Genomic DNA, 54,963 nt, shown 5'->3' with positions numbered 1-54,963 from the left:
CATTTTCGCGGAGGAGGTCGCGCGTCTGCATAAGGCGCAAACGGAGCGCGAAGCGAAGGAGCGTGAAGTACGCGAGGCGCTCTATGCGGAATATGTATCGCTCGCCATGCGGTTCGCATCACAAGGGCATAACCGCGATGTCGTCTTCGGCGCGCTGCTTGGACAGCAATGCGAGGAAGTGCAAGCGCGGCAAATCGCGGATAGCGCGATAGCGCTGCATGATTCGCGACAGACGGCTGACGCCGAGCCAGCCGAAGAACCCGTCGTTGAAAAGAAACTGGCGGGTCCCACGATCAATCCGCTTGGTTCCATGTGGTTCCAGTTTCTCAACAACCTGAAGCTTTAAATCGATGCCGTGCTACGCGGCCAGTCTTTCGCCACGCATGTTACGGTGACGCGGCGCGGGCGGATACACACACCAGTGGCCGTCGTCGTGACGGAAGAAAAACAGCGCGCGCGATGCAGCGCCCTGCAGCGTTTCCACACAAACGAAGCGGCGCCGGTCTGCGCGCGTGCGACTGAATTGCCTGACATGGACCGGCATGCTTCCGGGCGCCAGCCATTTTTCGACCTGATAGCGAAGGGATTGCTCTTTCGTGCATTTCATTCCGAGTCTCCAACACGCGGCATTCATGTTCGGGCTAACGGCCAGATGCGCTCAAGGCTTTACGCCCCGCCACTGAAATAACTATGCCGCAATGCATCACGTACCTGACAAAGCACTTTAACTCTACGCCTGAAAACCAGGCGCCTGCTCCAAGTTTGCGAAATAGCAACACGCTCACTTTGAACTGGCGGAGTACGGCTTCGAGTCGATTGAATGGTCATTCAACGCGATGAACGGGTATGTACGCGAACGGTCATATCAATGATCCGATGCGTGCGCTATCCGTCATTTGTGTAAGAGCCAGTTCCGTGCCGCGGCGCGGCATTTTTTTAGAGCGGCCGTGCGAAACTCAGTTCGTGGCCGTCGGGATCGGTGAGATGGAAGTAGCGCTCGTTCCAGGGCGCATCGCGCGGCGCGAAGTGCGGTTTCATTCCGCAGGCAAGCGCACGGCGATAAAACGCATCCACGTCGGAGACATGAATGATGAAGCGGCCCCACCATTGAACGGGACCATGTGTTTCGGTCGTGAAGTTGAGAAAGGACGCACCTAGCGCAAAAGAAGTGAATGCCTCGTTCGCGCCGCCATGCACGATACGAAAACCGAGCGCTTCGTAAAAGGCGACGGCACGAGGCATATCGTGCGTGGCGAGCGTAACGGCGCTGAGACTTTCAATGCGCGGTTCGTCTTGATTCGAATCGGTCATGTCATCCAGTGTGATGATGATGCGACACGAGCGGCAGCACGTTCAAATCCGGATGCGTACCATCGACGATACTTCGGCCGACATGCCGCGCGTCGTCGGCTGCGTCGTCGGGAGTCTTGAACGCGTCGTCGCCATCGGAATGGAAATGCACGGCGTCGCCAGGTTTATCCGCATGCGTGCCGGGTCTGCATACATAGGCAATATAGGCGTAGCTGTTAGACGCGGATTCAGGCGCTGCCTTGATTTGCGGCAGTGCATGAATCTCGAAGCCTTCGTATTCGAAAACGTGCCACTTTGGCGTGGGGTCGTCGGGCATGATCGCCTCCTTTCCATCTTCGCGCGGGCTATTCAACGTTACTCCTGTTGGCGCGATGAATCCATGTTTAAGCGCGTTGAAACGAACGATACGCTTGCTCCGCAGCGCGTTGGACGTTATGTTGAGCCACGGGCCTTTCGCCCGACGAGACTTGAACCATGACCGTCATCCGTCGCGTAGTGCGTGCGCTGTTTCTCGTGGTTATCGCAAGCTTAGGCTTTGCTACAGGCAACGCCGGTGCGCAGAACGAGAAGCCGTCGCTTGCACTCATCGACTGCACGCTTATCGACGATAACGCCGCGTATAACGATGCCGACATCAACCGCATCCAGAGCCAGCGCCTCGCGATGATCGGCACCGCGCTGCGCGACGACATGCGTGAGCGTGGCCTGTTCCGCATTGCCGATAACGCGCCCGCCAAGGACCTCATCGCGTCGCTTCAAGGGGCGCAAGACATGAGCGCCTGCAACGGCTGCGAACTGCGCGTAGCGCGCCAACTTGGCGTGGAGCGCGTGGGCATTTGCTGGGTGCAGAAGATCAGTAATCTGATCCTCAACATGAACCTTCGTGTGGAAGATGCCAAGAGCGGCGCCACGCTCTTTCAGCGTTCCGTCGATATACGCGGCAACACGGATCTCTCGTGGCAGCGCGGCGCCAAGGCGCTCGTCGTCCTGCTCGCCGACGATCCTTCGATGAAGCCCTGACGCGGCGATTGAACCCACGGCAACGAATTCGGGAGTTTCTCCCGCCTTCCGGCGTTGCCAGAGCGGCGCATGTTGGGCTAAGTTCCATTCGGGCACGCCCGTTCGACGCGGTCGCGGTGCCTGTCAAAACGAATTCGAATCGAACACGAATCAAAGCCGGAGACGACCATGCAAGCCAGATACAGGGCGGCGCGCTTTGCCTGCGCGTCGGTACTCGCGCCGACGCTCGCGCTTGCCGCAAGCTCCACGCACGCGGCCACGCCCACCGCCTACGTGACGACCGAGTCCGCCGGTGTCGGCGTCATCGATCTGGGCGATCTCTCGCTCAAGCAAACTTTCGATGTGGGCAAAGACGGTCCGCGCGGCCTGAGTCTCAACAAGGAAGGAACACGCCTTTACGTCGCGAACAAGGAGACAGCGGACCTTTCGGAGATCGATACATCGACGGGTAAGGTCGTGCGGCGCGTGAAGATCGGCAAGAATCCGGAGTTCGTGCGCGTGCGTGGCGGCTTCGCTTACGTGACCTACGAGCCGGGCGAATCCGGCGGTCCTCCGAAGCCCGGTCAACCCGAAAAGGACGATGACGATCCCAATGCGCCGCCCGCCGAGATCGCCATCGTCGATCTCAAGACGCTTAAGGTTCTGCGCTCGGTCAAGAGCGGACACGAAACGGAAGGCGTGGAATTCTCGGCCGATGGCAAGTCCATTCTCGTGACCAATGAAGGTGACGACACGGTGTCGGTGTATCGCGTGGGCAGCGGCAAGTTCGTGCGCACGGTCACGTTGCCGAAAGGTTCGCGCCCACGCGGCATCAAGGTATCGCCGGATGGCAAGCAGTATGTCGTGACGCTCGAGAACACGAACAAGTTCACCGTGCTCGATGCGGCCGATCTCAAGATCGTCAAGACCGTCGACACGAAGACGGGCCCGTATGGCGTATCGTTCGATCCTTCGGGCAAGCGTCTTCTCGTTGCCGCTTCGCGCGACAAGACCTTGCAGGTCTTCGATGGCAAAAGCTTCGAGCACTTAAGCGATGTACCGATTGGTCAACGTTGCTGGCACTTCAGCTTCACGCCCGATGGCTCGAAGATTCTCTTTGCATGTGGACGGTCCAACGCCGTGTATGTGCTCGATGCATCGAACTATCAGACGGTCAAGCAGATCGGTGATCTACCGCTCGCATGGGGCATCGTGACGTATCCGCCGAGCGCGGGATCGATCGAAGGGCGTTGAGTTTGATGCATGAAACGCGATGGCCGCCATGCGCGGCCATTTCGGTTTGTGCCTTGCATCGTTTCGTAAAGGAATCCGCGCCGCTCAAGAGAGCGCTGGTAGTATCGGGACAGGCTCGACGGCGAGGTGCACCATGTTCACATTGGCCGAGGCTTTCCAGGAGCTCCTGGATTCGCCCTCACGTAAGCGTCTGTTGATCGCAGCTCAAGGCGGCACTGCCAATTGTCATTGGCTGCCCGCATACGTCGGCAAGCATGGCGAGTTTCGTTGCGACCCGCGCGCTGCTAACATCGAAATAGACGACGATGCTGCCGAAGCAATCCGCCTCTTCTCCGCTGGTTCGCTTTCTTCATGCGCGCTCGTCGTGCATCTGGGTGAGCTTGGCGTCGGCGCACTCGTCATGGGTCCCGAATCGCCAAGCGACGCCATGCGCATGCTCGAACAACTCAAGGCCAACGCGCTCGGCCGCTTTGTCGAAAACTATCTGGCGGAGTTGCAGCAGCGCAGGCCAGCGAAGGTATATCCTTTCAAGCCGCGCTGAAGAATAGTTCGGATGGCTGATAAAACCATCTTTGACAATTCGAAGCAAGAACGCGCGGATAATGTCGAGCCGAACCCGACCGCGGAAAAGCCGCTGCGCTCAACATGCCAAAGATATCCGTCGTCATCCCCACTTACAACGCAGAGCGCTTCATCGTCGAAACGCTGCAATCGTTGCTGAATCAGGACGCCGATTTCGAAGTCCTGATTCTCGATGACGCGAGCCATGACGACACCCTCGCACGCGTGCGCAGCCTGAACGACGCGCGCATTCGCATCTTTTCCCTCGAGCATAATCAGGGGCGCGCGAGCAACGCAAACCGTGGCTTCAATCTATGCCGTGGAGAATACATTGCGCGCATCGATCACGATGACATTGCCGAGCCGGGCAGACTTCGCAAGCAAGCGGAATATCTCGATGCGCATCCGCATGTCACCGTGCTCGGCACGCAAATTCGCCACTTCGGTGAAGATTCCACCGTTAGCAATTTTCCGCTCGAAGACGGCGAGATAAAGGCCCGTTTCATGATCGGCGCGGCTTACCTCGCCAATCCGAGCGTGATGTTCCGGCGCGCGTTCATCCAGCGCTTCGAGATTCGCTACGATCCGAATCTGCACATTGTGGATGATCTCGGCTTCTGGTTCGACTGCATGCTGCATGGCGCGCGCTTCGCCAACCTTGCAGAGCCTTTGACGGCATACCGGATTCATCGAGAGATGACGTCGTTGAATCTCGATGTCGTAAAGCTCTACGAAGCCAAGAAGCGCCTTTTCATGCGTATCTTTCCCACGTTCTTTCCGCGTCTCACCGGACATGACGTGCAACGCCTGTGTACATTGCACGATTGGCCACTCAAGCCGGAAGCCGAACTCGATACATTGATCGACGCGTATCGCGCGGGCGGCGTCGCCCTTTCGCAGATCGACACGCGCTATGGTGTAAGCGCACTCGAACTCGAGTATCGAATGGTCGATATGCTCGATCGCAAATGGCGGGCGTCAGCACAGACCTATCCTCGTAGCGAAGAGGACAAGTTCCGCTGTCACCGCGCGATTGCGGAAGCGATGAGTCAACTCAAGCATGCTTGAGCGGCATACTCACTTCCACGCATAGCGCATCCCCACCCACACGCCACGCGGCGCGCCAACACCCAGAAATTGCTCGTTGGTGGTATCCGCGCCGTTGAACGTGTGATTCGGTCCGTTGAAGAAGTTCTCGCCAAGAATGGCGAAGTTCGCGTAGCGCTTGTTCAACAGATTCTTTACGGTCGCATAGACCTGCAACTGCTTGGTCACGTTGTAGGTCGTATCGAGATCGATCAGAAAGTAGCCGGCAATGCTGCCATTCGTGTCCTGATTGTTCTCGTCGCCGCGCGCGAAGATGCTGCTGCGATACGTGAGGTTGCTGCCGATATTCCATTGCGGCAGCGCGTTGTAGTCGAGTCGCACCTTGACCGTATTCGCCGGAATGCCCGGAATGCGATCGCCGGAGTGAACGGTGATATTGCCGCCGTCATCCGCGCTCGAATTGCTGGCGCTGCTCTCGGTCCATGTTGAACGATAAGTCGCGTTCACGTAGCTATAGCTCGCGGCCATGCCGACCGGTCCCCATTGCGTGCGGCCCGCGAGTTCGAAGCCTTGCCTGCGCGTCTTGCCCACGTTCTGAAAGTAGCCGAGCGTGCTTGCCGCGCCCTGGCTGCTGACGAACTGGATATCGTCGGAAAGGGTCGTGCTGTAGGCCGCCGCGCTCCATGTCGTCGCGTTGCCAAGGCGTCCACGCGCGCCCACTTCGAAGGTGCGCGAAATCACCGGCTTGAGGTCGGGGTCGGCGATGAAATCGTTCGGCAGCGAGCACGGTGCGGCCGGGTCGGCGCAAGCGAGTTCGATAGCCGTCGGCGAACGCATGCCTTCGTTATACGTGGCGTAGGCGGTGAAGGAGCGCGTCGGATTCCAGTTGAAACCGATAGCCGGATTGAAGCGCGAGAACGTGTGATTGCCATCGAGTAATGGCTGCACGCCGCTCTCGTCACCGATCACCGCCTTCGACCAGTTATAGCGCCCGGCGAGCGTCATGGACCATTGCTGCGTGAAAGAGAAGGTGTTCTCGAAGTAGATGCCCCAGTTCTGATTGCGCGTCTTGGCGTCCGTCTGCGGAACGAACGGACCCATGCCGATGGTCGCGCGGCTATCCGTGAACTCGGCATCCTGCGACGATTGCGAAAAATGCGAGTTGGCGAAGTCGCCCGCCGCACCGATCACCAACTGGTTGTCCTTGCCGAAGAGCTTGTTGAGCAAGGTGAGTTGCAGGCTTGCGCCATAGCTGTCCGTGACGATCACCGACTGGTCGTTGGTGGCCTGCGTGAGATCGATATCGTCGTCATCGTCGCCCTCCACGGTGCCGAAGTCGTCGTTGACGTTGCTGCTCACGTTCTTGTTGCGATAGTGACGGTAGTACAGATTGCCGCTCAACTGGATGTTCGGCGTGATGTAACGATCCGCCGACAGCGTGATATAGCCGACCTGATTCTCGTTGGTATCTGGGAACGTATAGGCTTGCTTGAAGTTGTTGAGGAACGAGCGCGGGATCGTCTGCGAGCCGTTTAGCGTGTTGTCCGCACCGCCCATCGAAAGGGAGATCGTCGTATCGGCGTCGGTGTAGCGCAGCTTGCCGAAGGCCTGGCGCAAGCGGCTAGAATTCTGCGCCGCCCAGCCGTTATCGTTCGTGATGTTGGCCGTGAAGTAGTAGTCGAGATGATCGCCGATCAACCCGCCTTGTTCGAACTGCGCCACCTTGCGGCCGAACGAACCGAAGCTCACATCCACCGCGCCGCCAGGGTTGTCCCGGCCGTTCTTCGTCGTCACCGCGATTGCGCCACCCAGCGTGTTCAAGCCGAACGTCGGGTTCGAGCCGGGAATGATCTGCATCGTGCTGATGGCGGCCTGCGGAATCAGGTCCCAGTTCACGACATCGCCGAACGGCTCGTTGATGCGTACGCCATCCAGAAACACCGAAAGGCCCTGCGGCGTGCCGAGCAGCGGCGAAGCCGTGAAGCCGCGATAGAGAATGTCCGTCTGCGATGGGTTGCCTTGCGCGTCGTTGATATCGACGCTGCCGACGTTCTTCTGCAAATAATCGGTGATGGTCTGGGAATGCTGCGCGTCGATCTGGCTGCCCTTGATGGTCTGCACGTTCGCGGGCACCTTTTCGAGCGGCGTGCCGACGCCGATGAGCGGTGTCGTGCCCACCACGACTACCGTGGGCAAGTCGGTATTCGGCGGCGGACTCGCTTCGAGGACCGGTGCCACAACGGCGGGAGGCACCTCTGGAGCGCTTGCCGCCTGCGCCCATGCGCCGACGGTGATGCTGGCGAACGCACCGCCGAACGCGAGCCGCAATCCGGCTCGGGGTTTGAACCGATGCGCTGACTTGCGCTCGCGCGGCATGCTTCTCATCGTCGTCTCCTCTTGTTATTGCAATGTCGGCTTGAGGTAAGTTCGTTTCATTGAAAGCGTCGCATAAGAACACGCGCGCGCACCGGGAGCTTTTCCCGATTCAGCAGGGAAGCGTTCCCAATCGCACAAACGGTGTCGGGCCCGAGGATGAAGCCGTGCGTAGAATGCATTCCGTGATACCAAACGAATCTCTTCCCTCGCTCTCCGAACGCCCGCCCGCGCGTTCCATGCGCTCGACCGTATGGAGCGATCTCGCCTGCGTCGTTCTTATCACGGTGCTGGCCGGCATGCTGTTCGCGGCCTTCGACTTCAACGAGTTCACCTACCGATGGACGCGCAGCGCCGAGCGTTTCCAGCTCGATGAATTGCCCGCCACGCTCGTCGTGCTCGCAATCGGCTTCGCGTGGTTCGCGTGGCGGCGCTACCGTCAGGCGCAGCGTGAAGTTCGGCGGCGCCGGGCGCTGGAGGAAGAGGCGGAGCATCTGCTCGCGGAAAACCGTAGGCTCGCGAGTCAGGCCATTGCCGCGCAGGAAACCGAGCGCCGGCATCTCGCGCGCGAACTGCATGACGAACTGGGTCAGTACCTCAACGCCATTTCGCTCGATGCGGGGCGCATCCGCGATTTATCGCTCGAACGCGAGCCTGAAGTGCATCGTCTTTCGCTTGCGCTCATGCAAAGCGCGACGCATGTGTATCGCGAAATCGGCGGAATGATCCGCAAGCTGCGTCCGATCGGTCTCGATGAATTCGGCTTGCCGACCGCACTCGAACATTGCGTGGACGGCTGGCGCGAGCGCTTGCCCGATGCGGTGTTTACGCTAGCCGTCGATGGCGACTTCGACAATCTCAACGATGCGCTCAACATCACGCTCTACCGTCTCGTGCAGGAAGGCCTGACCAACGTGTCGAAATTCGCGCGCGATTCACGCGTCGAGATTTATCTGGCGCGTGCGCCGGCAGGCGAGATCGTGGTGACGATGACCGACGATGGACCGGGTGTCGATCTCGCGAAGCCGCGCATGGGATTGGGTCTCATCGGCATGCGCGAACGCGTGGAAGCGCTCGGCGGCGAATTTCATATCGCCAGTCAACCCGGTGCGGGCTTCCTGTTTTGCGCGCGCGTTCCGGCTCAGGCGGGACTGCCGTTGCCTAGCGAATTGAACGAAGGAGCGAACGGCGCGTCGGTGAAGTCGGCGAAATGAAGGCCTAGCCGGTTTGCTATTTGCGCGAGTTGCACGCCGTTATCGGCGCCGAATTTCTGCCGGATCACGGATTGATGGTTCGCCACTGTCTTCTGACTCAAGCCGAGTTTTTCCGCGATACTCGGCAATGTATAGCCTTGGACCAAGAGCCGCAGCACCTCGAATTCGCGTGCCGAAAGCTGACGTCCGGGCGGTCCTTCCTGAATGGTTGCGCGCAACGCCAGCGCCTGTGATATGTCAGGGCTTAGGTAACACACGCGCCGCGCGACGGAGCGTACCGCTTCGACCAGGACATCGGGTGCGCTCGCTTTCGTGACGTAGCCACGCGCGCCCGCATCGAGCGCGCGGCGCACGAAGATGGCTTCCTCGTGCACGCTGAAGATCAGGACATGCGCATGCGGCTCGCGCGCGAGCATGCGGCGCATGGCTTCTATTCCACTCGCGCCGGGCAGCGCAAGGTCCATCACCACGACATCCGGCTGCAAGGCGCAAAACTTCTGATACGCCTCCGCCGCGTTGCCCGCCTCGCCCGCGACGCTCACGTCGGGACTCAATTCGAGCAAGCGCTTGTAGCCTTCGCGCACTACGGCATGATCGTCCACCAGCAGCACGGCGATGTCGGCAGTCATGGTTGTCTCTCTCCGTTCTTGTTCGAATGGTTCTCGCGCGATTCGGCGGCTATGCGCCGCGAATTCGCATCGTTGCGAAACATGATCGGTTTTTCTTCCGGCTCCTGACGCATCGTGGCGGCCCGCACCACTTCGATCACGCGCTCGTGATGCGGGGACTTGTCGCAGACCGGGTCCGCGTTCGCGGGATCTTGCGTCAGCAGATACGCCTGACAGCGGCAGCCGCCGAGATCGATCGCTTTCTCGTCGCAACTGCGGCAGGGTTCTTTCATCCAGCCGAAGCCGCGAAATCGATTGAACGCATCGCTCTCGTACCAGATGTCCTTGAGCGGCGTCTCCGTGACGTTGGGGAACGTAAGGCCAGGCAACGAGCGCGCCGTATGACAAGGCAAGGCGGCGCCATCGGGCGCAATGCCGAGAAACACCGAGCCCCAGCCGTTCATGCAGCGCTTCGGACGACGCTCGTAGTAATCGGGCACGACGAAGTAGATCTTGCACCGGTCGCCAATCTCTTTGCGATAACGCTCGACCACCGCTTCGGCTTCCTGCAGTTGCTCGGCCGTCGGCATGAGCTGCGCGCGGTTCGCGTGCGCCCAGCCGTAATACTGCGTGTTCGCGAGTTCGAGATACTCCGCGCCCATGTCGAGCGCCATGTCGATAATGCGTCCGATATGCGGCAGGTTATAGCGATGCAGCACGCAATTGAGCACCATCGGAAAGTCGTGCGCCTTGATCATGCCGGCCACGCGCTTCTTGAGGTCGAACGTCTTCGTGCTGGAAAGGAAGTCGTTGAGTTCCTGCGACGAGTCCTGAAACGAGAGTTGAATGTGATCGAGCCCCGCGTCCTTGAGCGCGGTGAGACGCTTGTCGGTGAGACCGATGCCCGACGTGATGAGGTTCGTATAAAAGCCGAGCTTGCGCGCTTCGCCGACCAGTGTTTCGAGGTCGTCGCGCAAGAGCGGCTCGCCGCCGGAAAAGCCCAGTTGCGCCGCGCCCAGCGCACGCGCCTGACGCAACACGTCGAGCCATTGATCGGTGTTGAGTTCGCGCGTGTGATCCGCGTAGTTCACCGGGTTGTAGCAGAAGACGCAATGCAACGGGCATCGATACGTCAGTTCCGCAAGCAACCACAACGGCGGCGGAATGACCGCTGCTTCGGGGTCCGGCTTGGCAATCGGTTCGGACAAGTCAGTCATGCTTCACTCCAGCACTTACGCAAGCCAGCCGCGCGCGCGCGCTCCGGCAATGAAGGCCCGCACGTCGTCACCGAGATTGCTCGCGCCGAACGCATCTTCGAGATCGGCGACGAGCTTCGGTATATCGCGCGTGCCGTCGCAGCGCAAAAGAATCTGCGCCGCGCTCTGATTGAGCTTTACCATGCCTTCCGGATAAAGCAGCACATGCGCGTCCTGCGCCGGTTCCCATTGCAGACGAAACAGGCGCTTGAGTTGCGGGCGCAACGCGTCGTCCGGCGCTTCGACCGCTTCCGTGATTCGTTGAGGAGGATTGGCGTCGCTCATTGCGGGAAGGCCTTTTCGATCGAATCGAGCATGGTCCAGAGGATGTCGAGCTTGAACTGCAGGATGTCGAGCGCGCGTTGTTGCTGCTCGCGCGTGTTGAAATGCGCGAGCGTGACTTCGAGCCCGTGTTCGACATCGCGCTGCGCAAGCGACACGCGTGAACGAAAATACGCAAGCCCGTCCGGTTCGATCCACTTGTAGTGCTCGGGCCACGTCGCAAGCCGGTCCTTGTGTATCTGCGGCGCGAACATCTCCGTGAGCGACGAACACACCGACTCTTGCCACGGCGCTCGACGCGCGAAATTCACGTAGGCATCGACGGCGAAGCGCACACCCGGCGTCACGAACTTGAGCGACCAGAGATCGTCGCGCGAGAGGCCGACGGCATCGCCCAGACGCGCCCATGCCTCGATGCCGCCAGGCTGATCTTCGTCACCGTCGTGATCCAGAATGCGCAGCACCCAGCGGCGGCGCGTCTCGCGATCGGGACAATTGGCCATGACGGCCGCATCTTTCAGCGGGATGTTGATCTGATAGTAGAAGCGGTTCGCCACCCAGCCGCGAATCTGTTCCGGCGAACAGCCGCCGCTATTCATCTTCACGTTGAAGGGATGGTGGATGTGATACGCCGTGCCTTTCGCGCGCAGTTGCTCTTCGAACTGTTCACGCGTCCAGGCGGGGCCGGCTTCCTTCAACGCGGTGAAGATCGGCCCGGTCGTGGGATTGAGCATCGGCGTGGCGGGAAAATCGGACATCCAGTTTCTCCGGAATTCAAAGCTCGAACGTCATGCCGTCATGCGCGACTTCTATGCCGTGCTCGGACAGTATGCGCCGCTCGGGTCCATCCTCGATGAGGATCGGATTGGTGTTGTTGATGTGAATGAGCACTTTGCGCACCTTGCGCGTGTTTTCGCGGTCGATCGAATCCAGCACCTCGATCATGCCGCCCGCGCCGCTTTGCGCGAGGTGGCCCATGTCGGCGCCGGTTTTCTTCGTGAGGCCGAGGCGGATCATCTCGTCGTCGGTCCAGACGGTGCCATCGACGAGCAACAGGTCGGCTTCGCGCATGGCATCGAGCACATGCGGTTCGAGTGTCCCTAAACCCGGCGCATAGAAAGCACGCTTGCCCGTCGCCGTATTCGTGAACATAAGGCCGATGTTGTCGCCGCGCTCGGGCGCCTCGCGATGCGGCGAATAAGGCGGCGCCTTGCTCGACAGCGGCAGCGCATCGACGACAATACGCGGCAGTTCGGGCACCGTGAGCGAAGTGCCATCGAGCGCGATACGCCGCTGCTCCACGCCGCAGTAATGCGAAAGAATCGACGTGATGGGAAAGCCGGTGGAAAGGTCTTGCCACACTGCGTCGGTCGTATAGAGCGGCAGCGGTGCGCCGCGCTCGCGCAACATCAAGAGTCCGGTGACGTGATCGATCTGCGCGTCCATGGTGATCACCGCGGCGATTCCGGTATCACGCACGCGCCGCGCGGGCTGCAGTTCAGGATTCGCCGCGATCTGCGCGAGAATATCCGGCGATGCGTTCACGAGCAGCCAGTCTTCGCCGTTGTCGCTGACCGCAATCGACGACTGCGTGCGTGCTCGGGCAGCAATGGTCCCGCGCCGCACGCCGTCGCAATTGCGGCAATTACAGTTCCATTGCGGAAATCCGCCACCCGCCGATGAACCCAGCACGCGGATCTTCATAACGCCTCGCTCAAAACCAGTGCCGTCATGGCCACATCCTTCTCAAGAGACCATCGCGGTCGATCAACTGATGCTTCAACGCACCAAGAAAATGCAAGACGACCAGCGCGGCCATGATCCACGCCAGATAGCCGTGGATGCCGAAGAACAGGCCGCGCAACGCCTTGTCGTCCCAGCCCCATTGTGGCAGAAGCACACCCCAGAAGCGCGTGCCGAACTTGTTGAACGACGAACCGAGGTATCCAGTGAGCGGCATTGCCACCATGCCAACGTATAAAAGAGCCTGCGTGATGCTCGCGGCGGCGCGTTGCCACGTCTGCATCGGCGGTAGAGGCGGCCGGCCGTAGACCAGTCGCACTACGATTCGAAGCAGCACCAGCAGGAAAACGGTCAGGCCCAGCGACTTGTGGAAGTTGATGAGCGACGACTTGAAGGCCAGCCCGCGCGGCAGGCCGACCATATAGAAGCCGATGCACAGCATCGCGATGATGGCGATGGCGATCAGCCAGTGCAGCGCGATCAGCGGACGGGCGAAATGCTCGTCCGACGCCTTAACGCCGGGGCGTATGGCAGCGGGCGTTTTCGCTGCGCTCATGGCGTCTCTCCGTTGGAAGGGGTTTGGTCTCTTGGTAACAGGTCCACCGGGTCCATTCTTATCGTCTGCTTAACGCTTGGCGATCAGCAATTCCCCGCGTCCGTCGACAGCGAGATCGCCGGCGTAGCGTCGAGGCAACACGCGCGAGTCGAGTGTCGCAAAAGGCGCCATCTCGCGGGCCAGCATGCGCGTGAAGAGCGCCCAGAAGACATCGAAGCCGTGACCGCCTTCGGTGAACGTCGGCGCAATGCGCGGCTCGTGTAATAGCACGAGCGTGCCGCGCCGCATGCCGTAGGCTGCATGCGCGCCGGTCTTGCCTGCAATGCATACGCTGCCCGCTACCATGCGCGACGCCGCGAAGTCGCCTGCATTGCCGGCGACGAGCACGGTGCCTCGTCGCATACGGTCTGCAAGACGCGCGCCCGCGTTGCCGTGAATCACGAGCGTGCCGCCGCTCATGCCGTCCATGTCGCCGGCTAAAGCGCCTGCCGCGAAATCGCCCGTATTGCCGTGCACTTCGAGGCGACCGCCTTGCATCTCGCATGCCGTGAATGCGCCCGCGTTGCCATGAACGTGCAACGCACCGCCTGTCATGCCCATGCCCGCGTGATCGCCGGCATCGCCATGCACTTCGATCGTGCCTTCGGCGAGCTTCGCGCCGATGCGATCGAGCCAACGCGCATCGCCTTCGACGAGCAGGGACGGCGTGTTTGCATCGGCTCTAGCGATGTCGAACAGTTCGCCAAGCGCGCAACGTTCACCCGCGCCCTGCAATTCCAGATGCGTCAATTCATCGGTGGATAAGGAAGCAAGCGCCGACGGTATTAATGTCGATGCATCCACGCGAAAGCCCGGGGCACCTTTTACGCGCAATGTAATGGCGTTCATGCGCGGCTCCCGTCGATGCCCGCCGCCAATTCATGCAGCTTGAAGTGATACGGTCCGAGCTTGCCGCCATAGTTGCCTGCTGAAATGCGCAGCACGCCGCCCGCGCGGCCGATCGATGTTGCGGCTGCCATGCCCGCCGTCATCGCGGCGCCCACGTCCGCATCGGTCAATCCGTCGATGACTATCTCCAGCACGCAAGCCACGTCGCTCGTCAACTCGCTCTTCCTCGACAAGCCGACGAGCGTCGGGCAAAACGCATCGTTGGTCGATGCCGACGCGCCCGCGTACTTCGAGCCGATCTTCGAACCCGAGCGCACCACGCCGCCCGGAAACGGCGTGATGATGTTGGGCAAGCGATGCATCGCCGCGACCGCTGCCTCGGCCGCGGCAAGCGCGCTATTCAGGTCGCGCGCCAGGAACAGCAGATTGCCGCCGCCGACAGCCTTCACCGTCGCCGTGGATTCCTCGCAAACAAATTCGCCATCCATGACGGGCACGCGCCAGTAACGCGTGCCGTCGAGCATCTTCGAGATCTGATAGCCGTCGCCGAAAAAGCGCAAGCCTGCGCCGAGTGGTGCGTTGTCCGAGAGCGGCGCGCGGCTCGTCGCGGGATCGATGCCGCCATAAACTGCCGTCGTAGGACAGGTGAGCACGCACTGACCGACGCGCCGTGCAATCTGCTTGGCGAGTTCCTTCGACGATATCGCGAACATCAACACCGCGACGCCGGGCCTGCCGTCGGGCGTTTCATCGCCGTTCATGTCACGTTCGATGCCCGCCTCGCAGCCGCAATCGATCACGGAGGTCGCAAAGCCGGTCAACGAATTCGCCGCGTGGCGCGCCCACGTCGGCGTGTGCGCGGTGATGACAAGACGCGTCGCCTTCATCGGAAAGGCTTCGGCGAAGGTGTCGTCTATCTGTGTGTCGTTGATGCGAAGCGCGGTCATTCATCGACCCCCGCTTGCGTCGAAGCACGCGACCGGCAAGAGCCGTCCGCCATTGCAGCACGCGCAGATTTCGTCGTCGCCGATGGCTAGCTTCTCGAACTTGCTCGCGAGATTCGCTTCGGCGAATTCGCGCACGCGCTTTTCGATAGCGCGGTCGTATTCGGGCTGCACGTAATGAATGCCGCCCGTGGGCGTGGCGAGCAATGTGCCGTCACGCGCGATCAGTTCGCCGTCCTTGAACACGAAGGCGGGTGACGTGAACATGCGTTCGCGGTCCGCGTCTTCACGATACACCGCGATATCCGCCGCCGCGCCTTCGCCGAGATGTCCGCGGTCCGTGAGCCCGAGCAGACGCGCGGGGCCGGCGCGCGTGATGATCGCGATGTCGTAGAGCGAGAACTCGCGCTCGATGTCTCCAAGCGCGCTGGCGGTTTTCGCATCGGCGTGAAGCTTGGCAAGCTGTTCGTCGCGAAACGACTTGTCCATCAACAAGCGAATCAGATGCGGATAGCTCGTAAAAGGCGCGCCATTCGGATGATCGGTGGTCATCGACACTTGCCACGGATCGTCGACGAGCAAGAAGATTTCGAGGCCGATGATCCATTGCAGCGCATTCACGAAGCTCTCTTCGCGATAACGAAACGGCACGACGCCGCAGCCCGCATCGCATTCGATATCGCCCAGCACCCACTTGCGCGGATGCGCGAGCGGCGCGTTCTTGAACTGCATCATCGTGTCGCCGGAAGCGGTGACGGTCTGGCCGAACATGATCTGCCCGACGTCGATGGTCACGTTGGACCGTGCGTTGACCGCTTCGGCAATCGCGCGAGCGCCCGATGAAAACTTGCGCGGACCTTCCGTGCCGTAGCTATGAAACTGGATATGCGTGAGATGGATTGGCAGGCCTTCGGCGGCATCCATCGTCTTGATGGTCGATTCGAGATTGCCTGGCACGCCGAGGTTGCTCGCATGCACATGCAAGGGATGCGGCACCCGCAACTCGGTCAGCGCGCGCGTGAGCGTGCGCAGCACATCGCGTGGTGTGATGCCGTAATGCACGTGCTTTTCATCGACATCGAGCGAGCGCTGATTGAACTTGAATGCCGAGATGCCGCCCGGATTCACCACCTTCACGCCGAGCGCCTTGCTCGCGTTGACGGTCCAGCCCACGTAATCGCGCAGACGTTCGAACTCTTCTCGCGCGGCGAGCATCTGCAGGAACAGTTCGTCGTTGCCCATCATCACGTAGGCGCCGTGATCGATGATCGGTGTATCGCCCATTTCCAGATGCGCGTGGCGCGCGTTGGAGGCGATCATCGCGGGTTCGAACGCGGCCGTGTAGCCCATTTCCGCATAACGGTAGCCGGTGGCGAGCGTGCCGGGCGTGCATGTGCCGCATGAAGGCAGGCGCAGATAACGGCCTTCGTCGTCGTTGCGTCGCGTTGCGAGCGGATCGTTGCGATGATCCTCGGGCAACAGCAGCCGCGACAGATTCGTCTTGCCGCCGCCGATATGCGAATGCAGATCGATGCCGCCCGCCATCACCACCATGCCGCTCGCGTCGAAGTCGCGTTCGGGCGCGATGGATTCGCCCGCTGCATCCGCGACGATGCGGCCATCGCGGATATAGATGTCGCACTTGTGCCCATCGATTTTGTTGACGGGGTCGAAGACCACGCCGCCGCGCAGACGCGTGAGGCTCATGACGGCCTCCCGGCTTGCGTCAGTTCGCGTACGATGGCCGCAACGGTGGGATAAGCGGCATCGCGCGCGGCAACAAGCGGCGCGACCACGGAACCGTCCACGCGAAACAAGTGCCCGCCACTGTCGATGCCCGGCGTGGCCACCGGGATGAACACGGTAGGCGCGCGACGCGTGCCGACAACCGTCGCACGATGGCCAAGGACGATGGCAGGCACATCATCGTCAAGCGATGCAGGTAGCGCTTCGGGCGCGAAGCTCGACACCCATAACAGCGCATCGATCTCGCCGCGGCTCGCGAGCGTCTCGGTGCGATAGCGCCATGAATCGTGATCGAGCGGCAAGCCGTAGGCCACGCGCGTGCGCAGCGGAAAACCCGAGAGCCATGTGACGGCCTGATTCACCGTGAGTGCGCCATCGTCGCCGCCAAGGGCGAGCGCGCCGGCACGCGTCGTCTTGTTGAGCGCCTTGACGATACGGCTCAACGCTTCGATGGCCAACGCCGCGTGCGGGCCCGGCAGCGCCGCCGGCTCATGGATGATGGCCGTGTACTTCGCGGCCAGAATGCGTTCGGTAAGCGCGGCGAGTTCGCTGGCGGCGCCCGTGTCGTCGTTCAGCGCCGCGGGCTTTCGGCCTTCTACCAGCGCGGACCATATGGCGAGCATGTCGAACGGTTCGGCGTTTTCCAGTCGCGCTTCGACACGCGCGCCCGCTGCGGGATCGACGCCGCACCCGACGAACACGATATCCACGCCGCGATCTTTGGCCGCAATGCGCTCGTAGAAACGCGGATAGCGCCGCGCCGGTTCGCACGCGACAACCACGATGAGGTCGGCACGCGAACGCACTTCCGAGAGCGTCGTGAAGAACGCGCCACGGTCCTGCAACGCGAGGTTCGCGGCGGCGAGGGTATCGCCGTGCAGGTGATCGAGTATCGCGCCGCTCTGGGCGGCGAGTTCATAGAGCGCGCGTGCGCCGGCTACGTCGGTTGCCAGTCCGCCAAAGAGCGGCCGTTTCGCCACGGACAGGATTTGCGCGGCACGCTGGAGCGCCGACGCGAGATCGGTGGCTTGCCCGTCTACCGTCGGCGGGCAGGGCACGCCGGGCGCGTCGAGCGCTGCAAGGGACGAGGCAAGCCGAGGGCAATCGGTGTCTGTCGCCGCGAGTTGTTGATCGCCGGTGCGCTTCAGCGAGATGTCGTCGCATAGCAATGGGCAGAACGGGCAGGTCCAGTTCCGTTGCCCTCTTTCCTTGGGCGACGACTGCGAAGCCGCGTTCGATGTTGTGGGAGATGCGTGCATGGGGCTGCAAACGAGCAAGGTCCATGCCGATTTCACGCGGTGCTCCTGCGTGGTCGACAGGTCGCGCTGCCGATACTGCATTACCCACATCTGCAACGGCATTGTTCCGCAATGAAACACACTGTCACCCATGCACGCCCGGATGCAACAGCGGCATCCCGCACGCTTACAAAGCTCTGGCGTCGTGTTTGATGAGACATAACGGCGCGCGCCGCGCTTGGCATGGATATTGAGTCAACCTTCCGACGAACGGTGCTGACCAGCTAGCAAGGCCGCATCATGAAGCGCCGAAGCAACGAGCCAGCCCGCGGCGCCGCTGTGCTCGGCAACCACGAGATCATCACGATGACGAATGCCGCCCGCGCCGATGAGTTCGCGCGAACCCGCGAGCGCCTTCACTGCGGCGAACGTGGTCAAGTCCGGTCCCGCGAACGCGCCGACCTGATCGAGCGTCATGACGATGACGCGCGACGGCCACCAGTCGCTGCCCGATGGCGTCGACCCGAGCGCGCGGCCTGCGCGATAGTCGAGCGAGAGGATCGGGTCATGGTTTGCGGCAAGGGCTTCTTCGAGAGCGTTCGGATCGAGCAGGCTTTCGGTGCCGAATACAGGGACGACACGAGAACGGGAGGACGAGCGCCTGAATGAAGCGATGCGCTCGAACAAGGCCTGCATCGGCATGAAGCCGGCGTAGCCTGCATCGAGCCAGATGGAAACGCCGTCGCCCAAAGCATCGCAAATGGCGGCTAGCACAGGCGCGTGATCGCCGCGCTCGAGGATCGCGCCGAGGTCCGCGATGTAGAGCGTGCGTGAGCCGGTCGCGTGGATCAGCGCGGTGGCGACATCGACGGGTGCGCTCGTCGTGCACAACGAGGACCGGATGGGCCGATAGCCTGAGCGTTCGCCGCGCACCGCGCGCACCGCGTGGCCGTCGAGCAGATCGAGAACGGGTATCACCTGCATGGATGGCTTTCCTTTGACCAAGATCTTTGTGTTCGAGTATCTCACTGGCGGCGGCATCGATCCCGATGTCGCGGGCGCGGGCAGTCTTGCGGACCTGAGCGCGCTGATCGTCGAGGGCCGCGTGATGCGCGACGCCATCGCAGCCGATCTGCGCGCGTTGCCGGGCATCGACGTGACCATCGCGAGTTCGCGCTTCGAGCATGTCGATGCCGCCTACGCGCACTGCAAGGCCGAGCCGGGCGAATCCGTCACGCGCTTCGTCGCCCGCATGGCGCGCGCCAACGACTACGCGTGCATCATCGCGCCGGAATGCGATGGTTTGCTGCTGCGTCTTTTCGATGCCGTGGGCGCCGCGCGCTGGCTTGGCTGCGCGAAGGAAACGATTCGCGCGGCATCGAGCAAGAGCGCGACGGCCGCTTGTCTCGCGGCGCGCGGCATCGCGGTCACGCCCGCACTCGATCCCGACGATGCATCGCCTGACGACGCACGCCGCTGGGTCGTCAAGCCAGATGACGGCGCAGGCGGCCTCGATACCTACGTCTACGACGAACTCGACGCCGCCCGCGCCGAATACCAAGCGCGCGCGGAAGCGGGCCGCAATCCCGTGCTTCAGGCGTGGGTCGATGGTGAACCGCTCAGCGTCTCGCTGATTTGCGACGACGAAGGCGCGCGCGTGGTCTCGATCAACCGCCAGAACATCGGGCTTTCGCATGCGGCCGGTAAGCACATCGTCCAGTTCGATGGCGTCGATGTAAACCGTATCGATCGGCATGGGCCGCAAGGGCGCGCGCTCGAACGGCTCGCGCTACGTGTGGCGGAAGCGTTTCCGGGGCTGCGTGGCTTCGCGGGCATCGACGTTGTCTGGAATCCGGCGCGCGGGCCCGTGGTCATCGAAGTGAACCCGCGTTTGACGGTTGCTTATGCAGGCTTGAGCCACGCGTTCTCGCGCAATCTCGCGGCGGAACTGCTCGCGGCGCATCACGTCGCGGGTTTTGCGGATGAACGCGATTCGGGTCCGTTGCGCGCCTGTCAGGGAGCGTCCTGATGACGCATCGGCAAGCGCCGGTATTCGGCTGGGACGTGGGTGGCGCGCACGTCAAGGTGTCGATGACGACCCGCGAGAACGGACTCGCCGATGTCGCGCAATGGGCGTGTCCATTGTGGCAGGGCATGACGCATCTCGAACGCGCCATCGATCACGTGTTCGAACGCTGGCCCGATGCCGCGCATGCTTCGGCGCGTCACGCGGTCACGATGACAGGCGAAATGGTCGATCTCTTCAGCGACCGCGCCGAGGGCGTGCGCACGCTCACGCGCACCCTTGCGCAGCGGCTCGGCCCGCGCACGCTGTTCTACGCGGGCGAAGCAGGCTGGCTCGCGCGCTCTGCCTGCGCGGATGGCTGGCGCAAGGTGGCATCGGCGAACTGGCTTGCGACCGCGCAATGGGTCGCGTCGTGCGTGCCGAATGCGGTGCTCGTCGATATCGGCAGCACGACCACGGACATCATTCCCATCGTGGCGGAACGCGTGGTTGCGCGCGGCTCGAACGACGCCGAGCGGCTCGTGAGCGGCGAGCTCGTTTATCAGGGTGTCGTGCGCACGCCCTTGTGCGGCGTTGCGCAACGTATCGCATTTCGTGGCGAGACCACCGGCGTGATGAACGAATGGTTCGCGACTTCCGCCGATGTGTATCGCCTGACCGGCGAACTGTGGCCGCAACACGATCAGCATGCGAGCGCCGACAACGGTCCGAAGACCGAGGCCGCGAGCCGCACGCGCATTGCGAGGATGATCGGCCGCGATGCAGCCGACGCGAGCGATGCCGAATGGCGCCGCTTCGCGCACGCGTGGCGCCACGAACAGTTGCGCACGCTCGAAACGAACCTTGCGCGCGTGAGTGCGCAGCATGAAGCGCTGGCTCGTGCACCGATCGTCGGTGCGGGCTGTGGGCGCTTTCTCGCCACGGCACTGGCGCGTCAGGAGGCGCGCGGTTATATCGATTTTGCGCGGCTGGCTGGTGTGGATGACAACGACACCGAGCGTGCCGAATGGGTTTCGACGTGCGCGCCGAGCGTGGCCGTGGGCTTGCTCGCGGCATCGGCGACGGAGCGTGCGACGGCGGGCAGCGTCATGGCATCGACGTGATGGACAGGCGACAAAGAAGAGCGGCGACGAACCGGGTGCGTGGCCCGGCGGCAGCATGAAAGCGGTCAATCTCGAACGAGGATAACGGCCATGTGGGTGGTGAAGATCGGGGGTAGCCTGAGTCACGACCCTGCGCTGCGCGAGTGGCTGACGCAGCTATGGGAAGTGGGTGGCGGGCGGGTCGTGATCGTTCCGGGCGGCGGCGATTTTGCCGATGCCGTGCGGCAGTATCAAAGCGAATGGCATTTCGATGACCTGGCGGCGCACAACATGTGTCTGCTCGCCATGGCGCAGTACGCCATTCTCATGCAAGGCGTGGCGCCCGAACTCGTGCTGGCGTCGAACGAGGAACGCATCCGGCGCGCATTGCGCGATGGCCGCGTGGCGGTGTGGGTGCCAACCGATCTCATGCGCTCCACGCCCGACTCGATGACCAACTGGGACACGACTTCCGACAGTCTCGCCGCATGGCTTTCCGCGAGACTCAATGCGGAGCGGCTGATGATCGTGAAGTCATGCGATGTCGAAGCGAACGCGCCCTTGGAGACGCTCGCAAACGAGGGCATCGTGGACAAGCGCTTTCCGGCCTATGTGCGCGACGCCAACTACGTCGTGGAGATTTTCAGCAAGGGCGATGTGAACGTCATGCGCGACAGGCTCTTGAATCTCGCTGTCTGATGCCTCGAATGCCCGGCGCTTTTATTCCAGGCGCCGGGAATGCATGCGTCAAAGCGTGAGCGCGCGTTCGCCGTGCAGCGCATTGACCCATCGCGTCACGCGCAGCGGATCGAGCCGTCCCGCGCGGCCGGCGTTCTCATCGCATAACGCGCCGCGAAAGCCCGCGATATCGGGCCTCAACGAACGGATGCGTTCGAGATCGTTCCATCCGAGCGAACCCGCGAGCGCGGTCATGCCGCCGCGTCTGCGCATGATGGCCATGCACTCCGCGAGCACGGTGACATCGACACAATCGAACAGCGTGCGTCCGTCCTTGTGAGCGGTATCGAAGACGATACCCACGAAGCCGAGTTGCACGGCAAGCGCCGCAAGCGAACGGTCCACGCCTTCGTCGGAGAGCAGCACGGGCACCACGGCCGCTGGCAAGCCCGCCAGATGACGCAAACATTCGACCGCACCGGGCCCGGCGTTCACGCCGACCTTCACGTAATCGACGCCCGCCGCGGCGACGTCGAGCACACGCGTGGTGATCTCATCGAGTGCGTCGTTGGGCAGGTCGCCGATAGTGGCGCTAATCGGCCGCACAGCGTAACGCGCGCGCAACGCGCCAACGATGCGCGCGATTTCATCGACATTCACACCGCCCAGCGCGCCCGCGCCCGGTTCCTTCAAATCGATCAGTTCCGCGCCTGCCTGCGCGGCATCGAATGCTTCATCGGCCGAGCGGACGCTCGCGAGCAATGCGGTCATGGTCTGACTCCAAGGGGGTGCTTCAGAGAGTAATCAGGAACCAAGGGCCGACGTGCTGAGCGCCCTGGCGCGATATTCATCGATAGCCTGCAAGAGCCAGTTCCATGCCGTGCGTTCCGCATCGCCCGCGGTCTTGTCGATGGCAATGCGCAGATAAGCGATCTCGCTATCCACCTTCTCCGGCGGCAACATGAAAAGCCGGCTCACGAGCACCGCGCCTTCGACAACCGCCGCTTGAGCGCGATTGAAACCCGCGAACGGCGCATGCGTTTCGCGATAGACGCATTCCATGCGCAGCACGGGACGCGTCTCGTCCTCGCTCATATCGGCGAGTCGCAGTTCGGTATGCGCAAGCGTGTCGGCAAGCCGCACGCTCGGCACCGCATTGGCCGGAACCGTGGGCCAGTCGCGCGCGATGCCGGTGACACAGCCAGCAAACACGCGCACGTCCGTCGTGAAGTTGATGACGGCGCTGCGTGTGGCGATGACATTGTCGAGTGTGGTGGACGGCCTGAAAGGCGCAAGGATCGCGAGGCCGTCTTCGAAACGCACGCCCATGGGCGCGATGTGCGGCCGGCCATCGCTATTCGCTGTCGTGACGATGGTCTCGTAGATCATGGCGGCGCGCGTCGTTCGGTTGTTCATAACCGCACGGGCGAGCCGCATCGTTCTTTGAACTTCGAGCGATGCAGCGCCGTGCGGGTTCATCCGCCTCTAGCGGGTGGCGATATACATCGTGATTTCAAAACCAAAACGCATATCGGTGAAGCTGGGCGTGGTCCATTGCATAGTCGATCCTCCAGTAATGACGGTGGTTGCCTCGCTTGCACGTCTGACGGATGCATTCGTCACACAGCCGGGAGACGCCGGCGCGAATGGTTCACGCAAGCGTCATGCCATCCGCGCCGTGACGCCCGCAAATAGCACGGCAGGGCGGCAAAAGGCATTGCAAGCCGGCACTGTGACAAAAACGCAGCAAAGTGTTCCATCGGCGTGGCGAGGCTTCGCGAACGGGACAGTAGATAAGGGATTGCTTAGCCTCGTGCAAGTTAATCGTGAATTCCTTTCTGAAAGCCGCGAGCCTACTCTGCATTCACAGCAGGCGAACACAACAGCGCGGCGGGCGCCATCGAGCGAACGTCCTCTCATCTCCACTGTCGAGGAAACGGAATGAACGACTTCAACAAGGCTGCTGTAGAGGCAGCGCGCAATCCGTCCGATCCGCGCTCGCGTTATGCGGCCGGCGTCATGAAGTATCGCGAGATGGGTTACTGGCAGCCCGATTACGTGCCGAAGGATACGGATGTCATCGCGCTCTTTCGCATCACACCGCAAGCGGGTGTCGATCCTGAAGAAGCCGCGGCAGCCGTTGCGGGCGAATCGTCGACGGCGACGTGGACGGTGGTCTGGACCGACCGTCTCACCGCTTGCGACATGTACCGCGCAAAGGCGTATCGCGTGGAGCCCGTGCCCAATGCACGCGCCGACGATCCGCAATACTTCGCGTATATCGCTTACGACCTCGATCTGTTCGAGGAGGGGTCCGTGGCGAATCTCACGGCATCGATCATCGGCAACGTCTTCGGCTTCAAGCCTTTGAAGGCGCTGCGGCTCGAAGACATGCGCATTCCGGTTGCGTATCTGAAGACGTTTCAAGGGCCGCCGACGGGCATCGTCGTCGAGCGTGAACGGCTCGACAAATACGGACGCCCGTTGCTCGGCGCGACCGTCAAGCCCAAGCTCGGCCTCTCGGGCAAGAACTATGGACGCGTGGTCTATGAAGGTCTGAAGGGCGGCCTGGACTTTCTGAAAGACGACGAGAACATCAACTCGCAAGCCTTCATGCACTGGCGCGACCGCTACCTCTTCGCAATGGAAGCCGTGGCGCGCGCACAAGCCGAGACCGGCGAAGTGAAGGGCCACTATCTCAACGTCACCGCGGGCACGATGGAAGACATGTACGAACGCGCGGAGTTCGCCAAGGAACTCGGCTCGTGCATCGTGATGATCGATCTCGTGATCGGCTGGACCGCCATTCAGTCGATGTCGAAATGGGCGCGCAGAAACGACATGATTCTGCATCTGCATCGTGCGGGGCATGGCACTTATACGCGGCAACGCAATCACGGCATCTCGTTTCGCGTGATCGCGAAATGGTTGCGCATGGCGGGCGTCGATCATGCGCATGCGGGCACGGCGGTCGGCAAGCTCGAAGGCGATCCGCTCTCCGTGCAGGGCTATTACAACGTGCTGCGCGAGTCGCGTAACGAAGTGGACTTGTCGCGCGGCATCTTCTTCGATCAACCGTGGGCCGGTTTGCGCAAGGTCATGCCGGTGGCGTCGGGCGGCATTCATGCGGGACAGATGCATCAGCTTCTCGACCTCTTCGGCGACGACGCCATTCTGCAGTTCGGCGGCGGGACCATCGGGCATCCGCAAGGCATACAGGCGGGCGCCGTGGCGAATCGCGTGGCGCTCGAAGCGATGGTCAAGGCGCGCAATGAAGGGCGCGACATCGTCAACGAGGGCATGGACATTCTCGAAGCCGCCGCGCGCTGGTGCACGCCGCTCAAGGCCGCGCTCGATACGTGGCGCGACGTGACCTTCAACTATGCATCCACCGATACGCCCGACTACGCGGTGTCGGCGACGCCTGCCTGACGCATCTCATCTTCAAGGGAATCAGACCATGAAACTGACTCAGGGAACGTTCTCGTTTCTTCCTCCGCTGACCGATGAAGAAATCTCCTCGCAGATCAACTACGCGCTCGATCAGGGCTGGGCTTGTTCGGTGGAGTACACCGACGACCCGCATCCGCGCAATACGTACTGGGAGATGTGGGGCTTGCCCATGTTCGACCTGCACGATGCAGCAGGCGTGATGATGGAAGTCAACGCCTGCAGGAAGACGTATCCGCAGCAGTACATCAAGGTCAATGCGTTCGATTCGGTGCGCGGCTTCGAGACCATGCGGCTTTCGTTCATCGTCAACCGGCCATCCGACGAGAAGGGCTTCCGGCTCGAACGTCAGGACGTGCATGGCCGCGTGCAGCGCTATTCGATCCGCACGTATGCCACCGACAGACCCGCGGGCGATCGCTATTGATCGAGGAGGCAGTCACCATGAGCGCAGAAGCCACGCTCGAAGAACGGTTGAACCTCGAAGCGCAGCCGCAGCCCGGCGCCGACCTCATGGCGCTGTATCGCGAATCGCGCATCGGCGAAGTGCTGGCGGAGCTGGATCGCGACCTCATTGGCCTCGCGCCCGTGAAGACGCGCATCCGCGAGATCGCGGCGCATCTGCTGGTGGAGCGTGCGCGCGAAACGTTAGGCATCGCGTCCGGTGCGCCCACGCTGCATATGTGCTTCTCGGGTAACCCCGGCACGGGGAAGACGACCGTTGCCATGCGCATGGCGCAGGTCTTGCACAGACTCGGTTATATCCGCCGCAATCACCTGGTTTCGGTGACGCGCGACGATCTGGTCGGTCAATACATAGGACATACCGCGCCGAAGACGCGCGAAGTGCTCAAGCGCGCGATGGGTGGCGTGCTGTTCATCGATGAAGCGTATTACCTTTATCGCCCGGAGAACGAGCGCGATTACGGGCAGGAAGCGATCGAGATTTTGCTGCAGACCATGGAGAACCAGCGTGACGATCTCGTCGTGATTCTCGCGGGTTACGAAGGCCGCATGGAGACGTTCTTTCAAAGCAATCCCGGCTTTCGTTCGCGCATTGCGCATCACATTGCGTTTCCCGACTATGCGCCCGACGAGCTGTTGCAGATTGCCGAGCACATGCTTTCGTCGATGCATTACCGCTTCGACGGCGACGCGCGCCGCGCCTTCGAAGACTATCTTTCGCGCCGGATCGCGCTGCCGAATTTCGCCAACGCGCGTTCGGTACGCAATGCGCTCGACCGCGCGCGTCTGCGTCAGGCGAATCGCTTGTTTGCCGCGGCCGAACGCGGCAGCGGTCCCGCCGACGCTCACGCATTGATGCAGCTCGACGCGAGCGATATCCGCGCGAGCCGCGTGTTTGCCGAATCCCAACCCTAGAAGGAGAGCGCGATGCAGGACGGACGCACGACCTTATCGAAGTTTCTGATCGACACGCTCGACCGCAAGCCTGGCCCCGATGCCGCAAGCGGGCTCTCGGCCTTGCTGATCGACGTCGCTGCATCCATCAAGACGATCGCGGCAGCGCTCACGCGCGGGGCGCTCGGCGGGCAGCACGGATCGGCGTCGAGCATCAACCTGCATGGCGAAGAGCAGAAGAAGCTCGACCTCGTGACCAACGACATCTTCCTGCAGCATTGCGAATGGGACGGTCTGCTCGCGGGTATGGTGTCGGAGGAAATGGACGGTGTCTATGCAATTCCCGAAACGTATCCGCGCGGCGAATATCTGCTGGCCTTCGATCCGCTCGATGGCTCGTCGAACATCGATATCAATGGCGTGGTCGGTTCCATCTTCTCCGTGTTGAGAAAGAACAGCGCCGACAACGTCATCACCGATGAAGCCGCGTTCCTGCAACCCGGCCGGGAGCAAGTTGCGGCAGGCTACGCGATCTACGGTCCGGCGACCATGCTCGTGATCTCGGTCGGCAATGGCACGCACGGTTTCACGCTCGAGCGCGACGTCGGCAACTTCGTGCTCACGCATTCCGAGATCCGCATTCCCGAGGATTCATGCGAGTTCGCGATCAACGCATCGAACGAACGCTTCTGGGAGCCGCCGGTGCGCCGTTACGTGCAGGAATGCAAGGACGGCAGAACGGGCTGTCGCGGCCAGGACTTCAACATGCGCTGGATTGCGTCGATGGTCGCGGAGGTGCATCGCATTCTCATGCGCGGCGGCGTGTTCATGTATCCGCGCGACTTCAAGACGCCTGCAATGGAAGGCCGGTTGCGTCTGCTCTATGAAGCGAACCCGATGAGTTTTCTGATCGAACAGGCGGGTGGACTATCGACCACGGGTCGCGAGCGCATTCTCGATCTCACGCCGCGCGCGCTGCATCAACGCGTGCCGGTCATTCTGGGATCGCGCAATGAAGTCGCGCGCATTCATCGCTACCACGGCGAGCACGACCGGGGCGAAGACAAGCCGTTTTCGTCACCACTTTTCAACGAGCGCTCGCTGTTCCTGCCGGAGACGCCCGCTTAAAAACGGTTGCAAGCGCACAGAACACATGGATGGCTCGGCTATACATAAGACCGGAGCAGGCGCTTCGATGTGCGCTTCGGTCAACAGGGAGGCAAGCGCATGTCAACCAAACATCCGATCGTCGCCGTGACCGGTTCGAGCGGCGCCGGCACGACCACCGTCATGAAGAGCTTCACGCATATCTTCAGACGCGAGCGCATCAACGCGCAGATCGTCGAGGGCGATGCGTTTCATCGTTACGATCGCCTCGGCATGCGCGAAGCCTTGAAGCAAAGCGAGCGCGACGGTCTGCAGAACTTCAGTCATTTCGGACCCGAAGCCAACCTGCTCGAAGAACTGCAGCAGTTGTTCGCGACCTATGGTGAAACGGGCGGCGGCAAGTTTCGCCGCTACATCCACGACGACGCCGAAGCCGCGCGTTTCAAGCAGGACGCGGGCACCTTCACGCCCTGGGAAGACGTCACGGCGGATACCGATCTGATGTTCTACGAAGGGCTGCATGGCGGCGTGGTGACCGACAAGGTGGATGTCGCGCGTCACGCCGATCTTCTGGTGGGCGTGGTGCCCATCATCAATCTCGAATGGATTCAGAAGCTGCATCGCGATCAGAACCTGCGTGGCTATTCGCACGAAGCCGTGGTCGACACGATCCTGCGCCGCATGCCCGATTACGTGAACTACATTTGTCCGCAGTTTTCGCATACGCACGTGAACTTCCAGCGCGTGCCGACCGTGGATACATCGAATCCGTTCACGGCACGCGAGATTCCGCAGGCCGACGAAAGCTTCGTCGTGATTCGCTTCGCGCGGCCCAAGGGCATCGACTTCCCTTATCTGCTGACCATGCTGCACGACTCTTTCATGTCGCGGCCCAACGTGATCGTCGTGCCGGGAGGCAAGATGGGACTCGCCATGCAGCTCATCTTCACGCCGATGATTTTGCAGCTGCGCGACCGACGCGCGCGCGCTTAAAAGATTTCCCACCATTGCATCGAAGGAGGCCTCTCATGAGCGCCGTCGCTGAAGCTTTGCCCAAAGCGCGTCACACACCCGACATTCGACAGATGGCCAACGCGCTGCGCATGCTCGCGGTCGATGCGGTCCAGCAAGCGAACTCGGGACATCCCGGCATGCCGATGGGCATGGCGGAGATTGCCGTCGCGCTGTGGGGCCGTCATCTGAAGCACAATCCCGCGGACCCCGACTGGCCGGATCGCGACCGCTTCGTTTTATCGAACGGTCATGGTTCCATGCTGCTTTATGCGCTCCTGCATCTCACCGGCTACGACTTGCCGATAGAAGAACTGAAACGCTTCCGGCAGATGGGCAGCAAGACGCCGGGACATCCGGAAGTGGGCGTGACGCCCGGTGTCGAAACCACGACGGGACCACTCGGGCAAGGACTCGCGAATGCGGTCGGCATGGCGCTCGCCGAGGCTTTGCTTGCGCGCGAGTTCAATCGGCCGGGGCATGAGATCGTCGATCATCGCACGTATGTTTTCGCGGGCGATGGCTGTCTCATGGAAGGCATTTCGCACGAAGCGGCATCGCTTGCGGGCACATTGGGTCTGAACAAGCTCGTCGTGCTGTACGACGACAACGGCATCTCCATCGACGGTCATGTGCAGGGCTGGTTCACCGACGACACCCCGCAACGCTTCGCCGCTTACGGATGGAACGTGCTGCGCGCAGTCGATGGCCACGACGCCGATGCGGTCTCGCATGCGCTGCAGCAGGCGCGCGTATCGACGAAGCCGACGCTCATCTGTTGCAAGACGGTGATCGGCAAGGGCTCCCCGGCGATGTCCGGCACGCACGATGTCCACGGCGCGCCGCTCGGCACGCAAGAAGCCGAAGCGACGCGGCGCGCGCTCGACTGGCCGCATGCGCCATTCGAAATTCCCGCTTCGATACGCGAACGCTGGAATGCGCGCGAAGCGGGCGCGGCGGCGCAAGAGAATTGGAACGCGCGTCTGCAGGCTTATCGCCGCGTGTATCCGGATGAAGCGGCGGAGTTCGAACGCCGTGCGCGCGGCGCGTTGCCCGCGAATTGGCGCGATTCGGCGCATGCACTCGTGCGCGATGCCGACCGCGCCGGTCAGACGGTCGCGACGCGCAAGGCATCGCAGATGGCCATCGAAGGACTCGCGCGCGCGCTGCCTGAACTGCTCGGCGGATCGGCGGATCTGACGGGTTCCAATCTCACGCGATGGAAGGACGCGAAAGACGTCGTATCGAACGGTGAAGATGGCATTGCGGGCAACTATATCCATTTCGGGGTGCGTGAATTCGGCATGAGCGCGGTGCTGAACGGCGTGGCGCTGCATAAAGGCTATCTGCCGTTCGGTGGCACGTTCCTCACGTTCTCCGACTACTCGCGTAACGCCTTGCGCATGGCCGCGTTGATGAAGACGCGCGCGGTGTTCGTCTTTACGCACGATTCGATCGGCCTTGGCGAGGACGGCCCGACGCATCAGCCTATCGAGCACGCCGCCACGTTGCGCATGATTCCCGGTCTCGATGTCTGGCGCCCGTGCGATACGGTCGAGACGGCGCAGGCGTGGATCAGCGCGGTCGAGCGCGACCGGCCTTCGTGTCTCTTGCTGTCGCGGCAGAACCTGCCTTTCGTGCCGCGCGATGAAGCGCAGATCGATGGCATAGAGCGCGGCGGTTATGTGCTCGTTGACTGGCCACCGACGAGCGAACGCGATGCGCGCCGCGTCGTGTTGATGGCGACCGGTTCGGAGGTGTCGCTGGCGCTCGCGGCGGTCGAGCCGCTGAAGGCGCAAGGCATCTTGGCGCGTGTGGTGTCGATGCCGTCCACCACCGTGTTCGACCGGCAGTGTCAGGTGTGGCGCGAGCGCGTGCTGCCCGAGGGCGTGCCGCGCGTGGCAATAGAAGCGGGCGTGACCGGATTCTGGCGGCAGTACGTCGGTTTGCAGGGCGGCGTGATCGGCATCGACCGGTTCGGCGAGTCCGCACCTGCGCGCGAACTGTTCGCGCATTTCGGTGTAACGACGGAAGCGCTAGTCGACGAAGCGAAGCGCGTCGCTGCCTGATTCCTTTTCCCGCCAACGGAGACATGACGATGGCTTTTATCGCATTGAGACAATTGCTCGACCACGCGGCCGAGCACGATTACGGCGTGCCTGCGTTCAACGTCAACAACATGGAGCAGGTGCACGCGATCATGCAGGCCGCCGAGGCGACGCAAAGCCCGGTGATCCTGCAGGCGTCGGCGGGCGCGCGCAAGTATGCGGGCGAGACGTATCTGCGGCATCTGGTGCTGGCGGCCATCGAGGCGCATCCGGAGCTTCCGGTGGTGCTGCACCAGGATCACGGCGCGAGCCCTTCGGTGTGTCAGCAGGCGATCCGTTCCGGCTTCACGTCCGTGATGATGGACGGCTCGCTCATGCCGGACCAGAAGACGCCTGCGGACTACGACTACAACGTCGAAGTCAGCCGCCGCGTGGTGGATGCGGCGCATTCGGTCGGCGTATCGGTGGAAGGAGAACTGGGCTGCCTGGGTTCGCTCGAAACCGGCCTTGCGGGCGAAGAGGACGGCGTGGGCGCAAAGGGCGCGCTCAGTCACGACCGCTTGCTCACCGATCCCGATGAAGCGCGCGCCTTCGTCGAAGCGACGGGCATCGATGCGCTGGCGATTGCCATTGGCACGTCGCACGGCGCTTACAAGTTCAGCCGTCAGCCGACGGGCGATATTCTCGCGATAGACCGCATCGCCGAGATACACGCGCGCATTCCGGATACGCATCTCGTGATGCATGGCTCGTCTTCGGTGCCGCAGGAGTGGCTGACGGTGATACGCGAGCACGGCGGCGAGATTGGTTCGACGTTCGGCGTGCCGGTCGAGGAGATACGGCGCGGGATTGCGAATGGCGTGCGCAAGGTCAATATCGACACGGACATTCGCCTTGCGATGACGGGCGCGATGCGTCGCGCGATGGCATCGGCGCGCTCGGAGTTCGATCCGCGTCACGCTTTGAAGGCGGCGACGGCGGCGGCGAGGGACTTATGTATCGAACGGTTCGAGGCGTTCGGGTGCGCGGGGCAAGCGGCGAGGATCAAGCCGATGGCGTTGGAGGCTATGGCGAGGCGGTATCACTGAGCGTTGCTGGTCCGCACGCGGACCAGCAACATCTCGCTCAGATTTCAAACGCGTTCGCCGAGTATGCGGCAAGCTCCGCGTCCACTGTAAGCAGTTCGAGTAGTTCGCAGCGAGCTTGCGCGACGATTACGCGGTCGAACGGATCGCCATGCAAATGTGGCATGTCTCTCACCGCACGAGCGTGAGCAAGCAAAACAGGAAGCGGGATGATGCGTTGCTCCTCAAGTGCGTCGATGGTGGCTTCCTCGCGCGGCCCTAGTTTCCCTAGCGCCGCCTTGATCGACATTTCCCAGATGCTTGCGGTGCTCACAAAGACTTCCGTTGCATCGGCGATCATCCTGCGGAATTTTTCTGGAAGTCGCCGGTCGTTGAGAACGGTCCAGATGTAGATATGGGTATCGAGCAATACGCGCATTAGCCGCCCTCTGACGTGTCGAGAATGTGATCAGGAAGCGGTTTGGAAAACTCGGCGAGGACGTCGTCGGGAAGCGGAGCGAAAAGAGCATCGTACGGCTGGGGCTCTCCCTCTTCGGGTGTTCCGACAATGATGCTCGAAAGCGGGCGCGGTTCCGAAGTACGTTTGATGGATTTGACCGGCAACAGAAGGGCGGAGTGCGTGCCTTCGATGACAACGCCTTCGCCGTCTGCCACGGCCTGCAGGATTTTAGGCAGGTTAATTTGCGCTTCCGCAACGCTATAGACTTGCATGAATGCTCCGATGACTAGTCAATAAGTTGCGAAAAGTTAGCTTTAGCATATTCAATGCTGACGGTGTGCATCATGTTGTGCTCCGGATAACTAAGTTAGCGTTTCAACATGCTAGACGGTTTGAAACGCCTCGTCGATATGCCGAACAGCCAATTGGGAGCAACCTCATGCCGACCGAATCTCCGCCGGGCGAACCGGGCGCGGATGCCGCGACTTTCGCGCTCATCGCTACCGACGGCACGACCCGCACGCTCGACAGTCTCAAGGGCGAGCGCGGCCTCGTCATCGTGTTCATGTGCAATCACTGCCCGTATGTGAAAGCTGCGTTGCCAGGCCTCATCCGCGACGCCATCCAGCTACGTGAAACAGGCGTGAACGTCGTCGGCATCAACTCGAACGATGCAAGCGTCTACACCGACGACGATTTCGACGCCATGGTGCGCCTCGCCGAAGATCAACGCCTGCCGTTCCCGTATCTCTTCGATGAAACGCAGCAAGTCGCGCATGCATACGGCGCCGTCTGCACGCCGGAATGCTTCGGTTTCGACCATGAGCTGAAGCTGCGCTATCGCGGCAGAATCGATGCATCGCGCAAGGAACCGTTGCCCGATGCGCGCCGCGATCTCTACGAAGCCATGCGCGACATCGCGGTCCATGGCACCACACAGGCTCTGCAACTCCCCGCGCTCGGCTGCTCGATCAAATGGAAAGCGTCGTGACTCAGCGTTTTCTGGTGGGCCCGGGCGTATGCCACGCGCTCAAGTCCTCTTCGGGCCGATCTACCTCGCATCCCCAATCGAGCGGCTGATCCTGATCGAAGCGCTTGCCGAGTTGCCACGCGATCTCGGCCCGCGCGAGTTGCACGCCCATGTAGAACGCGTGTCCGCCATCGGCTTCGAGCTTGAGATCGGGATAAAGCGCGAACGGATCGATTGCAAGGCGATGCCCGTCGCGGTTGTAGACGTGAATGCCATCGGCGGAAACCTGCACGCGAAAGTTGGGGTCGCGCACCGCCGCCGCGAGCGCCCCGATCTCCTCGGCGTTATAAGGAAACGGCCGCTTCGAATGCAACGCCGACAAGTCGCTCGATATGCCCTTCGGCAAGGTCTGTGTCTCACGCGCCGCATGCATCACGCGCCGCGCGACATCGGCTTCACGCACGGCGCGGCGGGCATGCAGACTCACGGAAGTGGTCAGCACGGCCGCGACGCGCAACTCCGCCGCCATGCCGAACAGCACGGCGTTGATGCCGCTCGTGTCCGCCTCGGTCAACTCGGTCACGTTGCCGACGCCCATCATGATCGGCACATCGGCGTAGCGTTCTCGCAGGCCTACATAGCGCGCAATGGATGCCGCGAGCCCGAACGGGATCGGATCGAGAATCGGATCGGCGAGAAACGGACGGCCGCGTTGCTGCATGATGTCGATGGCCGCATCGAGCGATGCCACGTCGAGCGGTTCGCGCGGCACGAGTATCGGCGTCGATGCCACTTCGTCGGCGACCCACAACGTATCCACATTTAGACTCATCACGTAATCGGCGCCCGCGTGTCCGCCGCGCACGAGTTCATCGGTGAGCATGGAATCGACACTTACGCGAAAACCGCGTTCCTTGAGCATCGTCACCGCATCTTCCAGATGCGGAAACGGCGTCGCGGGCAGGCAACCGATATCGATTACATTTGCGCCCTGAGCCTGATAGTCAAGCGCGCGTGCCGCGATGCCATCGAGATCGAGACGCGGCGCATCGACGATCTCCGCGAAAATTTCCGTCTCGTAACGCGAGAGATCCACCTTTCGCGCCTCGCGGCCAAAGAACTGCGGCAAGTCCTTGACTTCCTCGGGACCGCGCTCGACCTTCACGCCGAAATGCGCGGAGAGCATGTCGAGGTCGCCACGGCATCGGCCGGGCACGATCACGCGGTGCGTGCCTTCGGTGAGCGGTGGCACCACGCGCCGGCGGATCATGTCGGCCGTCATCAGCCCCGCGACCTGCAAGCCGATTTCGCGCACTTCCCACGAAAATGGCGAGTCCTGATTCGAAGTCGGTGCGATGCCTTCCAGCACCTGATGAAGACTGCGCTCGGCGAGCCGCCCGGTCAGGAAGACGATGTGTTCCATGCGAGCTTCAGTTCGGATAACCGTTGATCGAGAGCGTGGCGCAAGTCGTCGAGCGTGCGCGCGACCGTCGTGAGTTCGAAGCGCGAGAGCCGTTCGACGTTGTCGAATTCGATGGCGCGCGGCCGCAGTTCGACCCATTGACGCGGCGCATGCGTGATGACGCTCGGTTCCGTATCGCATGCATACACGATGCCCGGTACACACTGCTTACCGGCCTGCGCGAAGAGATTGGTCGGGAGCGTATCGGAGATGCCGAACGCGCACTTGGCGACGGTGTTGCTCGTTGCGGGCGCGATCACGACGGTGTGATAGTCGCCCTGATATAGCATGCCGACGGGCACGCTGCTCGCGCTGTTATCGCGAAACACGCGAAAGCGTTCGCGCAGTTTCGCGAGGGTCCAGCCGTAGAGCGGCAGCACTTCCTCGCCCGCGGACGACAAGAACATGTCGACGCCCGGCAAGCGCAGCGCAAGCTCGATGGATTCCTCGAGCATATGACCGGAGCCCGTGACGCACCACGCAAAGCGCGCGTCGGCTTTGAATTCGTCGAGCCGGCGCGCGGGCGTGGGTTCGCTGGACCGTTCCGTCATGCGTCGGCTTGATCCGCTGCGTTGGGCGAGTCGTGCGACAACCTGATATGCAGACGATGCATCTTCCGGTACAACGTGTTGCGGCTGATGCCGAGCACCTTCGCCACGTTGCTCACGTTCCAGCGATGTTCGTCGAGCAATTGCAGGACGGTCTCGCGCTCACGCAACTGAATGGCGTTAAGCGTGGACGTATCGGCATCTTCGGTGAGATGCGCGAACGTAGCGGCAACATTCGGCGTGCGCGGCGCGCTTTGCGTCGCGGTCTGCGCCGACACGCCGTTGACGATTTCCGGCGGCAGATGCGCGCAGCGAATCTCGGGACCGTCGCACAACGCAATCGCCATTTGCAGCACATGCCGCAACTGCCGGATGTTGCCGGGCCACGCATAAGACAGCAGCGCCTGCCGCGCTTCGACGCTCAATGAAGGCGGCTCGGACGTTTCCGTTTCGAGGATATGGCAGATGAGCGCGAGCGCATCGGCCCGTTCGCGCAACGGCGGCAGATTGATCTCGATCCCGTTCAGCCGATAGTACAAGTCCTCGCGAAAGAGGCCGGTCTGCACGAGTTCGATCAGGTTTCTATGGCTCGCGCTGATGAGCTGAAAGTCCACCTTCACGGTGGTTTCAGCACCGAGCGGCGTCACCTCGTGCTCTTCCAGTACGCGTAAGAGACGCGCTTGCAGAGCGAGCGGCATGTCGCCGATTTCATCCAGAAACAGCGTGCCGCCATTGGCCTGCACGATCTTGCCGCGCCGGCCTTCGCGCTGCGCGCCGGTGAAAGCGCCCGCGCGATACCCGAACAACTCGCTCTCGATGAGATTCTCCGGCAACGATGCACAGTTCACCGCGACGAACGCACCCGACCCGTTCGGGCTGATGCTGTGCAGCGCATTGGCGAACACTTCCTTGCCGGTGCCGGTCTGGCCGCGCAAGATGATCGGAATCTTGCGCTGGATCACGCGCGCCGCAAGCTGAATCTGCGAAGCCATGCGCGGATCGCCGAATTCCAGATGCGAGAGTTTGTCGAGGCGGCCCGCGCCGGTGCTCGCGCCATCACGAACGTCGCGGACGTCCTGGGCATCGCGTTTTGGCGCTCTTACGCGCGATCCCGGCGCGGAAGAATCGCGCGTGACGGGATCGTTCAGGAGAATGCGGCTCGTGTCGCGCATGCCTTCGCGCGGCGTCTGCGCGGTCAGGAAAAAGCGCGTGTTGGCCTTCGCGCTATACACGGTCACCGGATGAAACGAGCCGCGAATGCTGCGCGCGATCATGTCTTCGAGCGATGCGTTGAACGCTTCCTCGATGCGCTTGCCGTACAACTCCGCGGGCGAACGCAGGTCGAGCTGAAAGAGCGCGCTGCGGCTCGCGGCGAGCACCACGCCGTCGTCGCTGACAGCGAGCTTGCCCGCGTGCAGCGTGCCGACGAATTCCGGCCGGCTATGAAAATGGATCATGTTCGCGTGACGGTAGCGCGCATCGATCAAACGATTTTCGATCATCTGCCGCGACATGCCGACGAGCACCAGCGAATGCTGTTGCAAGAGCTTCGAGCGGCTCGTGACATCGAGCACGCCGACCACCGTGCCGCGATCGTCGAAGATCGGCGCGGCCGAACACGTGAGCGACGTATAGCGCGGATAGAAATGCTCGTGCTGGCACACGGCAATGCAGTCGCGTTCGATCAGGCACGTACCCATGCCGTTGGTGCCCGCTTCGCGCTCGCTCCACACGGCGCCCACGCGCAGGCCATCGGCGGCGACGGCCTCGCCGAACGGCACCGAGGACACCTGATGAACGATCACGCCGTCCGCATCGACGAGTACGACAGCGAGTTCGGGATCGGCCAGTTGCTGATAAAGCGTCGTCATCTCCAGCTTCGAGCACGCGATGAGGTCGCTCGCGGCCTCGCGGCGCTCGGTGAGTTCACGCTGCGTGAGCACGGGCGGCATGACGAAATGGCCGGGGTCGAGCCTGAACTCCGTCAGGCAGCGCGTCCACGACTGCGCGACCGAAGCGCTGGTGCGGCGTGACGCCAGCGGATTGTTCACGATATTCAGCACTTCCCTGACATGCGTATCTACGTCTGCTAGCAACGACATGGGGCCGTGTCTCCGTGACGTCCGTTCCGGCTGCGCTCGTACGTGTTTACGCGTACGGCACAGCCGTCGAAAGTCGAATCTGTTGTGTTTTCCGCTGGCGCTGCGGGTCTCGCTACTCTATTGGTACTTGTATTTGCCGATCACCGCATGCGCGCGCCTCGTGGCCGTAGTGCCCGATCACCCTCAGTCGGCCAGCACGGTTCTCAAAAACTTTACATGCTCTGACGCATTGGTTCAATAAGTAGTCGCATTGGTTTAAGCGTTCTTGCCCGCTTCTTGCTTGGAGCTTACGGATTTTTCGATGCCGTTCCGGAGACGACGATATGGGCAGATTCGAACCGATTCGCGACGCCATTCAGGCGGACGCCGATGCATCCCGTGGGGCTCACATGGATATCGTCTATATCGAGGGACTCACGGGCCAGACGGTGATCGGCATCGACAAGAGCGAACTGCACGACCCGCAGCCGGTGCGCATGAATCTCGCGATCGGCGTGCCCTCGCTGCGCGCGTGCGTCACGGATCGTATCGAAGATACCGTCAATTATGCTGCGGTGCGGGAGGCGATTCTCGGGCTCCTGGCAGCGCACCATGTGCAGTTGCTCGAAGCGCTCGCCGAACAGATCGCGCAGCGCGTGATCGCGGACTTCGGCGCGCATTGGGTGAAGGTATCGCTCGAAAAGCCGGCCAAGTTCGAGGATGTCGAAGCGGTGGGCGTCGTCATCGAAAGGCGGCGGAGCACGGCGACGGCATCGCCGCGTGGCGGCGTGAGTCTCGCGTGGATCGGACGCGGCTATATGCCGGAATGAGCGTCGAGTCTTGCCGGTGCGTCACTGACGACACCGGCAGCATCTGCATGAAACGGCTGAACCGGCTTATCGAGCCGCCGCCTTCTGCACGATTCCGCAAGCCTTGAATGCGTCCTTCTGAAGCTCGCGGTACTTCTTCGTCTGTGCCTTGGCGCGATCCACGCGAAACTCGCCGCCGCCTTCGCCACCGAGCGAGGCGTACTTGGAGAACGTCATCTGCTCGACGAAATCGTCGTAGGTAAGGCTCTGGGAGATCTTGTCGATGGCGCAGGAGCACTTGTAGACGTTGGCGAAGTCGTGGCCGTTGTCGTCCATGCAGCCGAGCACGTATTCGACGCGTCCCTCGGTCGGATAATCATGTCGCGAAGCGGAAGCGCCGTCCTTGGCCGCAGCCGTCGCGCCGAACGAAAGCGGCGAAGCGAGCGAGAGGCAAGTGAGCACCGTCAACGCGCAGCAACGTGGGGTCATGCGATAAGCCTCGTATTCATCCGTGATTCATGTTTGATTCGAAAGCAGCCGGCGCGGATGTAAGCCCCGCGCCGGCCACGACAGACGATCAGTTCGCTGCGAACGGATGCGCCGCCGATCCCTTCTTCGAAACGACTTCCGAAGCCTTGGGCTCGCCCGCCACCGCACGCTGGAGAGCTTCCTTGGTTGCCTTGTAGTTGTACTCCTGAATCTTCTTGTCGTCATCCGCTTCCCAGTGGATGAAAACCCCGACGCAGATGAAAAGGTCGTCGGCTTCGTCGGCGGGAATGGTGCCGTCCTCCACGCTGTCGGCGACCGCGAGCGCCACCGCATGCTGCGCCGGGCCGAACATCTGCACGGCTTGCTTCGCGCCCTTGATCGTGACCTTGTTGAAGAGAATGGTGTTCGGCTTGGTCAGCAGATTCGGTGCGACCACGGCGAGTAGCGATGTGAAGCCGTCCTTGTTGTTGGTCAGCGCGTTGCAGAACGCGGTCTCGGCAGCGGAACCTCGCGGTCCGATGATCAAGTCGATGTGAGCGACTTCGTTGCCATCGCCGACGAGCGACTCTCCTACCAGAACGCGGTTGATCTTGGCCATGCTCTTCCTCCAATGGATTTGTTTCTAGGGACGTCTGACTCGCTCCCGAAGCACGATCCTCAAACTCGTCTCAAGGCGTTCGCACCGCGCAAAGCGGACTGCATAAACGCGAAGTTCCTAACATGTTCCGTGCCAATTTTTGTCCGCGCCCGGCGCGCTTCGTGCAAATCATTCGGCAAACGCGCCCATCGCGAGCGCCACGAACAAGGTTGCAACCGCGAGGTCCGCGCTCGTGCCGGGATTGATGCCGCGCGCCTTCAGTTCGGCGTCCCACGAGTCGAATTCGGGGCAGTCGTGAAAACTTCCTTCGGCGCGCCATCGGTCGTGATGTAAAGCTGCATCGCGCGTGACACTTTGCGCCATCGCCGCGCCGAGCTTGCGCACTATGTGCGAATCGGGCCATGAACGCAGGAAGATGAGGAATGCGTCGAGCATGGCTTCCTGTGCCGTCGATGCATCGATCAGTCGGACGGTATCGAAGATATCGGCGAAGCCATTGGCGTATTGCCGCGCGATGCTGTCGCGGTCGGCGGCAAGCGTCATCGCCGCGCGCAGGTCGATAGTTGGCGCGGCGTGGACGGTTTGTTCCGGCGCGTCGCCGAGGCCGCCCGGATTGGCCAGCGCAATCGCGCGGTAAGCGAGGCGCGCGTCTTCCATGTCAAGCGCATGCAGCGCGCTTTGCGTTGCAGTGCGCCAAGCGGCGATATCGCGTGGAGCGGCTTCTTCGAAAGCCACGCACAGCGGCGCGCACAAGAGCACGATGCCGAGGTTCGTATTGCAGCCTGCAACGTCGAAACTGCGGCGCACCGCTTCGAGAATGCGCGTGCCGACGCTTGCATTCGGCTCGAACAAGCCGATTGCAGCCGCTTGAGCGCTTTCGACGAACTGGCTCGCGCTCATTCCGTGTCCGGCGCTCGCCGTGCTCACGTTGCCCGGTTTGCGCGTTTCCACATCGAGCCGGCATGCGCGCAGAAAAGCCGCTTTGATGTGATGAAGCTCAGGCATCGCCGCTCGCCCGCGCGAGGTTTCCTTTCGATGCCGCGAGCTTGCGGTCGAGCAGATCGTCGACGAGCAGCGCGGCGATATCGAGCGATGTCACCGATTGCAGCCCGCGCCACGCCGCCACGCCGTTCACTTCGAGCACGAGCGGCCGGCCGCCTTCCGGCGCGATGAGATCGACGCCCGCGTAATCCAGGCCGAGCGCAGCGGTTGCGCGCACCGCCGTTTCCCCGAGCGCGGGCGTGAGTTCGGCGGGCTCGCAGCGTGCACCGCGCGCGAAGTTATGAATCCAGTCCTCGCCGCCCACGCGCTTCATCGCGGCCACGGCCTGTGTGCCGATCACGAGCACGCGCCAGTCGAAACCGGGCTCGCCGGTATCGACATAACGCTGAAGATATGCGACCTGACTAAAAGGCTTGAGCGATGGCAACGGCGCGCACGCCTGCCCGCGCGAGCGCGCGCCGAGCCGCTTCAGGCCCTTGCCTTGCGAGCCGAACAGCGGCTTGATGACGACCTGCCTGCCCGCAGCCGCCTCGCGCATCAACACGCGTTGCGCATGCGCCGTGGATTCGCCGGCCCATGTGGCCGGGGTCGGCACGCCGTAGCGGTTGAGCAGAAAGCTCGTCATCGACTTATCCACGCTGCGCTCGATCGCGCGGGCGTCGTTATAGACCGGCACGCCGCATTCGCGCAGCGCATGCAGAATGCCGAGCCGCAACGTGACCTGCTCGAAGGTTCCGCCCGCGATGCCGCGCACGAATACCGCATCGGGCAGGGCGTGGCCGAAGCCGGGAATCGCGAGGCCGAACGGTGGCCAGGTGGTGTCGATACGGCAATCCGCGAGATCGACGCAACGCGCCTCCACGCCGCGCGCGCGGAACGCCTTCTTCAGCCGGCCCGTGTGCCAGCCGGTTTCGTCGGTCATGATGGCGACGCGCGATACCATCGTCATGCCGCGTCCTTCTTGCCGCGCCATTGCGCATCGAGCAGCGCCTGATCGAGCTTGCCGCCGCGATAGGTCGCGCCGCTTTCTAGGCTCGATACCCACGCTTCGGCGGGCGCGAAGAGCGCGCCATCGATCTGATAAAAGTCGTAGTTGAACGACGTGAAGATTTCCGCGAAGGGACGCCCGTAATCGCGCGCATTCGCCGAAGGCAACTCGGCGGCAAGGCGCTTCGCCACGGCATCGCTCTTGACGGTGAGATGCACGCGGCCTCCGTAGAGAATGGCGTCGTTGGTGCGGCCCATCGCCTGAATGGCGTCGGGCGAGGGCGGCGGCAAGGGCGCGGTGCCGCTGCCTTCCACGATCTCGCTCAGGTCCACGCCCAGCACATGCGTCTTATGGAGCGCCACTTCCACCACGCGTGCAACGACTTGCACCGTGCCTGCCACAGACTGCGTCGGCGTGACCGCGATGACGAGCTTGTCCGCCGCGAGCCCGCAATCCGCGAGTACTTTGTCGATGACGATCTGCGGTGGCAAGCGGTCCACTTCCATGACGAGCGCGCCGCGTTCGTGATGGTCGCGATACGCGAGTTCGTCGAAGAGCGGCTCCTTGCCTGCAAGCGCGCGCGCTGGCCCCGAGCCAAGCGAGAAGAACTTCTTGCCGCCGGTTTGTTCCTTCGTCGCCGAAAGACTCCAGCCCGCGTACTGACTGCCGAGACAGGCGAGCACGGGGTTCGAGGTCTGCACTTCGATATAGCTCGGCCAGGAAGGCGCGGCATCGAAAGCGCTGCGCAACTCGACACGCCCGAGCCCGCCCATGCAGATACGCGCGATCAAGAGGCCCGCTTCGGCGCTGCCTGCGGCGTTCACGCCAGCATCGACGATAACGGTGCCAGCCGGCGTGCGCGTGACTTCCACCCGCAAGCGCGCGGCGTCGTCGATCAGGCGATCCACGAGCCTCGCGCTCGATGCGTTGACGCTGAGTTGATTCGATGAAGTCATGGGCAGTATGAGTCGATGCGTTGCAGAAGCCGAGCGCTTTCATTTGTCAGTGCATTGCGCAAGGCGTCGAGCGTGGGCGCGGCCGCGGTGACCGTGCAGACCGGCATGCCCGCTTCGATGCGCGCGCCGGTGAGCGGCACGTCGTGACACGCGGGGTCTTCGAAACACGCATCGCTGAAGAGGCGCGACACGGTGAACGACGCGGGCGCAAAGACCACGCGCTGGCCCGCTATCGACGCCGGCGTTCGCGACGATGCAAGCGCCGAACGCGGCAACGCGCCGTGCAGGCATGCGTCGAGATGCGCGCCGATTAATCCGCGCGGCCATTCATCGGGCCATGCGGCTTCGTAGAGCGCCATCGTCGAGGAGGGGCGTGTGTTCACTTCGAGGACTTGAAACGTGTCGTCATCGAGCAGAAAGTCGATGCTGTTGAGTCCCGTCAAGCCGGTCTTCCACACGATGGTTTCGATGGCGGCAACGATGCGCTCGGTTATCCCTGGCGGCAATGCGATCGGCCCGAGCGAACCCGCGTGCACGAAAGGCAGACGCCCCGTTTCGATACTCAACTGTTCCGCGAAGCCGATGACCGCCGCTTCGCGACGCGCCGCGACGAACAGCGCGGACATCGAACGGCCTTGCGCGAGACGCTGAAAATAGGCATCGGCGGGAGCGTTGTCAGCGTGTTCCGCCCATTCGATATGCGTGCCGCCGCAGCCGTCCGAACGCTTCATGAGCCAGCCGCGCGCATCGGCGGGCCTGTCGAAGCGCACTGCCGGATGCGCGATCTGCGCGTCGTCGAGCAGCGCGAAGAAGCGGCGCGGGTCGCGCACCGCGGCGGCTTCCACGCCATTGCCGATGAAGCGCGGCATATGCGGCATGCGGCTCAGTTCATTCGCGAGCGGTTCGAGCCCGCTCGTCACGATGAGCCCCAGCATGCGCGGCAGACGCGCGGCGCATTCGAGCGCATCGAAAAGACGGGTGCGGTCTATCGACAAGCCATCCCCTCCGATATCGAACCACATGCCCGAGTTCTCGCGCGTGTCACGGTCGCCGAAGATATCGAGCGCCACGACGTTGAGCCCGGCACGCGCGGCGGATTGCGCGAGCAGCCGGGCTGAAAGCCCCGCCACGGCGACGCGTGGCGCACGCGCTGCAACGGAATGGATCATGAGCCGAGCCCCGCGACGACCGCGCGCGCTTCGTCGAATGCTTCGGGATAGCCGAGATACACGGGCTTGCCGCCGGTACGCATGCGCAAGAAGAGCCGATGCTCCGCCTGATACTTCACATTGCCAATGGCGAGCGCGCCGATGCCGATGGCGTCCGCGCGTGCCGCGCCCGCGAGCGGCTTGCCGTTGTCCATCACGTTGACGCCCGCGATGCCTTCGGGCGGCACCGCGTTGACGTCGGCCGCGATCAGCAGGTTCTTGGCATGCGCGAGATCGGCGGCACTCATCACCTGCACGCCTGCAACTGCGGTGGCGAAGACGACTTCCGCACGCCCCAGTTCGCGATGCAATTGCTCGGGCGTGCCGGTCGCAACGCCGGACGTGGCAATGTCGAAGCGCCGGTTGATCTCGTCGCTCACCTGGGTCGCGCGGGACTGGCTCGAATGGCTCGCGACGACGACATCCGCGCCGAGCGATGCGGCCATCGCGGCCGCGACGCGTCCCACCGCGCCCGTGCCGCCGAGTATCAAGACGCGCTTGCCGCCGAGATCGACGCCATGCACGGCCTTCAGATGTTTTTCCGCGAGCGCGACGAGCGCGGCGGCCGTAGTGTAGGCGCCCGATGGGTCGGTGAAGACAGAGACCTCGAAGGGCGGGACCATCGCCTGACGCGCCTTTTCGAGCATGTCGGCGGCGAGCATGACATCGCGTCCGCCAATGAAGATGCCCGTGCGCGATACGCCCTTCGGTCCGCGTGAAAAGATCGCATCCTGCGTGAGTTGCACGACGATATCTTCATCGACATTGCAGTAAGGCACGACGATCTGATAGCCGGCATCGGCCGCCATGTTGACATCGAACGGACTCATCTGCGGCGTGCTCGTGAACATGTGGAGCACATAAGGTCTTTCGAAAGCTTCGGACATGGCGATGGACTCGTGGTCGATTTGGAATTGATGAACGCAGGTTCAGGCAGCATCCGCGCCTTGCTCGCGGCGGTCGGCGGCACGCCATGTCGCGCCGCGATTGCGGCCGGTAGCGATGGAAAAGGTGAGGGGTGCGCGAGGCGTCACGCGTTGCGCGGTGGCGAGTGCGCGTTCGGCGTCCTGCGCGCTTGCGACGAACGCGAAGCCAACCGGTCCCCATGACGTCTGCCCGATGCCGGCCTTCTGCTCGGCGGCGACGGCTTCGAGCGCGCGCGCCACGGCGGGGCTCGCGAACACGCCGCCTTGCACGGGCGCGAAGTATTCGCCGATGGTCTGCTGCAAGTCGCTGATGGCGTCGGCGAAGGTGTCGAAGTCGCTTTCGGCGGCGGCGGGCAGGATACGCATCAGCGCGAGATGACTGAGATGCGCGGCGAGTGTTTCAGGGAAGGGATCGAGTGCGGCAAGTCCGCGCCTTTCTTCGTCGCCGTGCAGACCTTCGCGCGAGGTGTCGTCGATAAGAAGCACGCGCCAGTCATCGGGGAAGGCCTGGCGCGAGATCAGCGGCGGCAACGTATTCGCGGATGCGTGGCGCACGTCGCGGCCGCCGTCGAGAATGAGGCCGCCGTGATCGAAGCCATGAATGCCGATGCCGGAGCGCGCGCCCCGTTTGAGTATGCGCGCGATGTCCGTGGTGTTTATGCCGTTGTGACCGGTTGCTCGTGCGAAGGCGGTGCCGAGCGTCAGGGCGAGCTGCGTGCCCGAGCCGAGGCCCGTATGCGAGCGCGGTGCTTCGTGTACGTCTATATCGACGGCACGCGGTTCATTGAGCGCCGCCTGCAATTGCTGAAGGTAATGAGCGATACGCTCTTTCTGCGCTTCCGTGACATGGCCTTCTATCTGCGCCGTCTGCTGCCGCGTGCCATGAGCGATGCGCGCGGTGAGACGCGTGCCGTGTCCTTCTATCGCGAGCCCGAGGCTGCCGAAGGCGCGGCCTGAGGAGCCGTTCGGATCGAGGAAGCCGAGATGCAGGCGCGCGGGTGCTTCGACCGTGATCGCCGGTAAAGGCGATAAGCGTCGGGGTGAGGTTGGCATCGCGGCTCGTGTTCCTTCAGGGGTGTTGGGCTTCCGTGTTAGGCAAAAGTTATACCAAGACTGCGCGCGCCGCGTGGCCGGGCTAGTCGTACTTGATATAGCGGAAGCGTTGATCGTCGGATGGCGTGCCGTCGAGCGGACCGTCTTCCTTGCCTGGCTGCCACTGCACCACGTCTTCAATACGCGTGGCGAGCGCGAAGTCCTTGTCGGTAATGCCCTTCGCCGAATGCGTCTTGAGCTTAACCACGACGAACGCATAAGAGACGGTCAGGTCGGGATGATGCCAGGCCGCTTCGGCAAGATGCCCGACCGTATTGACGACCATGAGCGTGCCCTTCCAGCTCTCGGTCTTGAACTTGCGCCTGAGCCATCCGTCCTCGAGATACCAATGCGCGAGCGGACCCGTAAGCCGTTCCCGCACCTCTTCATCCGAGTAGACCTTCTCTGCTTGAGCCATGACGTTGCCTCCTTATGTAAAACACCGAGTATGCGCCCCGTGCGTTGATCGTGAAGCGGCGCTGCGCAATGCTGCGACGCGTCATGTGACACCTGAGCAAGCGTTGCTGTTCCATCACATGAAGCCTTTCGCGTATTTGACACAGTATGTGTCGCACGCCGCCATTCGCACGCCACAAAACAAGCGTTCGCAAACCGGCATGGAATATGCAAATGCCCGGTCACGCAAGATCCCGGCAATGTACCGGGGCACAAGCGAATCTCGTTACCTGCATTCAGAAGGCGCGCACGATGCAAACGGTAGCGTGGTCATTCCCGGGTCGGAGGCATCATCATTCTGGAGGAGACATGAACTTACGCACCCTGGTTCTTGGACTGGCGGTGGTCGCAACGGCAGGCCTCAATTCGTACGTGGCGCAGGCTGATTCGCAACTCGACACCGCAATCAAGAATCCTTCGAACTGGGCGGCGCAAGCGGGCGATTATTCCAATCACCGCTATAGCACGCTCAAGCAAATCAACGAGAACAACGTCGGCAAGCTACAGGTTGCCTGGACCATGTCCACCGGTGTGCTGCGAGGCCATGAAGGCTCGCCGCTCGTCATCGGCGACACGATGTATATCCATTCGCCGTTTCCCAACAAGGTTATCGCCATCAGTCTGAAGGACCAGACGTTCATCTGGCAATACCAGCCGAAGCAAGACAATCAGGTCATCTCGGTGATGTGCTGCGATACGGTCAACCGTGGTCTCGCATATGGCGACGGCAAGATCTTCCTGCAGCAAGCCGACACGAAGCTCGTCGCGCTCGACGCCAAGACCGGCGACGTCGTATGGACCGCGCAAAACGGCGATGCGAAGAAAGGCGAAACCAACACCAACGCGCCGCACGTCTTCGGCGACAAGGTGTTGACGGGCATCTCCGGCGGCGAGTTCGGTGTTCGCGGCCGGCTCATTGCCTACAACATCAAGGACGGCAAGGAAGTCTGGAAGGCCTACAGCACTGGGCCCGACAATGAAATGCTGATGGACCCGCAGCAAACGATGACCTGGACCGACGGCAAGATGGCGCCCATCGGTGCGGACTCGTCGCTCAAGAGCTGGCAGGGCGATCAGTGGAAGTATGGCGGCGGGACCACATGGGGCTGGTATGCATGGGACCCGAAGCTCAACCTTGTCTACTACGGTACAGGCAACCCCGGTACGTGGAACCCGACGCAACGACCCGGCGACAACAAATGGTCGATGTCGATCTTCGCGCGCGACCTGAATACCGGCAAGGCGAAGTGGGTCTATCAGATGACGCCTCACGACGAGTGGGACTATGACGGCGTCAACGAAATGATCCTGTCGGACCTGAACATCAACGGCAAGAAGACGCCGGCGATCGTTCACTTCGACCGTAACGGTTTCGGCTATACGCTCAATCGCGAAAGCGGCGAACTGCTCGTGGCGCAGAAGTACGACCCGGCGGTGAACTGGGCCAATAGCGTCGATCTGAAGAGCGGCCTGCCGATTCGTAACGCCAGCTACTCCACGCAGGCAGCCGGTCCCGATCACAACGTCAAGGGCATCTGCCCGGCGGCGTTGGGCTCGAAAGACCAGCAACCCGCCGCATTCGATCCGAATTCGAGCCTGTTCCTCGTGCCGACGAACCACGTCTGCATGGACTACGAGCCGTTCCAGGTCGACTACGTGTCGGGTCAGCCGTTCGTCGGCGCCACGCTCTCGATGTTCCCCGGTCCGAACGAGAACGGCGCGATGGGTAACTTCATCGCGTGGGATGCGTCGAAGGGCAAGATCGCATGGTCCAAGACGGAGAAGTTCTCGGTGTGGTCCGGCGCGCTCGCAACCGCAGGCGGCGTGGCGTTCTACGGCACGCTCGAAGGCTACATCAAGGCCGTGCGTATCAAGGACGGCAAGGAACTGTGGAAGTTCAAGACGCCGTCCGGGATCATCGGCAACGTGTTCACCTATCAGTACCAAGGCAAGCAGTTCATCGGCGTGTATTCGGGCATCGGCGGCTGGGCTGGCATCGGCATGGCAGCGGGACTCGAAAAGTCGGCGGAAGGCCTGGGCGCGGTGGGCGGCTATCGTGAGCTTGCAAAGTACACGGCACTCGGCGGCACGCTCTTCGTGTTTGCCATTCCGGGCAGCGCGGGCTGATTACGTATCAGCCGTTTCGTTAGCCTGCAACTAGTTCGATTCGAAGGGTAATGACGCGCGGCGGTCAGGGAGTCCGCCGCGCGTGAAAACCCCACATACGAGATATTCAAGGAGACAAGCGAATGAAAGGCCGATCACTCTTGCTGCTGTCGATTGCGCTCGCGGCGTCCAGCGCTTCGTTTGCCCAGACGAGCCCGGGACAAATGAAGCCCGTGGCGTACAAGGTCGTCGATGGCAACAAGGTCGATGCCGATACGCTGCAAGGATGGCGTACCTGGCGTGCGCTCGCGTGCGAACGTTGTCACGGGGCGAAGCAGGAGGGTCTCGTCGGCCCGTCGCTCGTCGATGCTTTCAAGACGCTGGACAAGAACGAGTTTCATCGCACCGTGTTTGGCGGACGCGTGGATAAGGGTATGCCCGATTTCAGCGCGAGCCAGATGATGCAGAAAAACTGGGAGAATCTCTTTGCGTATCTGAAGGGACGCTCAGACGGCAAGATCAATCCGGGCGATTTACAAGCGCTCGATGCGAAGTGATTGCGTTCGTTGCTTGTCCGATGTTGCATGAAGTTGCATTTGAACCCGGAGGTATCGATGTCAGATCGTAATGGAAGCCGCGCCGCTTCGTTCCGATTCCCGGCCGTATCGAACACGGTATGCGCGGCGTTGCTCGCGTTCACGGCGCAAACGGTCTTCGCGCAGGGCGCGGGTACACCGCCGCCGAACTTGCCTAACAACGACGGCGCGGACGGCGTGCTGCGCGTGTGCGCGGATCCGAACAACATGCCTTTGTCGAATCAGAAGGGCGAAGGCTTCGAGAACAAGATCGCAAGCCAGATGGCAAACGACTTCGGCTACAAGCTCGAATACACGTTTTATCCGCAACGCATGGGATTCGTGCGCAATACGCTGCGCGACAAGGCACCGAGCACGGATCAGTTCAAGTGCGATCTGATTATCGGCGTGCCCAAAGGTTATGAACTCACCGCGACCACGCGCCCTTATCTGCACTCGACCTATGCCATGGTGTTCCCGAACCGGCCGGAGTACGCGAGCATCAAGTCGCCGGCCGATCTCATGAATCTGCCGCCGGATCAGTTGAAGAAGATGAAGCTCGGCATCTTCGTGAAGAGTCCCGCGACTGACTGGCTGTTGCAACACAATCTGATCGAACAGGCGGTGTCGTATCAGGGGCAAAGCGGCGATCCCGACGCCTTTCCCGGCGAGATGATCGAGCATGATCTGTCGCAAGGCAATGTCGATGCCGCCTTCGTCTGGGGCCCGATTGCAGGCTATTTCGTGAAGCTCTCGGATAACAAGGCGCGCCTCGTGCCGTTCGCACCGCAACCCGGCATTCGCTTCGATTATGAAATTTCGATGGGCGTGCGTTACGGCGAAAAAGCATGGCGCGACAAGGTGGATAACTGGATTGCGTCGAACCAGCCGAAGATCGATCAGATACTGACGAGCTATCAGGTTCCGTTGCTGCCGCTGCAGCCGCTGCAGCCGGCCTCCACGCAATGAGGCTCGCCATTCGAGGTATTGTCCTCGCCTGCGCGCTTGGCGGCTTCATCTCTCTGATGCCGCCGGCCTCTTTCGCGGCGGATACACCGCCTGCTTCCGCGCCTGCCACCGAGATTGCACCAGCCGAACGCTTGCTGTTCATGGAGCCGCATCTGGATGGCGTGGATCAGCAAACCGAGCTCGACTACGCGGTGGATTTTTCCGGGCCGCCAACGAAGGTCAAGGACACGGTCCGCGTGCTCGTGGTAAGCAAGGGCAACACGAAGAACGATGCGCGTGTGTCCGATCGCACGGGCAATGTGGACGTGCCAGGGGGGCTGCCGTGCAATCCGGTGATCATCTATTTCCTGGAGCATGACATCACGGAGATGCAGGAGCTGACGGGCGGCCAGCGTCGCTACTTTCAGCAGCGCGTGAGACTGGCGCTTGCGGCAAACCCGGCAATTACGCCTGTTTCCGGCGAGGCGCTCGGGCTGGCCAGGAATGTGAAAGCGAAGCAGATCGTCATTCAGCCCTTCCTCAACGATCCCAATGCAGAACGTCTGCAGCAATACACGAACAAGCGCTACACCTTCGTCGTTGCCGATGATGTTCCCGGACACGTCATCTTGATTCGCACCGAAGTGCCGGGCGCGGGGAACGACTTCGCGCATCCGCTGCAGAAGGAAACGGTCGCTTATTCGGGCGCGCTCAAGAACATGGCCACACCGGGAGGAAAGGTCGGCAACGCGCCACGGGCCAGTCGTTGAGGTGGATTGCACGAGCGCCGAGGCAAGCCGCTAAATCGTTCAGGAACGCCTCACGGATACGCCGCTGTGAACTTCATCCGCTCTCTCACCTTGCGCCAGTTGCAGATCTTCGTGATAGCGACGCGCTGTCCGAGCTTCGCACGTGCAGCGGAGGAACTGCATCTGACGCAGCCCGCGGTATCCATGCAGATCAGGCAACTGGAAGAGGCGGTCGGCTTGCCGCTCTTCGAACGCGTGGCGCGGCGTCTTTCGCTGACGGAAGCGGGCGAACGCCTCTCGCATCATGCAAGCAGAATTCTCGGTGAGATCAAGGACGCCGAAGACGCGATGATGTCGCTTACGCAAGCCGACAGCGGATCGATTGCGGTGAGTATCGTGAGTTCCGCGACTTACTTCGCGCCCAAGTTGCTCGCGCTGTATTCGCAGCAGTTTCCCAAGGTCGATGTGCGTTTTTCGGTCGGTAATCGCGAGACCTTGTTGAGGCTCCTGCAGGACAACGCGACCGACCTTGCCATCATGGGCCGCCCGCCGCCCGAACTCGGCACGACTGCAGAGCCGCTTGCTTACCATCCGCATGTGATCATCGCGCCGCTTTCGCATCCGCTGAAAACTGCGCGACGCTTCGATCTGCAGGAGCTTGCCAACGATACTTTCCTCCTGCGCGAACCTGGTTCCGGCACACGCGCCGTCGCCGAGCACGTGTTTAGGCAGAACCTCTTCACGCCATCGCGCAGCGTCACGCTCGGCAGCAACGAGACCATCAAGCAGGCCGTGATGGCGGGCATGGGCGTGAGCCTCATTTCGTTGCATACCTTGGGGCTCGAATTGCGCACGGGTGAGATCGCCGTGCTCGACGTGAACGGCACGCCCGTCGAACGTACATGGCAACTCGTGCATTCGCGCTCGAAGCAACTCTCGCCGACGTGCCTTGCGTTTCGGCGCTTTCTTCTCGAACACGCCGAGCCTTTCCTCGAGCGCGAGTACGAACAGTTCGGCCTGCGCCGAACAAAACGTCTCGCCGATGCGGACAAGGTCCGATGAGCGCTGCTTCACGCTTCGCCGCGTTCCTGGTGCTGTGCGCGGCATCGGCACATGCGTTTGCAGAGGCCTCGTTCACGGTGAAGGAACTCGCGCCGGGGAACTACGTGCATCGCGGACACGACGAGCTTGCCACGCCTGCGAACGGCGGCGATATTGCGAACGTCGGCTTCATCGTCGGCGAGCGTTGTGTGGCTGTGGTCGATACCGGCGGCACGCTCGCGGAAGGGCGCGCATTGCGCGCGGCGGTGCGCAGGGTGACGCCCTTGCCCGTCTGCTACGTGATCAATACGCACATGCACCCGGATCATATCTTCGGGAATGCGGCCTTCAAGGACGACTATCCGCAATACGTGGGCAGCGCCAAGCTTGCGCAGGCGGAGGCATCGCGCGCGGAGAACTACCTGCGTGCGCTGAAACGCGAACTGGGCGATGAAGCGACCGGCAGCGAAATCATTGCACCGACGATGACGATAGACGGCACGTCCACGCTCGATCTCGGCGGGCGCACGCTCACGCTGCAAACTTGGAAAACAGCGCACACCAACAACGACATGACGGTATACGATGAGAAGAGCGGCACGCTGTGGCTAGGCGACCTGCTTTTCGTGCATTGCATTCCCGTGGTGGATGGCAGCGTGACCGGTTGGCTTGACAATATCGCCCGCATTAAGCAGATGAATCCGCGGCATGTCGTACCCGGTCATGGCGACCTGGACGCGCCGTATCCGCGCTCGCTCGACGACGAGCAACAGTACCTCGCGAATTTGGCGCGCGATGTGCGTGCGGCCATCAAGCGCGGCGAAACGATTCAGCAGGCCGTGGATACCATCGGTCTCGGCGAGCGCGACAAGTGGCGGCTCTACGATGCCTATCACGCGCGCAACGTCACCGCTGTCTATGCTGAACTGGAGTGGGAGCAGTAGCGGCGCACGCCGCGTTGCAGCAAAGGAGGACACCATGAAGACGATCAGGCTTGGCGCACGCGCAGGCTCAGGGTTTGTCGCGGCGCTCGCATTGCTTGCGCCTTACGCTTCGCATGCGGCGCAACCCGACGACGATCCAGACAAGGTGGCGCGCTGGCTCGACTTCAAGGAAGGCGCGTTCAAAGGGCGGCCGATCGACACGAAAGGCGATGCCGTCATCAAATTCGATGCACCCAAACGCGCCGCCGATGCCGCCGTCGTACCCATTGCGATCAGCGCGCAGTTTCCGCAGACGAGCACGCATTACATCAAGAAGATTTATCTCTTCATCGACGAAAATCCCGAGCCCTACGCCGGTTCTTTCGAGTTCACGCCAGACTCCGGACTTGCCAGCATCGAGACACGGGTGCGGGTAGAGGATTACACGTTCATGCGTGCCATCGCTGAAACGAACGACGGACATCTGTATAGCGCGGTGCGTTTCATCAAGGCATCGGGTGGTTGCTCCGCGCCTGCGGGCAAGGACGAAGACGCGGCCGAACGCGCGGCGGGTCAGGTACGTTTGCAGGCGGAAGGCGCCTCTATTGCGGGCAAGCCCGAACTCGCGCAATTGATGGTGCGCCACCCTAATCGCACCGGCATGGCGATGGATCAGGTCACGCGCAACTATGCGACCGCGTACTTCGTGCGCAAGGTTGCCGTGACTTATGGCGGCAAGCCCGTGATGACCGCCAATGTGAATTTCTCGATCAGCGAGAACCCCAACTTCCGCTTCTATTTTCTGCCGACGGAAAACGGTGAATTGAAGGTCGCTATTGAAGACACGAAGAACAAGCGGTTCGACGGCGAGGTTGCGATCACGACGCAATCGGGCACGCAAACCTCGGCCATGAAATGATGGGGCGCGGCTTGCGTGCGCTCATCGGTGCGTTGTTCCTCGCATTTTGCGCCGTCGTTCATGCGGCGATGAGCGGCATGCCCGCGCCCGTCGCAGTGGCGCCGGGCGTGTATGCGTTTATTGGCGACGGCGATGCTGTCGCGCCGGCGAATCACGGCATGGTCGCGAACAACGGCTTTATCGTGGGACCGAGCGGCGTGACGGTAATCGATACGGGAGCTTCGTACCGCTACGGACGCGCGATGATCGAAGCCATTCGCAAAGTCACGCCGCTACCCGTCACGCTCGTGATCATCACGCATCAAGGACCGGAGTTCGTTTTTGGCGCGGCGGCGTTCCGCGATCAGGGCGTGCCGATTCTCGCGCATTACCGCACGGCTCAGTTGATCCGGGAACGTTGCCCGATCTGTCTCGCGAACCTGCGCAAGACCCTCGGTGAAGACGAGATGGCGGGCTCGCGCGTCACGGTTCCCGACCGAACGGTGGAAGGCACCACGGAAGTCGTGAATGGCGATCGCAAGCTGCAATTGCTGCACTTCGGACCGGCAAGCACGCCAGGCGATCTGGCCGTGCTCGATACGCAAAGCGGCGTGTTGTTCGCGGGTAGTCTGATCTCGAACGGGCGCATCCCCGAACTGCGCAACGAGGATATTCATGGCTGGCTCGCGGCGCTGGAGAATCTGCGCGGACTCGAATCGAAGACTATCGTTCCGGCGTTCGGACCGCCGTTGAGCAACGACGACATCATGCAGACAGGCCTTTATCTGCGCGAACTCGACAGCGCGGTCAGACGCGCATATCGGAGCGGCATGGGACTGACCGAGGCCATGCATACCGTCGACTTGCCCGCCTTTCGCGGCTACAAGCTCTATGGCATAGCGCAGCCGCAGAACGTGCAACGTATCTACCTACAGTTGGAGAAGCAGTAACGCATTGTTGTTCATGACAAACACTCAGGAGACAAGACGATGGCCCAGCTCGTTGCGCTTTACAAGAATCCGTCCGATACGAAGGCATTCGACGACTACTACGCCTCCACGCACGCGCCGCTGGCGAAGACGTTGCCGGGCCTAAAGAGTTACCAGATCAGCACGGGGCCGGTTGCTACCGCGCAAGGCGAGTCGCCGTATTACCTCGTCGCGCTGCTCGAATTCGAATCGCTCGAAGCGATCGAGTCCGCGCTCGGGTCGCCTGAAGGCCAGAAGACCGCCGGCGACTTGGCGAATTTCGCGCAGGCGGGCGTCGAGCTGCTGATGTTCGATACGAAAGACGCCTGACAGCACGGTTGTTTTTCCGCATACGAAAAAGCCGGCGCTTCGCCGGCTTTTTCGTTGGACGACGGCTCAAGCAGGTTTTGTATCCATCGATATATAATTCGTTCTGTGGCGCCCGATATAAAAAGTGACGCAACCATGGAATGGAGCCTGCATCATGGCGCGACCGCGCAATTTCGACGAAGACGATGTGCTGAACACCATAGCCGAAGCGTTCTGGACGCACGGCTATGAGGGTACGTCCACACGTGACCTCGTGCAACTGACGGGTCTCACGCAACCGAGCCTTTACAACGCGTTCGGCGACAAGCGCGCGCTCTTTTTGCGCGCGCTCGATCACTATCTCGAACATACGTTGCGCGAGCGTATCGAGCGTCTCGAAGCCACTTGCACGCCTGCGCACGCCGTTGCAGGCTTCTTTCGCGAGATCGTCGAGCGCTCGGTATCGGATGAACACCGGCGCGGCTGCATGCTGGTCAATGCCGCGCTCGCGGCGCCGTTGGAGGACGAGGCGTTTCACAAACTCATCGCAAAGGAA

General features: G+C 62.1%; 60 protein-coding genes (2 of these 60 cut by a window edge). 28 read left to right on the top strand and 32 right to left on the bottom strand.

All coding sequences use genetic code 11. The features are described 5' to 3' along the window. On the top strand, positions 1-346 hold the 3' portion of the coding sequence (locus tag LDZ28_RS20090; protein WP_244828845.1) for a DnaJ domain-containing protein. 200 nt of this gene lie to the left of the window's left edge; the window shows 346 of its 546 coding nt (coding positions 201-546); its start codon lies beyond the left edge, outside the window; its stop codon occupies positions 344-346. A gap of 12 nt (positions 347-358) precedes the next feature. Here the strand turns inward: LDZ28_RS20090 and LDZ28_RS20085 are convergent, their stop codons facing one another. The 3 genes from LDZ28_RS20085 to LDZ28_RS20075 form a co-directional block, all read right to left on the bottom strand. Continuing rightward, positions 359-607: a hypothetical protein gene (locus tag LDZ28_RS20085; protein WP_244828844.1), complete on the bottom strand. Its 249-nt coding sequence runs from the start codon at positions 605-607 to the stop codon at positions 359-361. A 329-nt stretch (positions 608-936) separates the two neighbouring features. Then, a complete protein-coding gene (locus tag LDZ28_RS20080; RefSeq protein ID WP_244828843.1) occupies positions 937-1,311 on the bottom strand; it encodes a VOC family protein in 375 nt (124 codons plus the stop codon). Position 1,312: 1 nt separating this feature from the next. Beyond that, positions 1,313-1,627, bottom strand: coding sequence for a hypothetical protein (locus LDZ28_RS20075; protein WP_244828842.1), 315 nt, complete (start codon positions 1,625-1,627; stop codon positions 1,313-1,315). A 158-nt stretch (positions 1,628-1,785) separates the two neighbouring features. Between LDZ28_RS20075 and LDZ28_RS20070 the strand changes: the two genes are divergently transcribed. The 4 genes from LDZ28_RS20070 to LDZ28_RS20055 all read left to right on the top strand — a co-directional run bounded on the left by LDZ28_RS20070 (position 1,786) and on the right by LDZ28_RS20055 (position 5,193). Beyond that, entirely contained in the window at positions 1,786-2,331 is a 546-nt protein-coding gene (locus LDZ28_RS20070; protein WP_244828841.1) for a DUF3280 domain-containing protein, read from the top strand. Between the two features lie 168 nt (positions 2,332-2,499). Further along, entirely contained in the window at positions 2,500-3,564 is a 1,065-nt protein-coding gene (locus tag LDZ28_RS20065; protein ID WP_244828840.1) for a beta-propeller fold lactonase family protein, read from the top strand. A 133-nt stretch (positions 3,565-3,697) separates the two neighbouring features. Continuing rightward, on the top strand, positions 3,698-4,105 hold the full coding sequence (locus LDZ28_RS20060) for a hypothetical protein (RefSeq protein WP_244828839.1): 408 nt from the start codon (positions 3,698-3,700) through the stop codon (positions 4,103-4,105). A gap of 104 nt (positions 4,106-4,209) precedes the next feature. Beyond that, positions 4,210-5,193, top strand: coding sequence for a glycosyltransferase (locus tag LDZ28_RS20055; RefSeq protein ID WP_244828838.1), 984 nt, complete (start codon positions 4,210-4,212; stop codon positions 5,191-5,193). A gap of 9 nt (positions 5,194-5,202) precedes the next feature. Here LDZ28_RS20055 and LDZ28_RS20050 read toward each other — a convergent pair whose 3' ends face one another. Next, positions 5,203-7,557: a TonB-dependent receptor gene (locus LDZ28_RS20050; protein WP_244828837.1), complete on the bottom strand. Its 2,355-nt coding sequence runs from the start codon at positions 7,555-7,557 to the stop codon at positions 5,203-5,205. A gap of 164 nt (positions 7,558-7,721) precedes the next feature. On the opposite strand from LDZ28_RS20050, the gene LDZ28_RS20045 reads away from it, so the two are divergent. After that, positions 7,722-8,759 (top strand): sensor histidine kinase, encoded by a 1,038-nt coding sequence (locus LDZ28_RS20045; protein WP_370652166.1) that lies wholly within the window; start codon positions 7,722-7,724, stop codon positions 8,757-8,759. Here the strand turns inward: LDZ28_RS20045 and LDZ28_RS20040 are convergent. From LDZ28_RS20040 to LDZ28_RS19990, 11 genes are all read right to left on the bottom strand, one after another. Next, positions 8,687-9,388 carry a response regulator transcription factor gene (locus tag LDZ28_RS20040; protein WP_244828835.1) on the bottom strand — a complete coding sequence of 234 codons (702 nt, stop codon included), beginning with the start codon at positions 9,386-9,388 and terminating at the stop codon, positions 8,687-8,689. The two genes, LDZ28_RS20045 and LDZ28_RS20040, sit on opposite strands and share 73 nt — an antisense overlap. After that, positions 9,385-10,584 (bottom strand): pyrroloquinoline quinone biosynthesis protein PqqE, encoded by a 1,200-nt coding sequence (gene pqqE, locus LDZ28_RS20035; RefSeq protein WP_244828834.1) that lies wholly within the window; start codon positions 10,582-10,584, stop codon positions 9,385-9,387. Before pqqE ends, LDZ28_RS20040 begins: the two co-directional genes overlap by 4 nt. Before the next feature lie 15 nt (positions 10,585-10,599). Further along, the gene (gene pqqD, locus LDZ28_RS20030; RefSeq protein ID WP_244828833.1) at positions 10,600-10,908 is read right to left on the bottom strand and encodes a pyrroloquinoline quinone biosynthesis peptide chaperone PqqD; all 309 of its coding nucleotides are present in this window, start codon (positions 10,906-10,908) and stop codon (positions 10,600-10,602) included. Further along, on the bottom strand, positions 10,905-11,639 hold the full coding sequence (gene pqqC / locus LDZ28_RS20025; protein ID WP_244829732.1) for a pyrroloquinoline-quinone synthase PqqC: 735 nt from the start codon (positions 11,637-11,639) through the stop codon (positions 10,905-10,907). Before pqqC ends, pqqD begins: the two co-directional genes overlap by 4 nt. 40 nt (positions 11,640-11,679) lie before the next feature. Next, positions 11,680-12,609 (bottom strand): pyrroloquinoline quinone biosynthesis protein PqqB, encoded by a 930-nt coding sequence (pqqB, locus tag LDZ28_RS20020; RefSeq protein WP_244828832.1) that lies wholly within the window; start codon positions 12,607-12,609, stop codon positions 11,680-11,682. A gap of 25 nt (positions 12,610-12,634) precedes the next feature. Beyond that, positions 12,635-13,204, bottom strand: a complete 570-nt coding sequence (locus LDZ28_RS20015) for a cytochrome b (protein WP_244828831.1) — start codon at positions 13,202-13,204, stop codon at positions 12,635-12,637. Between the two features lie 69 nt (positions 13,205-13,273). Beyond that, positions 13,274-14,092: a formylmethanofuran dehydrogenase subunit C gene (locus LDZ28_RS20010; protein WP_244828830.1), complete on the bottom strand. Its 819-nt coding sequence runs from the start codon at positions 14,090-14,092 to the stop codon at positions 13,274-13,276. Then, complete coding sequence (gene fhcD, locus LDZ28_RS20005) at positions 14,089-15,039, bottom strand: formylmethanofuran--tetrahydromethanopterin N-formyltransferase (RefSeq protein WP_244828829.1); 951 nt, start codon at positions 15,037-15,039, stop codon at positions 14,089-14,091. Before fhcD ends, LDZ28_RS20010 begins: the two co-directional genes overlap by 4 nt. After that, complete coding sequence (locus LDZ28_RS20000; RefSeq protein WP_244828828.1) at positions 15,040-16,743, bottom strand: formylmethanofuran dehydrogenase subunit A; 1,704 nt, start codon at positions 16,741-16,743, stop codon at positions 15,040-15,042. Beyond that, complete coding sequence (locus LDZ28_RS19995; RefSeq protein WP_244829731.1) at positions 16,740-18,041, bottom strand: formylmethanofuran dehydrogenase; 1,302 nt, start codon at positions 18,039-18,041, stop codon at positions 16,740-16,742. Before LDZ28_RS19995 ends, LDZ28_RS20000 begins: the two co-directional genes overlap by 4 nt. A gap of 234 nt (positions 18,042-18,275) precedes the next feature. After that, positions 18,276-19,004, bottom strand: coding sequence for a HisA/HisF-related TIM barrel protein (locus LDZ28_RS19990; protein ID WP_244828827.1), 729 nt, complete (start codon positions 19,002-19,004; stop codon positions 18,276-18,278). A gap of 13 nt (positions 19,005-19,017) precedes the next feature. On the opposite strand from LDZ28_RS19990, the gene LDZ28_RS19985 reads away from it, so the two are divergent. From LDZ28_RS19985 to LDZ28_RS19975, 3 genes are all read left to right on the top strand, one after another. After that, a complete protein-coding gene (locus LDZ28_RS19985; protein ID WP_244828826.1) occupies positions 19,018-20,049 on the top strand; it encodes an ATP-grasp domain-containing protein in 1,032 nt (343 codons plus the stop codon). Further along, entirely contained in the window at positions 20,049-21,149 is a 1,101-nt protein-coding gene (locus tag LDZ28_RS19980) for a hydantoinase/oxoprolinase family protein (RefSeq protein WP_244828825.1), read from the top strand. The genes LDZ28_RS19985 and LDZ28_RS19980 overlap by 1 nt, the downstream gene beginning before the upstream one ends. A gap of 90 nt (positions 21,150-21,239) precedes the next feature. After that, positions 21,240-21,827 (top strand): aspartate kinase, encoded by a 588-nt coding sequence (locus LDZ28_RS19975; protein WP_244828824.1) that lies wholly within the window; start codon positions 21,240-21,242, stop codon positions 21,825-21,827. A 48-nt stretch (positions 21,828-21,875) separates the two neighbouring features. On the opposite strand, the gene LDZ28_RS19970 is transcribed toward LDZ28_RS19975, so the two are convergent. The 3 genes from LDZ28_RS19970 to pqqA form a co-directional block, all read right to left on the bottom strand. Beyond that, positions 21,876-22,577 carry a (5-formylfuran-3-yl)methyl phosphate synthase gene (locus tag LDZ28_RS19970; RefSeq protein WP_244828823.1) on the bottom strand — a complete coding sequence of 234 codons (702 nt, stop codon included), beginning with the start codon at positions 22,575-22,577 and terminating at the stop codon, positions 21,876-21,878. Between the two features lie 33 nt (positions 22,578-22,610). Beyond that, positions 22,611-23,195 carry a DUF447 domain-containing protein gene (locus tag LDZ28_RS19965; RefSeq protein WP_244829730.1) on the bottom strand — a complete coding sequence of 195 codons (585 nt, stop codon included), beginning with the start codon at positions 23,193-23,195 and terminating at the stop codon, positions 22,611-22,613. A gap of 96 nt (positions 23,196-23,291) precedes the next feature. Next, positions 23,292-23,366, bottom strand: coding sequence for a pyrroloquinoline quinone precursor peptide PqqA (gene pqqA, locus LDZ28_RS19960; protein ID WP_008354335.1), 75 nt, complete (start codon positions 23,364-23,366; stop codon positions 23,292-23,294). 381 nt (positions 23,367-23,747) lie between these two features. On the opposite strand from pqqA, the gene LDZ28_RS19955 reads away from it, so the two are divergent. The 7 genes from LDZ28_RS19955 (at position 23,748) to fba (ending at position 31,869) form a co-directional block, all read left to right on the top strand. Beyond that, complete coding sequence (locus LDZ28_RS19955; protein WP_244828822.1) at positions 23,748-25,238, top strand: form I ribulose bisphosphate carboxylase large subunit; 1,491 nt, start codon at positions 23,748-23,750, stop codon at positions 25,236-25,238. A 28-nt stretch (positions 25,239-25,266) separates the two neighbouring features. Continuing rightward, complete coding sequence (locus tag LDZ28_RS19950; protein ID WP_244828821.1) at positions 25,267-25,683, top strand: ribulose bisphosphate carboxylase small subunit; 417 nt, start codon at positions 25,267-25,269, stop codon at positions 25,681-25,683. A gap of 17 nt (positions 25,684-25,700) precedes the next feature. Further along, positions 25,701-26,636, top strand: coding sequence for a CbbX protein (gene cbbX, locus LDZ28_RS19945; RefSeq protein ID WP_244828820.1), 936 nt, complete (start codon positions 25,701-25,703; stop codon positions 26,634-26,636). Between the two features lie 12 nt (positions 26,637-26,648). Continuing rightward, on the top strand, positions 26,649-27,743 hold the full coding sequence (locus LDZ28_RS19940) for a class 1 fructose-bisphosphatase (RefSeq protein ID WP_244828819.1): 1,095 nt from the start codon (positions 26,649-26,651) through the stop codon (positions 27,741-27,743). Positions 27,744-27,842: 99 nt separating this feature from the next. Then, complete coding sequence (locus LDZ28_RS19935; protein ID WP_244828818.1) at positions 27,843-28,715, top strand: phosphoribulokinase; 873 nt, start codon at positions 27,843-27,845, stop codon at positions 28,713-28,715. A 35-nt stretch (positions 28,716-28,750) separates the two neighbouring features. Further along, a complete protein-coding gene (gene tkt / locus LDZ28_RS19930; RefSeq protein WP_244828817.1) occupies positions 28,751-30,802 on the top strand; it encodes a transketolase in 2,052 nt (683 codons plus the stop codon). Between the two features lie 29 nt (positions 30,803-30,831). Continuing rightward, a complete protein-coding gene (gene fba / locus LDZ28_RS19925; protein WP_244828816.1) occupies positions 30,832-31,869 on the top strand; it encodes a class II fructose-bisphosphate aldolase in 1,038 nt (345 codons plus the stop codon). A gap of 37 nt (positions 31,870-31,906) precedes the next feature. On the opposite strand, the gene LDZ28_RS19920 is transcribed toward fba, so the two are convergent. Both LDZ28_RS19920 and LDZ28_RS19915 read right to left on the bottom strand, forming a co-directional pair. Continuing rightward, complete coding sequence (locus LDZ28_RS19920; RefSeq protein ID WP_244828815.1) at positions 31,907-32,284, bottom strand: type II toxin-antitoxin system VapC family toxin; 378 nt, start codon at positions 32,282-32,284, stop codon at positions 31,907-31,909. Next, complete coding sequence (locus tag LDZ28_RS19915; RefSeq protein WP_244828814.1) at positions 32,284-32,577, bottom strand: type II toxin-antitoxin system Phd/YefM family antitoxin; 294 nt, start codon at positions 32,575-32,577, stop codon at positions 32,284-32,286. Before LDZ28_RS19915 ends, LDZ28_RS19920 begins: the two co-directional genes overlap by 1 nt. A 167-nt stretch (positions 32,578-32,744) precedes the next feature. Here LDZ28_RS19915 and LDZ28_RS19910 point away from each other — a divergent pair, with 167 nt between their 5' ends. Next, positions 32,745-33,296, top strand: a complete 552-nt coding sequence (locus LDZ28_RS19910) for a thioredoxin family protein (protein WP_244828813.1) — start codon at positions 32,745-32,747, stop codon at positions 33,294-33,296. A 1-nt stretch (position 33,297) separates the two neighbouring features. Here the strand turns inward: LDZ28_RS19910 and LDZ28_RS19905 are convergent, their stop codons facing one another. The 3 genes from LDZ28_RS19905 to LDZ28_RS19895 are packed head-to-tail and all read right to left on the bottom strand — an operon-like array spanning position 33,298 to position 37,387. Continuing rightward, on the bottom strand, positions 33,298-34,698 hold the full coding sequence (locus LDZ28_RS19905; protein ID WP_244828812.1) for a DUF6513 domain-containing protein: 1,401 nt from the start codon (positions 34,696-34,698) through the stop codon (positions 33,298-33,300). Beyond that, positions 34,677-35,288 carry a flavoprotein gene (locus LDZ28_RS19900; protein ID WP_244828811.1) on the bottom strand — a complete coding sequence of 204 codons (612 nt, stop codon included), beginning with the start codon at positions 35,286-35,288 and terminating at the stop codon, positions 34,677-34,679. Before LDZ28_RS19900 ends, LDZ28_RS19905 begins: the two co-directional genes overlap by 22 nt. Next, positions 35,285-37,387 carry a sigma-54-dependent Fis family transcriptional regulator gene (locus LDZ28_RS19895; protein WP_244828810.1) on the bottom strand — a complete coding sequence of 701 codons (2,103 nt, stop codon included), beginning with the start codon at positions 37,385-37,387 and terminating at the stop codon, positions 35,285-35,287. The genes LDZ28_RS19900 and LDZ28_RS19895 overlap by 4 nt, the downstream gene beginning before the upstream one ends. A gap of 323 nt (positions 37,388-37,710) precedes the next feature. Here LDZ28_RS19895 and LDZ28_RS19890 point away from each other — a divergent pair, with 323 nt between their 5' ends. After that, complete coding sequence (locus LDZ28_RS19890; RefSeq protein ID WP_244828809.1) at positions 37,711-38,196, top strand: dihydroneopterin aldolase; 486 nt, start codon at positions 37,711-37,713, stop codon at positions 38,194-38,196. Positions 38,197-38,262: 66 nt separating this feature from the next. Here the strand turns inward: LDZ28_RS19890 and LDZ28_RS19885 are convergent, their stop codons facing one another. From LDZ28_RS19885 to LDZ28_RS19845, 9 genes are all read right to left on the bottom strand, one after another. Further along, entirely contained in the window at positions 38,263-38,664 is a 402-nt protein-coding gene (locus LDZ28_RS19885; protein ID WP_244828808.1) for a hypothetical protein, read from the bottom strand. Positions 38,665-38,752: 88 nt separating this feature from the next. Further along, on the bottom strand, positions 38,753-39,262 hold the full coding sequence (gene fae, locus LDZ28_RS19880) for a formaldehyde-activating enzyme (RefSeq protein ID WP_244828807.1): 510 nt from the start codon (positions 39,260-39,262) through the stop codon (positions 38,753-38,755). A 168-nt stretch (positions 39,263-39,430) separates the two neighbouring features. After that, positions 39,431-40,267 carry a triphosphoribosyl-dephospho-CoA synthase gene (locus LDZ28_RS19875; protein ID WP_244828806.1) on the bottom strand — a complete coding sequence of 279 codons (837 nt, stop codon included), beginning with the start codon at positions 40,265-40,267 and terminating at the stop codon, positions 39,431-39,433. After that, a complete protein-coding gene (locus LDZ28_RS19870; RefSeq protein ID WP_244829729.1) occupies positions 40,260-41,207 on the bottom strand; it encodes a RimK family alpha-L-glutamate ligase in 948 nt (315 codons plus the stop codon). Before LDZ28_RS19870 ends, LDZ28_RS19875 begins: the two co-directional genes overlap by 8 nt. Before the next feature lie 2 nt (positions 41,208-41,209). After that, positions 41,210-42,208, bottom strand: coding sequence for a methenyltetrahydromethanopterin cyclohydrolase (mch, locus tag LDZ28_RS19865; protein ID WP_244828805.1), 999 nt, complete (start codon positions 42,206-42,208; stop codon positions 41,210-41,212). Continuing rightward, on the bottom strand, positions 42,205-43,377 hold the full coding sequence (locus tag LDZ28_RS19860; RefSeq protein WP_244828804.1) for an ATP-grasp domain-containing protein: 1,173 nt from the start codon (positions 43,375-43,377) through the stop codon (positions 42,205-42,207). The genes mch and LDZ28_RS19860 overlap by 4 nt, the downstream gene beginning before the upstream one ends. Next, entirely contained in the window at positions 43,374-44,303 is a 930-nt protein-coding gene (locus tag LDZ28_RS19855) for an NAD(P)-dependent methylenetetrahydromethanopterin dehydrogenase (RefSeq protein WP_244828803.1), read from the bottom strand. The genes LDZ28_RS19860 and LDZ28_RS19855 overlap by 4 nt, the downstream gene beginning before the upstream one ends. 42 nt (positions 44,304-44,345) lie before the next feature. Beyond that, complete coding sequence (locus tag LDZ28_RS19850) at positions 44,346-45,395, bottom strand: beta-ribofuranosylaminobenzene 5'-phosphate synthase family protein (protein ID WP_244828802.1); 1,050 nt, start codon at positions 45,393-45,395, stop codon at positions 44,346-44,348. An 82-nt stretch (positions 45,396-45,477) separates the two neighbouring features. Further along, entirely contained in the window at positions 45,478-45,852 is a 375-nt protein-coding gene (locus tag LDZ28_RS19845; RefSeq protein ID WP_244828801.1) for a 4a-hydroxytetrahydrobiopterin dehydratase, read from the bottom strand. 347 nt (positions 45,853-46,199) lie between these two features. Between LDZ28_RS19845 and LDZ28_RS19840 the strand changes: the two genes are divergently transcribed. The 10 genes from LDZ28_RS19840 to LDZ28_RS19795 all read left to right on the top strand — a co-directional run. Further along, positions 46,200-48,017: a methanol/ethanol family PQQ-dependent dehydrogenase gene (locus LDZ28_RS19840; protein ID WP_244828800.1), complete on the top strand. Its 1,818-nt coding sequence runs from the start codon at positions 46,200-46,202 to the stop codon at positions 48,015-48,017. Positions 48,018-48,139: 122 nt separating this feature from the next. Then, the gene (locus LDZ28_RS19835; RefSeq protein ID WP_244828799.1) at positions 48,140-48,553 is read left to right on the top strand and encodes a c-type cytochrome; all 414 of its coding nucleotides are present in this window, start codon (positions 48,140-48,142) and stop codon (positions 48,551-48,553) included. Positions 48,554-48,610: 57 nt separating this feature from the next. Beyond that, entirely contained in the window at positions 48,611-49,540 is a 930-nt protein-coding gene (locus tag LDZ28_RS19830; protein ID WP_244828798.1) for a substrate-binding domain-containing protein, read from the top strand. Then, on the top strand, positions 49,537-50,289 hold the full coding sequence (locus LDZ28_RS19825) for a hypothetical protein (protein ID WP_370652165.1): 753 nt from the start codon (positions 49,537-49,539) through the stop codon (positions 50,287-50,289). Before LDZ28_RS19830 ends, LDZ28_RS19825 begins: the two co-directional genes overlap by 4 nt. Positions 50,290-50,355: 66 nt before the next feature. Beyond that, positions 50,356-51,330, top strand: a complete 975-nt coding sequence (locus LDZ28_RS19820) for a LysR family transcriptional regulator (RefSeq protein WP_244828797.1) — start codon at positions 50,356-50,358, stop codon at positions 51,328-51,330. Next, complete coding sequence (locus LDZ28_RS19815) at positions 51,327-52,253, top strand: quinoprotein relay system zinc metallohydrolase 2 (RefSeq protein WP_244828796.1); 927 nt, start codon at positions 51,327-51,329, stop codon at positions 52,251-52,253. The genes LDZ28_RS19820 and LDZ28_RS19815 overlap by 4 nt, the downstream gene beginning before the upstream one ends. Before the next feature lie 34 nt (positions 52,254-52,287). Then, positions 52,288-53,151 carry a quinoprotein dehydrogenase-associated SoxYZ-like carrier gene (locus tag LDZ28_RS19810; RefSeq protein WP_244828795.1) on the top strand — a complete coding sequence of 288 codons (864 nt, stop codon included), beginning with the start codon at positions 52,288-52,290 and terminating at the stop codon, positions 53,149-53,151. A gap of 11 nt (positions 53,152-53,162) precedes the next feature. Further along, positions 53,163-54,080 carry an MBL fold metallo-hydrolase gene (locus LDZ28_RS19805; protein WP_244828794.1) on the top strand — a complete coding sequence of 306 codons (918 nt, stop codon included), beginning with the start codon at positions 53,163-53,165 and terminating at the stop codon, positions 54,078-54,080. A 39-nt stretch (positions 54,081-54,119) separates the two neighbouring features. Then, entirely contained in the window at positions 54,120-54,428 is a 309-nt protein-coding gene (locus LDZ28_RS19800; RefSeq protein ID WP_244828793.1) for an EthD family reductase, read from the top strand. Positions 54,429-54,582: 154 nt separating this feature from the next. Continuing rightward, on the top strand, positions 54,583-54,963 hold the 5' portion of the coding sequence (locus tag LDZ28_RS19795) for a TetR/AcrR family transcriptional regulator (protein WP_244828792.1). It continues 234 nt past the right edge of the window; 381 of the gene's 615 nt are visible here — the first part of the coding sequence; its start codon is at positions 54,583-54,585; the stop codon falls past the right edge of the window.

The organism is Caballeronia sp. TF1N1, assembly GCF_022878925.1.
Classification (GTDB): domain Bacteria; phylum Pseudomonadota; class Gammaproteobacteria; order Burkholderiales; family Burkholderiaceae; genus Caballeronia.
This window is presented reverse-complemented; position numbering and strand designations above follow the sequence as displayed.

Excerpts from the sequence above, each read along its gene's own strand:
- LDZ28_RS20085 (WP_244828844.1), bottom strand. The coding sequence starts at position 607 with ATGAAATGCACGAAAGAGCAATCCCTTCGCTATCAGGTCGAAAAATGG.
- LDZ28_RS20080 (WP_244828843.1), bottom strand. The coding sequence starts at position 1,311 with ATGACCGATTCGAATCAAGACGAACCGCGCATTGAAAGTCTCAGCGCC.
- LDZ28_RS20075 (WP_244828842.1), bottom strand. The coding sequence starts at position 1,627 with ATGCCCGACGACCCCACGCCAAAGTGGCACGTTTTCGAATACGAAGGC.
- LDZ28_RS20070 (WP_244828841.1), top strand. The coding sequence starts at position 1,786 with ATGACCGTCATCCGTCGCGTAGTGCGTGCGCTGTTTCTCGTGGTTATC.
- LDZ28_RS20065 (WP_244828840.1), top strand. The coding sequence starts at position 2,500 with ATGCAAGCCAGATACAGGGCGGCGCGCTTTGCCTGCGCGTCGGTACTC.
- LDZ28_RS20060 (WP_244828839.1), top strand. The coding sequence starts at position 3,698 with ATGTTCACATTGGCCGAGGCTTTCCAGGAGCTCCTGGATTCGCCCTCA.
- LDZ28_RS20055 (WP_244828838.1), top strand. The coding sequence starts at position 4,210 with ATGCCAAAGATATCCGTCGTCATCCCCACTTACAACGCAGAGCGCTTC.
- LDZ28_RS20050 (WP_244828837.1), bottom strand. The coding sequence starts at position 7,557 with ATGAGAAGCATGCCGCGCGAGCGCAAGTCAGCGCATCGGTTCAAACCC.
- LDZ28_RS20045 (WP_370652166.1), top strand. The coding sequence starts at position 7,722 with ATGCATTCCGTGATACCAAACGAATCTCTTCCCTCGCTCTCCGAACGC.
- LDZ28_RS20040 (WP_244828835.1), bottom strand. The coding sequence starts at position 9,388 with ATGACTGCCGACATCGCCGTGCTGCTGGTGGACGATCATGCCGTAGTG.
- pqqE (WP_244828834.1), bottom strand. The coding sequence starts at position 10,584 with ATGACTGACTTGTCCGAACCGATTGCCAAGCCGGACCCCGAAGCAGCG.
- pqqD (WP_244828833.1), bottom strand. The coding sequence starts at position 10,908 with ATGAGCGACGCCAATCCTCCTCAACGAATCACGGAAGCGGTCGAAGCG.
- pqqC (WP_244829732.1), bottom strand. The coding sequence starts at position 11,639 with ATGCTCAATCCCACGACCGGGCCGATCTTCACCGCGTTGAAGGAAGCC.
- pqqB (WP_244828832.1), bottom strand. The coding sequence starts at position 12,609 with ATGAAGATCCGCGTGCTGGGTTCATCGGCGGGTGGCGGATTTCCGCAA.
- LDZ28_RS20015 (WP_244828831.1), bottom strand. The coding sequence starts at position 13,204 with ATGAGCGCAGCGAAAACGCCCGCTGCCATACGCCCCGGCGTTAAGGCG.
- LDZ28_RS20010 (WP_244828830.1), bottom strand. The coding sequence starts at position 14,092 with ATGAACGCCATTACATTGCGCGTAAAAGGTGCCCCGGGCTTTCGCGTG.
- fhcD (WP_244828829.1), bottom strand. The coding sequence starts at position 15,039 with ATGACCGCGCTTCGCATCAACGACACACAGATAGACGACACCTTCGCC.
- LDZ28_RS20000 (WP_244828828.1), bottom strand. The coding sequence starts at position 16,743 with ATGAGCCTCACGCGTCTGCGCGGCGGCGTGGTCTTCGACCCCGTCAAC.
- LDZ28_RS19995 (WP_244829731.1), bottom strand. The coding sequence starts at position 18,041 with ATGCACGCATCTCCCACAACATCGAACGCGGCTTCGCAGTCGTCGCCC.
- LDZ28_RS19990 (WP_244828827.1), bottom strand. The coding sequence starts at position 19,004 with ATGCAGGTGATACCCGTTCTCGATCTGCTCGACGGCCACGCGGTGCGC.
- LDZ28_RS19980 (WP_244828825.1), top strand. The coding sequence starts at position 20,049 with ATGACGCATCGGCAAGCGCCGGTATTCGGCTGGGACGTGGGTGGCGCG.
- LDZ28_RS19975 (WP_244828824.1), top strand. The coding sequence starts at position 21,240 with ATGTGGGTGGTGAAGATCGGGGGTAGCCTGAGTCACGACCCTGCGCTG.
- LDZ28_RS19970 (WP_244828823.1), bottom strand. The coding sequence starts at position 22,577 with ATGACCGCATTGCTCGCGAGCGTCCGCTCGGCCGATGAAGCATTCGAT.
- LDZ28_RS19965 (WP_244829730.1), bottom strand. The coding sequence starts at position 23,195 with ATGATCTACGAGACCATCGTCACGACAGCGAATAGCGATGGCCGGCCG.
- LDZ28_RS19955 (WP_244828822.1), top strand. The coding sequence starts at position 23,748 with ATGAACGACTTCAACAAGGCTGCTGTAGAGGCAGCGCGCAATCCGTCC.
- LDZ28_RS19950 (WP_244828821.1), top strand. The coding sequence starts at position 25,267 with ATGAAACTGACTCAGGGAACGTTCTCGTTTCTTCCTCCGCTGACCGAT.
- cbbX (WP_244828820.1), top strand. The coding sequence starts at position 25,701 with ATGAGCGCAGAAGCCACGCTCGAAGAACGGTTGAACCTCGAAGCGCAG.
- LDZ28_RS19940 (WP_244828819.1), top strand. The coding sequence starts at position 26,649 with ATGCAGGACGGACGCACGACCTTATCGAAGTTTCTGATCGACACGCTC.
- LDZ28_RS19935 (WP_244828818.1), top strand. The coding sequence starts at position 27,843 with ATGTCAACCAAACATCCGATCGTCGCCGTGACCGGTTCGAGCGGCGCC.
- tkt (WP_244828817.1), top strand. The coding sequence starts at position 28,751 with ATGAGCGCCGTCGCTGAAGCTTTGCCCAAAGCGCGTCACACACCCGAC.
- fba (WP_244828816.1), top strand. The coding sequence starts at position 30,832 with ATGGCTTTTATCGCATTGAGACAATTGCTCGACCACGCGGCCGAGCAC.
- LDZ28_RS19920 (WP_244828815.1), bottom strand. The coding sequence starts at position 32,284 with ATGCGCGTATTGCTCGATACCCATATCTACATCTGGACCGTTCTCAAC.
- LDZ28_RS19915 (WP_244828814.1), bottom strand. The coding sequence starts at position 32,577 with ATGCAAGTCTATAGCGTTGCGGAAGCGCAAATTAACCTGCCTAAAATC.
- LDZ28_RS19910 (WP_244828813.1), top strand. The coding sequence starts at position 32,745 with ATGCCGACCGAATCTCCGCCGGGCGAACCGGGCGCGGATGCCGCGACT.
- LDZ28_RS19905 (WP_244828812.1), bottom strand. The coding sequence starts at position 34,698 with ATGGAACACATCGTCTTCCTGACCGGGCGGCTCGCCGAGCGCAGTCTT.
- LDZ28_RS19900 (WP_244828811.1), bottom strand. The coding sequence starts at position 35,288 with ATGACGGAACGGTCCAGCGAACCCACGCCCGCGCGCCGGCTCGACGAA.
- LDZ28_RS19895 (WP_244828810.1), bottom strand. The coding sequence starts at position 37,387 with ATGTCGTTGCTAGCAGACGTAGATACGCATGTCAGGGAAGTGCTGAAT.
- LDZ28_RS19890 (WP_244828809.1), top strand. The coding sequence starts at position 37,711 with ATGGGCAGATTCGAACCGATTCGCGACGCCATTCAGGCGGACGCCGAT.
- LDZ28_RS19885 (WP_244828808.1), bottom strand. The coding sequence starts at position 38,664 with ATGACCCCACGTTGCTGCGCGTTGACGGTGCTCACTTGCCTCTCGCTC.
- fae (WP_244828807.1), bottom strand. The coding sequence starts at position 39,262 with ATGGCCAAGATCAACCGCGTTCTGGTAGGAGAGTCGCTCGTCGGCGAT.
- LDZ28_RS19875 (WP_244828806.1), bottom strand. The coding sequence starts at position 40,267 with ATGCCTGAGCTTCATCACATCAAAGCGGCTTTTCTGCGCGCATGCCGG.
- LDZ28_RS19870 (WP_244829729.1), bottom strand. The coding sequence starts at position 41,207 with ATGGTATCGCGCGTCGCCATCATGACCGACGAAACCGGCTGGCACACG.
- mch (WP_244828805.1), bottom strand. The coding sequence starts at position 42,208 with ATGACTTCATCGAATCAACTCAGCGTCAACGCATCGAGCGCGAGGCTC.
- LDZ28_RS19860 (WP_244828804.1), bottom strand. The coding sequence starts at position 43,377 with ATGATCCATTCCGTTGCAGCGCGTGCGCCACGCGTCGCCGTGGCGGGG.
- LDZ28_RS19855 (WP_244828803.1), bottom strand. The coding sequence starts at position 44,303 with ATGTCCGAAGCTTTCGAAAGACCTTATGTGCTCCACATGTTCACGAGC.
- LDZ28_RS19850 (WP_244828802.1), bottom strand. The coding sequence starts at position 45,395 with ATGCCAACCTCACCCCGACGCTTATCGCCTTTACCGGCGATCACGGTC.
- LDZ28_RS19845 (WP_244828801.1), bottom strand. The coding sequence starts at position 45,852 with ATGGCTCAAGCAGAGAAGGTCTACTCGGATGAAGAGGTGCGGGAACGG.
- LDZ28_RS19840 (WP_244828800.1), top strand. The coding sequence starts at position 46,200 with ATGAACTTACGCACCCTGGTTCTTGGACTGGCGGTGGTCGCAACGGCA.
- LDZ28_RS19835 (WP_244828799.1), top strand. The coding sequence starts at position 48,140 with ATGAAAGGCCGATCACTCTTGCTGCTGTCGATTGCGCTCGCGGCGTCC.
- LDZ28_RS19830 (WP_244828798.1), top strand. The coding sequence starts at position 48,611 with ATGTCAGATCGTAATGGAAGCCGCGCCGCTTCGTTCCGATTCCCGGCC.
- LDZ28_RS19825 (WP_370652165.1), top strand. The coding sequence starts at position 49,537 with ATGAGGCTCGCCATTCGAGGTATTGTCCTCGCCTGCGCGCTTGGCGGC.
- LDZ28_RS19815 (WP_244828796.1), top strand. The coding sequence starts at position 51,327 with ATGAGCGCTGCTTCACGCTTCGCCGCGTTCCTGGTGCTGTGCGCGGCA.
- LDZ28_RS19810 (WP_244828795.1), top strand. The coding sequence starts at position 52,288 with ATGAAGACGATCAGGCTTGGCGCACGCGCAGGCTCAGGGTTTGTCGCG.
- LDZ28_RS19800 (WP_244828793.1), top strand. The coding sequence starts at position 54,120 with ATGGCCCAGCTCGTTGCGCTTTACAAGAATCCGTCCGATACGAAGGCA.